The organism is Hymenobacter ruricola (genome assembly GCF_015694525.1).
GTDB classification, from domain to species: Bacteria; Bacteroidota; Bacteroidia; order Cytophagales; family Hymenobacteraceae; genus Hymenobacter; species Hymenobacter ruricola.
Map to the genome: position 1 here is coordinate 115,344 of NZ_JADQDM010000011.1, position 40,724 is coordinate 156,067.

24 protein-coding genes (1 of these 24 only partly in view) are annotated in these 40,724 nt (G+C 63.4%); 15 read left to right on the forward strand and 9 right to left on the reverse strand.

Annotated elements, in window-relative coordinates; all coding sequences use genetic code 11:
• The 5 genes from I2H31_RS18350 to I2H31_RS18370 all read left to right on the forward strand — a co-directional run.
• Nucleotides 1-584: the end of a xylulokinase gene (locus I2H31_RS18350; protein ID WP_196294514.1), read on the forward strand. It extends 928 nt beyond the left edge of the window; the window shows 584 of its 1,512 coding nt (coding positions 929-1,512); its start codon lies beyond the left edge, outside the window; the stop codon is at nt 582-584.
• On the forward strand, nt 577-1,908 hold the full coding sequence (gene xylA, locus I2H31_RS18355) for a xylose isomerase (protein WP_196294515.1): 1,332 nt from the start codon (nt 577-579) through the stop codon (nt 1,906-1,908). The genes I2H31_RS18350 and xylA overlap by 8 nt, the downstream gene beginning before the upstream one ends.
• Before the next feature lie 403 nt (nt 1,909-2,311).
• Complete coding sequence (locus tag I2H31_RS18360; RefSeq protein WP_196294516.1) at nt 2,312-3,877, forward strand: alpha-N-arabinofuranosidase; 1,566 nt, start codon at nt 2,312-2,314, stop codon at nt 3,875-3,877.
• Between the two features lie 50 nt (nt 3,878-3,927).
• On the forward strand, nt 3,928-5,061 hold the full coding sequence (locus I2H31_RS18365; RefSeq protein WP_230687917.1) for an endo-1,4-beta-xylanase: 1,134 nt from the start codon (nt 3,928-3,930) through the stop codon (nt 5,059-5,061).
• A gap of 114 nt (nt 5,062-5,175) precedes the next feature.
• A complete protein-coding gene (locus I2H31_RS18370) occupies nt 5,176-7,758 on the forward strand; it encodes a glycosyl hydrolase 115 family protein (RefSeq protein ID WP_196294517.1) in 2,583 nt (860 codons plus the stop codon).
• Nucleotides 7,759-7,871: 113 nt separating this feature from the next.
• Here I2H31_RS18370 and pulA read toward each other — a convergent pair whose 3' ends face one another.
• Nucleotides 7,872-9,863, reverse strand: a complete 1,992-nt coding sequence (gene pulA / locus I2H31_RS18375) for a type I pullulanase (RefSeq protein ID WP_196294518.1) — start codon at nt 9,861-9,863, stop codon at nt 7,872-7,874.
• A gap of 331 nt (nt 9,864-10,194) precedes the next feature.
• Between pulA and I2H31_RS18380 the strand changes: the two genes are divergently transcribed.
• From I2H31_RS18380 to I2H31_RS25680, 5 genes are all read left to right on the forward strand, one after another.
• Nucleotides 10,195-11,319, forward strand: a complete 1,125-nt coding sequence (locus tag I2H31_RS18380) for a sensor histidine kinase (RefSeq protein WP_196294519.1) — start codon at nt 10,195-10,197, stop codon at nt 11,317-11,319.
• A gap of 111 nt (nt 11,320-11,430) precedes the next feature.
• On the forward strand, nt 11,431-12,180 hold the full coding sequence (locus tag I2H31_RS18385) for a LytR/AlgR family response regulator transcription factor (protein WP_196294520.1): 750 nt from the start codon (nt 11,431-11,433) through the stop codon (nt 12,178-12,180).
• Between the two features lie 303 nt (nt 12,181-12,483).
• Nucleotides 12,484-13,671: a glycosyltransferase family 4 protein gene (locus I2H31_RS18390; RefSeq protein ID WP_196294521.1), complete on the forward strand. Its 1,188-nt coding sequence runs from the start codon at nt 12,484-12,486 to the stop codon at nt 13,669-13,671.
• Between the two features lie 631 nt (nt 13,672-14,302).
• Nucleotides 14,303-17,800, forward strand: coding sequence for a lamin tail domain-containing protein (locus tag I2H31_RS18395; RefSeq protein ID WP_196294522.1), 3,498 nt, complete (start codon nt 14,303-14,305; stop codon nt 17,798-17,800).
• 967 nt (nt 17,801-18,767) lie between these two features.
• Nucleotides 18,768-23,411: a T9SS type A sorting domain-containing protein gene (locus tag I2H31_RS25680; RefSeq protein WP_196294523.1), complete on the forward strand. Its 4,644-nt coding sequence runs from the start codon at nt 18,768-18,770 to the stop codon at nt 23,409-23,411.
• 97 nt (nt 23,412-23,508) lie between these two features.
• Here I2H31_RS25680 and I2H31_RS18405 read toward each other — a convergent pair whose 3' ends face one another.
• The 4 genes from I2H31_RS18405 to I2H31_RS18420 form a co-directional block, all read right to left on the reverse strand.
• Complete coding sequence (locus I2H31_RS18405) at nt 23,509-23,835, reverse strand: HesB/IscA family protein (RefSeq protein ID WP_196294524.1); 327 nt, start codon at nt 23,833-23,835, stop codon at nt 23,509-23,511.
• Nucleotides 23,836-23,954: 119 nt separating this feature from the next.
• Nucleotides 23,955-24,350, reverse strand: coding sequence for a hypothetical protein (locus I2H31_RS18410; protein WP_196294525.1), 396 nt, complete (start codon nt 24,348-24,350; stop codon nt 23,955-23,957).
• 131 nt (nt 24,351-24,481) lie between these two features.
• A complete protein-coding gene (gene iscU / locus I2H31_RS18415; protein ID WP_190923982.1) occupies nt 24,482-24,892 on the reverse strand; it encodes a Fe-S cluster assembly scaffold IscU in 411 nt (136 codons plus the stop codon).
• 97 nt (nt 24,893-24,989) lie between these two features.
• The gene (locus I2H31_RS18420) at nt 24,990-26,204 is read right to left on the reverse strand and encodes an IscS subfamily cysteine desulfurase (RefSeq protein ID WP_196294526.1); all 1,215 of its coding nucleotides are present in this window, start codon (nt 26,202-26,204) and stop codon (nt 24,990-24,992) included.
• Nucleotides 26,205-26,415: 211 nt separating this feature from the next.
• Here I2H31_RS18420 and mce point away from each other — a divergent pair, with 211 nt between their 5' ends.
• The 3 genes from mce (at nt 26,416) to I2H31_RS18435 (ending at nt 29,023) form a co-directional block, all read left to right on the forward strand.
• On the forward strand, nt 26,416-26,820 hold the full coding sequence (gene mce / locus I2H31_RS18425; protein WP_196294527.1) for a methylmalonyl-CoA epimerase: 405 nt from the start codon (nt 26,416-26,418) through the stop codon (nt 26,818-26,820).
• A gap of 89 nt (nt 26,821-26,909) precedes the next feature.
• Nucleotides 26,910-27,482: an L-threonylcarbamoyladenylate synthase gene (locus I2H31_RS18430; RefSeq protein ID WP_196294528.1), complete on the forward strand. Its 573-nt coding sequence runs from the start codon at nt 26,910-26,912 to the stop codon at nt 27,480-27,482.
• 101 nt (nt 27,483-27,583) lie between these two features.
• Nucleotides 27,584-29,023, forward strand: coding sequence for a CCA tRNA nucleotidyltransferase (locus I2H31_RS18435; protein ID WP_196294529.1), 1,440 nt, complete (start codon nt 27,584-27,586; stop codon nt 29,021-29,023).
• An 87-nt stretch (nt 29,024-29,110) separates the two neighbouring features.
• On the opposite strand, the gene I2H31_RS18440 is transcribed toward I2H31_RS18435, so the two are convergent.
• Both I2H31_RS18440 and I2H31_RS18445 read right to left on the reverse strand, forming a co-directional pair.
• Nucleotides 29,111-31,771 (reverse strand): PspC domain-containing protein, encoded by a 2,661-nt coding sequence (locus tag I2H31_RS18440; protein ID WP_196294530.1) that lies wholly within the window; start codon nt 31,769-31,771, stop codon nt 29,111-29,113.
• Nucleotides 31,772-31,834: 63 nt separating this feature from the next.
• A complete protein-coding gene (locus I2H31_RS18445) occupies nt 31,835-32,182 on the reverse strand; it encodes a PadR family transcriptional regulator (RefSeq protein ID WP_196294531.1) in 348 nt (115 codons plus the stop codon).
• A gap of 375 nt (nt 32,183-32,557) precedes the next feature.
• On the opposite strand from I2H31_RS18445, the gene I2H31_RS18450 reads away from it, so the two are divergent.
• Together I2H31_RS18450 and porU2 are read left to right on the forward strand one after the other, a co-directional pair.
• Nucleotides 32,558-33,685 carry a putative type IX sorting system protein PorV2 gene (locus tag I2H31_RS18450; protein WP_196294532.1) on the forward strand — a complete coding sequence of 376 codons (1,128 nt, stop codon included), beginning with the start codon at nt 32,558-32,560 and terminating at the stop codon, nt 33,683-33,685.
• A gap of 74 nt (nt 33,686-33,759) precedes the next feature.
• The gene (gene porU2 / locus I2H31_RS18455) at nt 33,760-38,979 is read left to right on the forward strand and encodes a putative type IX secretion system sortase PorU2 (protein ID WP_196294533.1); all 5,220 of its coding nucleotides are present in this window, start codon (nt 33,760-33,762) and stop codon (nt 38,977-38,979) included.
• Nucleotides 38,980-39,046: 67 nt separating this feature from the next.
• On the opposite strand, the gene I2H31_RS18460 is transcribed toward porU2, so the two are convergent.
• Nucleotides 39,047-39,535, reverse strand: coding sequence for a dihydrofolate reductase (locus I2H31_RS18460; RefSeq protein WP_196294534.1), 489 nt, complete (start codon nt 39,533-39,535; stop codon nt 39,047-39,049).
• Nucleotides 39,536-39,689: 154 nt separating this feature from the next.
• Nucleotides 39,690-40,625, reverse strand: coding sequence for a methionyl-tRNA formyltransferase (gene fmt, locus I2H31_RS18465; protein WP_196294535.1), 936 nt, complete (start codon nt 40,623-40,625; stop codon nt 39,690-39,692).
• Nucleotides 40,626-40,724 lie beyond the last annotated feature (99 nt).

Consider the following 40,724-nt stretch of genomic DNA (forward strand, 5'->3'; position numbering starts at 1 on the left):
TTTTGAACAGCTGGCTGCGCAAAATCGTGGGCGAGCTGCCCTACGACCGCATGAACCAGCTGGCTGCCCAGGCGCCGGTAGGAGCGGAGGGCCTCGTGTTCCTGCCCTTCGGCAACGGCGTGGAGCGCATCCTCGAAAACCGCCCGGCCGATGCCGAACTGCGCGGTTTGAACTTCAATATTCACCACCAGCCGCACGTGCTGCGCGCGGCGCAGGAAGGCATCGTGTTCGCCCTGAACTACGGCATGGACATCATGCGGGCCAGCGGCGTGCAGGTGCGCAAGGTGCGCGCCGGCAACGCCAACATGTTCCTCAGTCCGGTCTTCCGCGAAGCCTTTGTGAACAGCGGCAACGTGGAGCTGGAGCTCTACAACACCGACGCGGCCCAGGGCGCGGCGCGCGGCGCCGGCATCGGGGCCGGCGTATACGCCAGTCCGGCCGAAGCCTTTGGGGGCCTCGAACGCATTCTCACCGTGGAGCCCACCGACCGGCTCCGTGAACAATACCACGCCGCGTATAGCCGCTGGCAAGACGCTTTATCTCACCGTATTCCCAATTCCATCACCACCCCTTCCTATGTCTAGCAACACGCTCTCCAAGACAGAATTCTTCACGGGCATCGACACCATTCGCTTCGAAGGTCGCGAGTCGGACAACCCGCTTTCCTTTAAATGGTACGACGAAAACCGCGTGGTGGCCGGCAAAACCATGAAGGAGCACCTGCGCTTCGCGGTGTCGTACTGGCACACTTTCACCGGCACCGGCGGCGACCCGTTCGGCCCCGGCACCAAGCAGTTTGCCTGGGACTCGCACCACGAAATCATCGGCCGCGCCAAGGACAAGATGGACGCCGCGTTCGAGTTTTTCACCAAGCTCGGCACGCCCTACTACTGCTTCCACGACATTGACCTAGTGGACGAAGGCGACTCGCTGGCCGAGTACGAGCGCAACCTGGCCACCATCGTGGACTACGCCAAGCAGCACCAGGCCGATACCGGCGTGAAGCTGCTCTGGGGCACGGCCAACGTGTTTTCGAACCCGCGCTACATGAACGGCGCCAGCACCAACCCCGACTTTCAGGTGGTGGCCCACGCCGCCACGCAGGTGAAAAATGCCATTGATGCCACCATTGCGCTGGGCGGCGAGAACTACGTGTTCTGGGGCGGCCGCGAGGGCTACATGACCCTACTCAACACCGACATGAAGCGCGAGCAGGAGCACATGGGCCGCTTCCTGACCATGGCCCGCGACTACGCCCGCCAGCAGGGCTTCACGGGCAAGTTTTTCATCGAGCCCAAGCCGGCCGAGCCCACCAAGCACCAGTACGATTTTGATGCCGCCACCGTCATTGGATTCCTGCGCGAGCACGGCCTGGAAAACGACTTCATGCTGAACCTGGAAGTGAACCACGCCACGCTGGCCGGCCACACCTTCCAGCACGAGCTGCAAGTGGCCGCCGATGCCAACCTGCTGGGCAGCATGGACGCCAACCGCGGCGACTACCAGAACGGCTGGGACACCGACCAGTTTCCCAACAACCTGAACGAGCTGACCGAGAGCATGCTCATCATTCTGGAACACGGCGGCTTCCGGCACGGCGGCATCAACTTCGACGCCAAAACCCGCCGCAACTCCACCGATTTGGAGGACATTTTCATCGCCCACATTTCGGGCATGGACACCTTCGCCCGCGCCCTGGTGGTGGCCAATGACATCCTCGAAAAGTCGCCCTACCGCAAATTCCGCCAGGAGCGCTACGCCTCGTTCGATTCCGGCCAGGGTGCCGAGTTCGAGCGCGGCGGCCTGACCCTGGAAGACCTGCGCACCATCGCCCACAAATCGGGCGAGCCCACGCCCCGGAGCGGCAAGCAGGAGTGGCTGGAAGCCATTATCAATCAGTACATCTAGGCTTTAATGGCCCAACGAAATAGGTCGTCGTGTCGAGCGCAGCCGAGGCATCTCGCTCGGAGAAGTAATTATTTACTCTGGCACGCGAGATGTCTCGACAAGCTCGACATGACGTTTTGAAAAATTTAAGCTCAGCAAAGAGCTAAACCAAAAACGGAACCGGCTGGCCGCCAAGTGGTGGGAATAGCGAGGCGGCTGGCTGGAGACGTTTTGCCGACTGCGGCGGGCTTGTGTGAGCCCGCCGCCAGTAGGCGGCTCCGGCGTTCCGGCACGAAGATAGGCCCGTTGGTGAGCGGGTCACGCTTCAGGCGGGTCAGTGTGCCCGCCGGCCGGAACGCCGTTTTGCCGTCGGCCTATCGGGTCGTCTTTTGCCTCCTGTTTTCCCGCTGCTTTTCCTCGTTGCATGAGTTTTCCCAAGCGCATTCTGACCGCCCTCGGCTCGCTCGGCCTGGCGGTTGCCGGCCCGGCTGCCACCGCCCAACCCGTGCAGATGACCGTGCAGGCCGGCGACCCCAAGCTGCAAATCAGCCGGCACATCTACGGGCATTTTGCCGAGCACCTGGGCCGCTGCATCTACGGCGGGTTTTGGGTGGATAAAGATTCGAAAGCCCCACAGCAAGGCCGCATCCGGATGGACGTGGTGGAGGCGCTGCGCAAAATCAAGGTGCCCAACCTGCGCTGGCCCGGCGGCTGCTTCGCCGATACCTACCACTGGCACGACGGCGTGGGGCCCAGCGCCCAGCGGCCCAAGATGTTGAACATGTGGTGGGGCAATACGCTCGAAGACAATAGCTTCGGCACGCACGAATTTCTGGAGCTGTGCAGCCTGCTCGGCACCGAGCCCTACCTGGCGGCCAACGTGGGCAGCGGCACCGTGCAGGAAATGGCCGGCTGGATGGAATACCTCAACGCTAACGACGACACCCCGCTGGTACTGGAACGCCGCCGCAACGGCCACCCCGAGCCCTACAAAGTGAGTTGGTGGGGCATCGGCAACGAAAGCTGGGGCTGCGGCGGCAACATGACCGCCGAGTACTACACCGACGTGTACAAGCGCTACGCCACCTTCGCCCACAACTACCCGGCCTCGCCGCCGCTGAAAAAAATAGTGAGCGGCGCTAACGGCGACGACCCCAACTGGACGGAAACGTGCATGAAGCGCATTCCGCTCGGCCAGATGTGGGGCCTCACCCTGCACCAGTACACGCTGCCCACCGGCAACTGGACCGGCAGCAAGGGCTCGGCCACCAATTTCGACGAAACCCAGTACTTCAGCACCCTGCGCAACTGCCTGCGGATGGAGGCCATCGTGAGCAAGCACGCCGCCATCATGGACAAGTACGACAAGGACAAAAAGGTGGCCCTGCTGGTGGATGAGTGGGGCGTGTGGACCGACGTGGAGCCCGGCACCAACCCCGGCTTTCTGTACCAGCAAAACTCGCTGCGCGACGCGCTGGTGGCCGGCACCACGCTCAACATCTTCAACAACCACTGCGACCGGGTGCGCGGCGCCAACCTGGCCCAGGCCGTGAACGTGCTCCAAGCCGTCATCCTCACCGACAAGGACCGGATGCTGCTCACGCCCACCTACCACGTGTTCGACCTCTACCAGGTGCACCAGGATGCCCAGTACCTGCCGCTGCAGTTCAGCAGCCCGGACTACGCGTTTGGCAGCGAGAAAATCCCGGCCCTGAACGCCTCGGCATCCAAGGATAAGAGCGGCGCGGTGCACATCTCGCTGGTCAATCTCGACCCGCACAAGGCCATTGCCCTGGAAACGGCGCTGGCGGGCATAAGCTGGAAAACCGTAACGGGCCGCGTGTTGACTTCGGCTAAAATCAACGATTACAACACCTTCGACAAACCCAATGCCGTGAAGCTGGCCAGCTTCACGGGCGCTAAAAAGCGTGGCGATAAGCTGGCCGTGGAACTGCCGCCGAAGTCGGTGGTGATGCTGGAGCTGCGCTGAACAATTTTTAGCCCGCTATGCTGCGCGACGGGCTTTTTACCATTCCGAATATGAAAACCAACTTACTCGCTACCCCGCTGCGCCGCCTGCTGCTCGGCAGCCTGATTATGGCCGGCCTCGGCGCGCTCAACAGCCGCTACGACGTGGCTGCGCTGGCGCACGCGCAGGTGCCCGCACCGCCCGCGAAAGGCCTGAAAGACTACTACCGAGCGTATTTTCCCATCGGGGTGGCCGTGTCGCCGCAGGGCCTGAAAGGCGCCGAGGGCGAGCTAATTAAGCAACAGTTCAACAGCATTACGCCGGAGAATGCCATGAAAATGGGCCCCATTCATCCGGAGGAGTTCCGCTATTTCTGGGACGATGCCGACCAGATTGTGCAGTTTGCGCAGGACAACAAGCTGCGCGTGCGCGGCCACAACCTGCTCTGGCACGAGCAAACCCCGAAGTGGCTGTTCAAAAATGCCGACGGCACGCAGGTTTCCAAAGAAGTGCTATTGCAGCGGCTCAAAGACCACATCAACACGGTGGTGAAGCGCTACCGGGGCAAAATCTACGCCTGGGACGTGGTGAACGAGGCCATTTCCGACAACCCCAACGAGTTTTTGCGCAACTCAGAGTGGTACAAAATCTGCGGCGAAGACTTCATTGCCAAAGCCTTTGAATACGCCCACGCGGCCGACCCTAAGGCCGTGCTGTTTTACAACGACTACAACACCGAGCGCCCCGAAAAGCGCGAGCGCATCGTCAAGCTGCTCAAGCAGTTGAAGGACGCCAAGGTGCCGATTGATGCCGTGGGCCTGCAGGGTCACTGGTCCTTGCAGGAGCCCACGGAGCCGGAACTGCGCGCGGCCCTGGACCAGTACAAGTCGCTGGGCCTGAAAATCCAGATTACCGAGCTCGACGTGTCGATTTACCCCTGGGAGAAGGAGCGCCGCGCCAAGCGGCCGGGCGAGTCGGACGCCTACACGCCGGAGCTGGAACAGAAGCAGGCCGCGCAGTACAAAATGTTCTTCAAGGTGTTCCGGGACTACAAAGACGTGATTACGGGCGTGACCTTCTGGAACATTTCCGACAAATACACCTGGCTGGACACCTACCCAGTGGCCGGCCGCAAAAACTACCCGCTGCTGTTCGACCAGAACCAGAAGCCCAAAAAGGCTTTTTATGAAGTGGTGAAATTTTAGCAGAACGTATGTAGAGACGCGACCCTTCGCGTCTCCCGTTCGCGCCGTTTTGCTAGTGCTCGACGGTCATTGTTCAACGCCGAGACGCGAAGGGTCGCGTCTCTACATCGCGCCATGAAATTCTTCCGTTTGTTATTGCCATTCGCAGTGCTGCTCAGCACCTTCGATGCGCTGGCCCAAACAACCCTGCCCGTGGGCGCCAGCACCGTTTCGGCCACTAAAGGCCAGGGCGGCTTCACGCTGGCTGCGGCCGGCAAAACCGCCCCCATCTACGCCAGCGCCAGCGACTGGCCCGGTGTGCTGCGCGCCGCCAAAGACCTGCAGGCCGACGTGCAGCGCGTGACCAGAATCCAGCCGCCGTTCGGCACCGGTAAGCCGGCAGGGCAGGAGGTCGTGTTCATCGGCACCATCGGCAAGAGCCCGCTGATTGACCAGCTCATCAAAGCCAAGAAGCTGGACGTGAAGGCCGTGGCCGGGCGCTGGGAAACCTTTGTGCGGCAGGTGGTGGAGCAGCCCCTGCCCGGCGTGGCACGTGCGCTGGTCATTGCCGGCAGCGACAAGCGCGGCACGATTTACGGCATTTACGACCTCTCGCAGCAGATGGGGGTGTCGCCCTGGTACTGGTGGGCCGACGTGCCGGTGAAGCCCCAAACTGCCCTCTACGTGGCGCCCGGCCGCTACACGCTGGGCGAGCCGGCCGTGAAATACCGCGGCATTTTCATCAACGACGAGGCGCCGGCCCTGCAAAACTGGTCGCAGGAGAAATTCGGTGGCGTCAACTCGAAGATGTACACCCACATGTTTGAATTGATTCTGCGGCTGAAGGGGAATTACCTGTGGCCGGCCATGTGGGGCAACATGTTCAACGCCGACGACCCGCAAAACCCCGTGTTGGCCGACGAGTACGGCATCGTGATGGGCACCTCGCACCACGAGCCGCTGACCCGGGCGCACGAGGAATGGAAGAAGTTCGACGGCGGCGCCTGGAACTACCAGACCAATGCGGCCAGGCTGCAGGAGTTCTGGCGCGGCGGCATGCAGCGGATGGGCACCCGCGAAAACATCGTGACCGTGGGCATGCGCGGCGACGGCGACGAGCCCATGAGCCGCGAAAGCAACATTGCGCTGCTCGAAAAAATAGTGGCCGACCAGCGCCAAATCATTGCCGAAACGACCGGCAAGCCCGCCGCGCAAACGCCCCAAATGTGGGCCCTCTACAAAGAAGTGCAGGACTACTACGACAAGGGCATGCGCGTGCCCGACGACGTGACCCTGTTGCTTTGCGACGACAACTGGGGCAACCTCCGCAAGCTGCCCAAGCCGGGCGAAAAGCCCCGGGCCGGCGGCTACGGCATCTACTACCACTTCGACTACGTGGGCGGCCCGCGCAACTACAAGTGGCTGAACACGAACCCGCTGCCGCGCATCTGGGAGCAGATGCACCTGGCCAAAGAATATGGCGCCGACAAAATCTGGATTGTGAACGTGGGCGACCTCAAGCCCATGGAACTGCCCATCAGCTTCTTCCTGGACTACGCCTGGAACCCCGACCGCATTCCGGCCACCGGCGTGGCGGCCTACACCCAGCGCTGGGCCGCCCAGCAGTTTGGCCCGGCTTATGCCCCCGAAATAGCCGACATCCTGGCCAAATACGCCAAGTACAACGCCCGCCGCAAGCCCGAACTGCTCGACGCCAACACCTACCGCCTGGCCACCGGCGAGTGGGCCACGGTGGTGGCCGACTACAACCAGCTGCTGACCCGCGCCGAGGCCATCAACCAAAAAATGCCGGCCGCCAGCCGCGACGCCTACTACGAGCTGGTGCTGCACCCCGTGCAGGCCTGCGCCAACCTCAACGAGCTGTACTACACCGTGGCGCGCAACCGCGAGGCGGCCCAAAAAGGCCAGGCCAATGCCAACGAATTAGCCGAGAAAGCCAAAGCCCTGTTTGCCAAAGATGCCGAAATAAAGAACCGCTACCACGCCTTGGCCGGCGGCAAGTGGAACCACATGATGGACCAGACGCACATCGGCTACACCTACTGGCAGCAGCCGCCCGCCGATAAAATGCCCGAGGTGCAGACCGTGGCCGGCGCCGGTGCGCCGCCTGCAAACACTGCTGCAGTTGCTTCTGCGGGCACTGGCAGCTACGTCAGCCTGGAGGCGGAGCATTACACCACGGCCGTAGGCGCGGGCCCCATCATCTGGCAGCGCCTGCCGGACCTGGGCCGCACGCTCGGGGCCGTCACTACGTTTCCGGTCACGGCGGCGCCCACGGCCACGCCCGGCGGTGCCAGCCCGCACCTGGAATACCGCATCAGCCTGGCCCAGCCCGGCGCCGTGCAAGTGGCCGCTTATCTGGCTCCCACGCTGGACTTCACCAACACCACCGGCCTGCGCTACGCCGTGTCGATTGACGACGAAGCGCCGCAGCTCATCAACCTGCACACCGGCCTCAACCCCGACAACGGCAACAAGCCCTGGGAGCAGGCCGTGGCCGAAAACATCATCCTTAAAACCTCACAGCACCGCGTGGCCGCGGCTGGCCCGCACGTGCTCAGGTTCTGGCGCGTAGACCCCGGCGTGGTGCTGGAAAAACTGGTGGTGAGCCAGGGCGAGGCGCCCGCCAGCTACCTCGGCCCGCCCGAGAACGTGCCCGCGCCCGCCGCTGGCAAGGGCAGCGTGGGGCAGCGGTAGAGACGCATAGTTGCGTCTCGTCGTTGAACATGGCGCGTAAACGATGCGGCGCTAACGACACCCGGACGGCGCGGACGTAGAGACGCAAAATATGGCGTCTCTACGTCGTTCAACTACTGCCGAATCAGTATCAGGGCCGAGCTGCCGGGCACCTGCACGCCGCTCATCACTTCGAGCACGTCGAAGCCTTCCTGGTTGATTTCTTTGCCGCGCAACACCACCGTGTAGGTCCCGCGCGGCAGGGCCACGCTATCGGCCGAGTGGTTGCCGTTGAAAATGACCGTGATGTCCTGCCAGGGGTCGCCGCCGGCGTGGTTTTTCAGCTGGTAGGCGATGACGCCGGGGTGGGTGCCGGGTAGAAATTCCAGGTGCTGCTGCACCAGCTCGGCGGTGGGCAGGCGGAAGGCGGGGTGGGCCCGGCGCAGGGCAATGAGCTTGCGGTAAAAGTCATACACGCCGGCGTATCGGGCCTTGCGCGCCCAGTCGAGCTGGTTCACGCTGTCGGGCTGATTGAAAGAGTTGTGCGCGCCGCCCTTGGTGCGCAAAAACTCATCGCCGACCGGCAAAAACGGAATGCCCTGCGAGGTAAACACGATGGTGTTGCTGAGCAAATCCATCTTAATCAGCTCCGCCTCGGAAGCGCCTTTGTTCGAGGCTTTTAGCTTGTCCCAGAGCACCAGGTCGTCGTGGCAGGCCACGTAGTTGATGGCCTGGGCGGGCGAGCTGGCCCAGGCGGCTTTCGAGTAATTGACCTTGGCGTAATCCACCTGCGGGTGTTGGGTGGCGGCCACGATGCCGAACTTCACGCTCTCCTCCAGGCCGGCCTGGCCGCTGGCAAAGCCGGGCTCGGTTTGGCGGGCAAAATGGCCCTTCACGCCGTCGCGCAACTCGTCGCCGAAGGCCGCAATGCGGTCGAGCTTGCCCATGTTGGCCTTCACGGCGCGCCGGGCTTCGGGCAGGGGTGAGGCCCCGGCGGCCCAGCCCTCGCCATACGTCAGGATGCTGTGGTCCTGCAGGTCGAGGGCCACGCGCACGGCGCGCATGGTCTCAATGTCCAGCACGCCCATGAGGTCGAAGCGGAAGCCGTCGGCGTGGTATTCCTGTGCCCAATACGTCACGGATTCCACGATGAGCTTGCGCACCATGGGCCGCTCCGAGGCCACTTCGTTGCCGCAGGCGGTGGCGTTTGAGTAAGAGCCGTCGGGGTTGTGGCGGTAGTAGTAGCCGGGCACCAGCTGTTCGAAGCTGCTGCGGGCGGCGTTGGCGGTGTGGTTATACACCACGTCGAGCACCACGCGCAGGCCCTGGCCGTGCAGGTTCTGCACCAGCTGCTTAAACTCGCTGATGCGGGTGGCGGGGTTGGCGGCGTTGGTCGAATACGAGCCTTCGGGCACGGAGTAGTGCAGCGGGTCGTAGCCCCAGTTGTAGCGGGCGACGCTGGCCGGCGCGGCTTCATCGAGGCTGGCGAAGTCGTTGGTGGGCAGCAGGTGCACGTGGGTCAGCCCCAGCTCCACCAGGTGCTCCAGGCCGGTGGTCACGCCTTCGGGGCCGCGGGTGCCGAGCTGGGCCACGCCGAGGTACTTGCCCTTGCGGGTGATGCCCGACTGCGGGTGCATGCTGAGGTCGCGCACGTGCACTTCGCCGATGACGACGTCGGTGGGCTGCTTCAGGGCCGGGCGCAGGTCGTCGGGCCAGCCGGGCGGGCTCACGGCGGTGGGGTTGAGCACGGCCCCGCGCTGGCCGTTGATTCCGACGGCATGAGCATACGGGTCGGCCACTTCGGCCATTTTCCTGCCGGCGATGGTGGCCTGCACCGTGTAGAAGCCGGCGGTGCCGGCGGGCAGGGCAGCCAGCCAGGTGCCGTCTTCGGCCTTGGTCATGGCCAGGTCGGCGGTGGGCGCGCCGCCGGTGCCGGCCGCGTACAGCTTCAGGTGCAGGGCCTCGGCGGTGGGGGCCCACACGCGCAGGGTGGCCTGGGGCCCGCGCCAGGTCAGGCCCAGGTCGGGGCCGCGGTACACGGGGTAGCTATCGAAATCGGGCAGGGGCGGAGCGGCCGGGGATTTGGTGGTAGAAAGCAGCACGAGCAACAGGAGGGAGCGAATCATGGCTGCAAAGTTCGGGAATTGTACGTAATGAAGACTAGCTGCGGCTAATAAGCTGCAAAAAGCCATTATGCCGGGCGCAGCGCAATATCTGGCTTCCCGCGCTAATTCCAACGATTGGATTCGTAGAAGCACGGTGGATGCTGCTTAGCGCCTGGCATGAGGTTCTTTTTGGTGTGCCTTCCCGTTTCAGGACAAAGCAAGCCCTCTCCAGAAGGCGCCCTGCCCGGCCGATAAAACGGCCCCCGCCGTCGATACAATCCTCGTTACGGTCGGTTTGGCGGGGTTTTGGAAATGGGTGCCTGCTATGTTTGTTTCGCTTTCCTCCTGTGCTATGGCCGTCCTCACCCCCCGGCGCTACCTCACCCCGCTCATTCACGTGCTGGTGTGGGGCTTGTTCGGACTCACGTTCTTGCTGTTTCAGCCGCTCACCGGCCGGCTCACCATGCCCCCGCAGTTCTGGCTGAAGCAGGGGCTGCTGTTCTGCGTGTGGGTGGCCACGTTCTACCTCACGGCTAAAGTCTTGGTGCCGCGGCTGCTGTTTCAGGGGCGCACGGGCTGGTTCATTCTGGCGCTGGTGGGCGTCACGGTGGGGGTGCTGCTGTTCAGCAAGCTGCTGGAGTCCGCCCTGAACCTGCCCGCGCTCATGGACAAGGCCTTTATTGCCGTGGCGGGCCGGCCCCGGCTCACCCCGCGCGGCCCCCGCTTCGATTCCATGGGCCTGCTCACCACCATGTTTGTGCTGGGCATCAGCACCTGCATCACGGTGGTGCAGAAGTGGCAAAAAGACGCCCAGGCCCGCCAGACCCTGGAGCAGCAGCGCGTGAGCTCGGAGCTGTCCATGCTCAAGGCCCAGATAAACCCGCACTTTTTCTTCAACACCCTCAACAACATCTACGCCCTCACCTTGCTCGACGGCGAGCAGGCCCGCACGGCCATTCATCGCCTCTCGCGCATGATGCGCTACGTGCTGTATGACACGGCCGGCGGCATGACCCTGCTGAGCCAGGAAATTGCCTTCGTGCAGGACTACATCACCCTCATGCAGCTCCGGCTCGATGAGCGCGTGACCGTCACCTTCGAGCGGCCCGACCCCGTGCGCGACGTGCCCGTGGCGCCCATGCTGCTGCTGCCCTTCCTCGAAAACGCCTTTAAGCACGGCGTGGCCGCCACCGAGCCCAGCCGCATCTACGTGGCCATCCGCCAGCCGCAGCCCGATGTGGTGGAGCTGGAAGTGCGCAACAGCCGCCTTGCCCTGCCCGCCACCGACCTGGCCGGCAGCAACGGCATCGGCCTGGCCAACACCCGCCGCCGCCTCGATTTGCTCTACCCCGGCCGCTTCCAGCTGGTGGTGGATGAGCACACGCCGGCCAACGAATTTCTGGTGCACCTCACCCTGGCGGTAGGGGAGGAGGCCAAGGTTGGGGCGTTGGAGCCGGTTGCGGTTCTGTCATCCTGAGCTTGCGAAGGACCTTATCAATAAAAAAACCCGTTGCCGTAACGTCAAACTGAGCGACCGTGAGAAGGTCCTTCGCAAGCTCAGGATGACAGCCGTAAACCCGCCCGCCCCATGACCAACGCCCTGCCGCCCCTGCGCACCATCGCCGTCGACGACGAGCCCCTCGCCCTCGGCCTGGTGGTTTCCTTCATTCAGAAAACGCCGTTTCTGGAACTGGTGGGCAAGTTTGGCAGTGCCGTGGAGGCCCTCAAGTACCTGCACGAACACCCCGGCACGGTCGATTTGGCCTTTCTTGACATTCAGATGCAGGAGCTGAATGGGCTGGAACTGGCCCGGGTGCTGGGGCCCACCGGCCCGCGCGTCATCTTCACCACCGCTTTCAGCCAATACGCGCTGGAAGGCTACCGCGTCGATGCCCTCGACTACCTCGTCAAGCCCTTCAACTACGAAGAGTTTCTGCGGGCCGCCGGCAAGGCCCGCGCCTACGCCGAGCTCACCTCCCAGCACGCCAGCGCCCCCGCCGCCACCGGCCCCGAGGAGGAAGAGTACCTGTTCCTGAAAGCCGAATACCAGCTGGTGCGCGTGGCCCTGAGCGACATTCTCTACGTGGAAGGCCTCAAGGACTACGTGAAAGTGCACCTCAAAAGCACGCCCCGCGCCCTGCTTTCCCTCATGAGCCTCAAGGCCATGGAGGAAAAACTGCCCGCCCGCCGCTTCATGCGCATCCACCGCTCGTTCATTGTGGCGCTCGATAAGATTGAAGCCGTGCGCCGCCTCACCGTCCAGATTGGCGCCATCACCATCCCGGTGGGCGACCAGTACAAGGAAACGTTTCTGCAGTTCCTCAGCCGCTGGACCTGAGGCCGGCGGTGGTTTAGATAAGATGAACGTCATGCAGAGCGCAGCGAAGCATCTTGCCTGCCGCCACTAATCCTTTTTTGAATTGCGTTGCGCGGGTTTTGAATTGCGTTGCGCGGGCAAGATGCTTCGCTGCGCTCTGCATGACGTTCTTTTTTTTCGCTGCCTGCCGCCCTCGCCCTCCCGCTTTCTACCGCGCCGCCTCACACCTCTCTGTCTTTCTGAGCTATGACACCACACTTCATCACTGGGAGCTCCGCTCTCGGCCGGGACGCGCGTGCCCCGGAATCCCGCCCGCAGCTGGCCGTGCTCTGCCTCTCCGGCAGCCTGGGCGGCCTGGAGCTCAACAGCCTGAAGTTTGCCGGCTGGATGCAGGAGCGCGGCTGGCGCGTCACCTTCCTGGCGCCGCCGGCCACGCCGCTGGCTCACTGGGCCGAAGAATGGTTTGTGCCCCTCGAAACCCTGCGCGTGGGCCGCGGCCTGGCCATGCCCCGCGCCGCCTGGGAGCTAAAAATCCAGCTCGAACGCCTGCGGGTGGAAATACTGATAGTTACGCAGAACAAGGACCTGGCCCTGGCCACGCTGGTCAAAACCCTGATGGGCGGGCGCCTGCGCGTCATTTACCAGCAGCACATGCAGCTGGGCCGGCCCAAGCGCAGCCTGGTGCACACCCTGCGCTTCGGCCAGCTCGATGCCTGGCTGACGCCGCTGCCCGGCCTGGCCCGCGAGGTGGCGCGCCACACCCGCTTTGAGGCGCGCAAGCTGCACGTGGTGCCGCTGGGCTTGCCGCTGGAGCAGTTTGCCCCGCACACCCGCACCGCCGCCGAAGCCCGCCACGAGCTGGGCCTGCCCTTAGAGGGCCCGCTGCTGGGCATTCTGGGCCGGCTGGATGCCGGGAAAGGGCAGGACTTCGTGATTGAGGCGCTGCACCACTTGCGCACCCAGTTCGGGCGCGCTGCCAGCCTCGTCATCATGGGCGAGCCCACCCGCAACGAGGGCGATGCGTACCTGCGCCAGCTGCGGGCCCAGGTGAAGCAGCTGGGCCTGGAAAACCAGGTTCATTTCCGCGGGTTCCGGGCCAACCCGGCGGTGTTCTACCAGGCCATCGACGTGTTTGTGCTGGCCTCCGAAAACGAAACCTACGGCATGGTGACTCTCGAAGCCATGGCCGCGGGCGTGCCCGTGGTGGTGGCCGCCACCGGCGGCACCGTGGAGCTGGTGCAGCACGGCCACACCGGCCTGCTCTACCTGCACCGCGACGTGGCCGCCTGCGCCCGCTCTATCCGCCGCTGTTTCGATGACCCCGCCGCCACCCGCCAGCGCGTGGCGCGCGCCCAGATGGACCGCTGGCGCTACTCGCACCACCGCCAGTGCGCCCTCACCGAAGACGTCATCCAAGCCGTGAGTGCCGTGGCCGAAACCCCGGCCGGCACCCGCGCCGTGCGGCGGCCCGATGCCCTGGCGTCGGTATTCGCCCGCGTGGCCGTTTCGTAAGGACACGCGAGATAAAACGCCGGCTTTTATCGGTGCACTTGGGTATTTGGCCGATGCGAGGCCTTTTCTGACCAGTGCCGGGGTAATTTTAGTTTCATTAGGCCGTTATCACCGCACGGCCCTCCCCAGCAACACCGCCCCGGATGAACCGCCATTCCGGGCTGCTTTAAGTCCTGTCATTCCTAACCGGAACTGCGTTTTGGCCGTGGCCACCCACCCAGCGGTTTGTCGCCGCTGGCAGCAGCGCCCAAAAATCCGCCCGGAGCCGGAATGGCAGGCACCAGCGGGCCGGGAAACTGGGGTTCTCGTGGGAATAGGAGATAGGCTGTATTAGGCGTGCTGCTAACGCTGTAGTTATCAACGTGTCATATACAGTCAAAGTAGAGGCAGATTTTAGATATTATTAATGAATTCACCTTTTGGGGTGTATTCATTAATAATTTTTTTGGTATTAAATAAAAGATAATAAAGACAAGCGTCAGCCGTTTGTGGGTAAATGAGTGGTAAATTTGCGTGATAAAATTGACCGTTTAGGTAATTATTATCACTTCTCCTCTCAATTAACCATATGAATCAATTATTTACGACCTCCTGCGGCATTGGTCGCCTTCTGCGAAGCTGGACCTTTATTATGCCCCTGTTGCTACTGGCGGGGCTTGGGCATGCCCAAACTAATCATGTAGTTATCAGCGAAGTATTTGGGGGCGGGGGCAACTCCGGCTCGCCTTTCACGAATGACTTTGTGGAACTGTATAACCCGACTGCTGCTCCGGTCGACCTGAGCGGCTTTTCGGTGCAGTACAATGGGGCTACTTCCACTGCTTCCTACCAAGTGGCGCCGCTGGGCACTATCAGCATTGCGCCTAACAGCTTTTTGTTGGTGCAACTGGCCTCGGGGGGTGCCGTAGGCGCTTCACTGCCCGCGCCGGACGTAACCGGCGGCATCGCCATGTCGGCTACCGCGGGCCGGGTGGCCCTGGTCGACAACGCCACGGCGCTCAACGGCCTGGCCAGCGCCTCAGCGGCCGGTATTGTTGACTTTGTGGGGTTTGGCACCTCGGGCACCATCTACGAAGGGGCAGGCCGGGCACCGGCGCCCAGCAACACCACCAGCATCGAGCGCCGGGCCCGCGAGTCTTCGACCAGCGCCGACCTGGCTGCCGGCAACGTGGACGCCGACCAAGGCAACGGCTACGATAGCAACAACAACAACCTGGACTTTGTGACGCGCGGCGCGCCGGGCCCGCAAAACGCGGCCTCGCCCGCCGAGGTGCTTACGCCCATCGTGTACTACAGCACCAAAAACCCCGGCGGCTTTCTCAACAACCCGAATACGTTCAGCTCGACGCTGGACGGCACGGGCCCCGCGCCCGCTAATTTCACAAGCAACTTCCTGACCTTTGTCGTCGTCGGAACCAACCGCACGATTGACGGGCCCTGGACCGTGAGCGGCACCAACGCCAAGGTGCTGGTGCAGTCCAACGCGTCCTTCGTCGTGCCGGCCGCCTTCAACTACACCGGCCCACTGGACCTGAGCAGCAACGCCACACTGGTGCAGCAAAACGCGGAGCCGGCCGCCATCTTTGGCACCCTGGACCCGGCCAGCACCGTAGAATACGCCCAGGCGTCGGCCTTCACGGTGCCCATCGTGGCCGCGCCGGGCTACGGCAACCTCACCCTGAGCACCGCCAGCAAGCAGCTCAGCGGCGGCACCACCGTGGTGCGCGGCAACTTTGTGGTCGACAACCTGAACGGTGCCAACTCGTTTGGCGGCGCGGCAAGTTCGGCCTCCATTCTGAGCCTCGGCGGCAACTTCACGCTCGCGGGCACTGTGAATTTTGGCCCGACGGCCGACAACCTCATCCAGCTCAGCCTCACCAACACCGCCACTGAACAGGTGCTCAACGGCAACGGCAACCTCATCAAACTGTTTAAGCTGACCCTGGTGGCCAACCAGGAAGGCGCGCGGCTGGCCGATGGCACCAGCGACCTGGAATTGGGCAACAGCATTGGGGTGGGCGGCTACGCGCTGACCACGGGCACTGTCCTGGCCGTGGGCAACAACACGCTGAGCTTTGTTGCGGGCGGCCGGGCAGCCATCAGCGGCACCAACGGCGCTCTGGCCGTGGGCCCCACTTCTAACCTGATATTCAGTAAGAATTCCGGGTCCACGCTCGGTACTTTGCGTCTGACCCCGGGCAGTACCCAGCTCAACAACCTCACGGTGGACGCGGCCGGCACGGGCAACACCCTCACCCTGCCCGCCAGCCTGACGGTAAACGGCACCCTGACGGTATCGAGCAGCAGCACGCTCACCATCGGCGCTGCCAATGTGCTCACACTGAATGGCCCCGTGCTGGGCACGGGCATCGTGCGCGGCGCTACCGATGCAGACCTGATTATCGGCGGAAGCGGAGCCTTGAGCGCCATCGTCATCACCAATGGCCTCGGCAGTTTCACTCTGAACCGCGCCGGTGCCGTTCTGCCCCTGGGCGGCAACCTGACGGTGAATAATGCCCTGACCCTCGCCGGCGGCACCCTGGACCTGCTAAACAGAACCCTCACGCTGAACGGCCCCGTAACGGCTTCGGGCGGCTTCCTGAATGGTTCTACGGCGTCCATTCTGACCGTGGCCGGCAGCGGCCCGCTGGGCACGGTGGCCTTCTCGCCCACCGGGGGCTTGCTCAGCCAGCTCAACCTGAACCGCCCCGGCGGCACGCTCACGCTGACTGACAACCCCTTGCAGGTGGCCACCGCCACCCTCACCAGTGGGGTGCTGGGCCTGGGCGCCACGGTGGGCCTGACGGTGACGGGCGTGCTGACGGTAGCGGACCCCACGGTGGCGCGCTTTGCCGTCACGCCTTCGTCCACGCTCGGGTTCACGGGCTCGGGCGCCATTGGGGCGCTGGCCTTCGTGCCCGGCCAGGACGTGCTGCAGGGCCTCACGCTGAGCCGCCTTACGGGCGCCGTGCCCACGGCTCAGCTCACCACCAACCTCACCGTCAACAACCTCACCCTGAGCCGGGGCCGCCTTTTTGTGCAGGCGCCCTACAAGCTCACCATTCTGCCCACGGGCGGCTTCACGGGGGGCAGCATCGACAGCTACGTGAACACCCTGACCCAGGCTTCGGTGACCAACAGCACCACGCCCACGGTGTCGTTGAGCTACCCGCTGGGCGTCGACGGCCAGTTCCGGTCCCTCACGTTCACGGTCACCGACCAGGCCATTGGCACCTCCAGCTACACGGCCCGCCAGGTCGAAGGCCCGTCGCCGGGGCGCACGCTGCCGGCCACGCTGGCCCGCGTGTCCCAGATTCGCTACTTCAACCTGATGCGCGAGCCGGGCGGCACCAGCACCCTGGGCAGCGCCACCATCCGCCTGAGCTACGCGGCCGCCAACGACCTGGTGACGCCGGCCAACGTGAGCTTCCTGCGCGTGGCCATGACCGACCCGGCCGACGACACCAAATGGGCCGACATCGGCAACCCGGGCGGGGGCGGGGGCACCGACATCACCTCGTCCTCGTTCCCGAACGGCCCGCTGGGCGATTTCACGCTGGCCACCAGCAGCACCACGCCCCCTAACACCAACCCGCTGCCCGTCGAGCTGACCCGTTTCGACGCAACCCGGCAGGCCGCCGACGTCCGCCTGACCTGGGCCACGGCCACCGAGCAGAACAGCGCCCGCTTCGACGTGGAGCGCAGCCTCGACGGCAAAACGTTTGGAACGGTGCTGAGCCTGCCGGCTCAGGGCAGCAGCAGCCGCGCCCACGAGTACACCGCCCTCGACGCCAAAGCGCCTGCCGGCCTGCTCTACTACCGCCTGCGCCAGGTAGACTTCGATGGCACCCTGGCCTACTCGCAGGTGGTGACGGTGACCGGCCCGGACGCGGCCGCCGAATGGGCCGTGTACCCCAACCCGACCGCCGAGCGCCTGACTGCGCCGCTGCCCGCCGCCGCGGGCCGCACCTACCGCGTGCTGAACGCGCTGGGGCAGGAGGTGACCCACGGCCCCGCCGACGCCGCCGACCCTACCATTGAGGTGCGGCAACTGCCCGCCGGCACCTACTTCCTGGAGCTGCGCAGCACCGAGGGCCGGCAAACCCGCCGCTTCGCGAAATTCGACTAGCGAAAGCCGCGGCCCTTCCATTACAAAAAAGCCTCCGTCGCCGCGGAGGCTTTTTTGATGGGCTTCATTTTAAATTCATTTTAAAATGGATTATGCCTTTATAGGGTTTCGCTGCTGTGCCGTGCCGGCTGCCTGGTTTGCACTGCGCACGATTTTAACCTTTTCGTAACGCTTCGGATGGGGTTAGTCCTATAAAGTCGCCTTAATTTTACAGACAGTGCGTCCAGCCAAAAGCATTTTTTAGTTTCCTCAAAACCCGCTACTTATGTACCCACCTCGTACTCGTTTTACCTCTCCAGCCAGCCGCGGCGTGGCGCTGCTGATGATGCTACTGTTACCGCTGCTAGGGTGGGGGCAGACGACAATTTTTACGGAGACCTTTGGAACACCTACTGGAAATACGGCAATAGCTACTTACGCCACAGGGACTGCTCCGACAACTTTTTCAACAAAGGGGCTTGGCTACACTTATTCCAATGGCGGGCAAACGGCTTCGCCTGATGTGCGCGTTAGCAGCCCGTCGTCTGGTTACTCCGGAGCTTCGGGCAACGGAAATCTTTTCTTTACCCAAGCCACAAATAATATAGGCTTTGCCATTGGCGGGATAGACGCCAGCGGATACACTGACCTGCAGATTTCGTTTGGAATTCGTCGTGACCAAGTGGCTGCTTATGGCTTGTTGGTAGAGTATTCTACTGATGGCGTGACGTTTACGGGTACAGGTGTTACGGTTAATAATCTGCCACTGAGCACGGCTACCGCTGCATGGGCCGCCACCAAAGCCACTGCAACCTTTCCGGTGGGTGCTCAATCCTCAACACTTACAATCCGTTTTACTAAAACGGGCACAACCGCGGCAGTTAGACTGGACGATATGGTGTTAACCGGAACGCCATCTTCTCCTAGTAATTCCATCAGCACTCCATCTTTTACCCCATCTGCGGTTTGCGCCACCACTGCTACCAGTGTGGCCGTGACGTTCACCGCCTCCGGTACCTACAGCGCCACCAACGCTTTCACGGTGGAGCTCTCGAACGCCAGCGGCACCTTCCTGGCCACGCCGGTTAGCTCGGTTTCGGCCACGAACAACACTACCACTGCGCAGACGCTCACCTTGCCCATTCCGGCCAATACACCCAGCGGCACGGGCTACAAAATCCGGGTACTGGCATCTGACCCCGCCACCACTAGTTCCGGCACTTCGGCCTCGCTGACCATCGTCAGCAACCCCACGGTCGCCATTTCGCCCACCTCGACGGTGCAGCCGGTGGCCGCCACCCAGGGCACGGCCACCAGTTTCACCGGTACTGAGACGCCTGCTGCCACCAGCCGCGAATGGCTCTACGGCACCACTGCGGGCAACTACACCACGGCTACCGGCGTCACCACCACTACGTATTCTTTCAACCCGGCTGCTGCCGGTACCTATTTCGTGGTGCTGCGCTCGGTGTTTGCCGGCTGCGGCGCCGTCACCAGCACCCCCACCGAGGTGACGGTGAGCGCCCCGGCGCCCTCCCTCACGGCCACTCCCGACGCTCGCAACGGCTTCACCTACGTGCTGGGCACGGGGCCTTCCACTGCGCAAAACGTAGTGCTGAGCGGCTCGAACCTGGCCCCCGGCAACCTGACCGTAACCGGTTCGGCCAGCTATGAAGTGTCGACCGATAATGCCAGCTTCGCCAACACCGCTACCGTGCCCAACGCCGCCGGCGGCACTCTGGCCAACAGCCCGACGGTGTACATCCGCCTGAAAGCCGGCCTGCCCGTGGGCAGCTACAACAACGAAACCATTGCCATCGCGGGCGGTGGCACTGCGGCTCCCGCCACCGTGGCGGTGAGCGGCAGCGTAACGCCCTCCACCATCGCCACCGGCACGGTGGCCGGGCCAGTGTGCGTGGGCCTGAGCGGCGCCCCGCTGTCGGTGCCCTTCACCACGGTGGGCACGTTCGACGCCAGCAACGCCTTCAGCGTGGAGCTTTCAACGGCGGCCGGCACCTTCCCGGGCACGGTGCTCGCCACCACGGGCACGGCTTCCCCGCTGTCGGCCACCGTGCCGGCCGGCACGCCCACGGGCACCTACCGGGTGCGGGTGGTGGCCAGTGCCCCCGCCACGGTGGGCACCGACAACGGCACCAACCTCGTTGTTACGAGCTACCTCGCCAACGAAGTGGCCTCGGCCACGGCCACCCCCGGCAATGGCCAGGCCACTTTCGCCTTCACGGCCCCGGCCAGCTGCGCCACCAACGTGGTGGTCACCATCATGGCCGGCACCGCTGCCGGCGGGGCGCCCGTGGCCGGCGGCACCTACGCGCCAGCTGGTTCGGGCTCGGTGGCCTTTGCCACCGGCACCGATTTGGGCGGTGGCCAATACGTGGTGTACAACGGGCCTGCCACGGGCAGCATCACCGTGACCGGGCTCACCAACGGCACGCAGTACACCTTTGCTGCCTTCACCACCAACGGCGGCAGCACCGGCACCACGGGCTACAGCGCCGGCGCGACGCGCGCCGTGCAGCCGGCCCTAGTGGTTGCCCTGGCCGAAGTAATTGTGCCGCAATACATCAGCGGGCGCACGGCTACGGGCACTTCGCACAATACCCGCCTGCCCTACGTGTGGCGCGCCACGGTGAATAATTTGCTGCCCAACGCTACCTATAAGTACTACACCGCCGCCCGGGCCAGCGCCGACCCGGCCAACTACGCCGGCGTTGGCGTCACGCTGGAAGTGCAGGTGGCGGGCGCCTTTCTGCGCAAAGCCACGGCCAGCCTGAACAACGCCAGCTCCACGTTCGTGGCCGATGCCAACGGCAGCTACACCGGTTGGTTCGCCCTCGAGCCCACGGCCGACGACCGGTACAAGGACCAGGCCGTGCTCTACCCGATGGTGGTGCTCAACGCCGGCGACGGCGGCAACACGGCCACGTACTTCCTGCCCACGGCCAGCTCGGTCACGGCCCTGAACCTGAACGGCAGCACGACCGGGGGACGCGGCGTGCGCGGCAACTCCTTCGGCACCCCCAGCAACTTTGTGCTGATTTACGACAACGTGAACGGCACGGGCCGCCCCCTGGCCGGCACCATGCTCGAAGACGATGGCCTGACCACCAGCAGTTCCTACCCGAGCTTCTACGACAACTACGTGGATGCCACCATTGGTGCTTACGGCCTACTCACGGCCAGCAGCAATGCCAACGGCATCCGGCGCGTCGAGCAGCGCACCCTGGCCACGGGCAGCCTGGTGGGGTGCGTGGCCACTTCGGCCACTGGCATCTGGGCCGGGGCGGGCAACACCGCGGGCGCTTCCAGCACGCCCCTCGTCCTGACCTCGGGCGATACGCCTTTTGCCGCGCCCACCCTGACGGCGGTCAGCTCTACTGTCATTGTGCCGGGCCAGACGCTGACGCTGACGGGCACCAACTTCTCGACCAGCCCCAATGCCACGGTTACGTTCAGCCCCGGCGGCACGGTCACCACGGCTACCATCCTGAGCAGCACCAGCCTCACCGTCACGGTGCCGGCCGGTGCCGGCACGGGCACCATTGCGGTGAGCAACAGCTGTGGCGCGAGTGCCACGCTGGCCACCACCGCCCTGCCGCCCCCCGGCCCGGGCGTGCTGCTGATGGAAGACGACTTCGATTATGCGGCCGGCGGCCTGCTGCTGAGCCACGGCTGGACCGGCAGCACCGGCAACAGCACCAGCACCCAGGCCGGCAACGAAACGGCCACCATGTACCCCGTAGGTGCTGCCCTGAGCCTCGTCCCAACCGGTACTTCCTCGCGGGCGCGCCTCGTGAAAAGCGCCGCGCAGGGCAACGTGAGCCGGACCTTTCCTGCGCCTGGCACCATCGGGGCCACCGCCCTGTACGCCGCGGCCGTTGTTAACTTTTCGGCCCTGGAAAACACCGGCGACTATTTCCTGTCCTTCCTCACTAACGGCACCACCAACTACCGCGGCCGGGTGTATGCGGCCAAATACCCCAATTCCAATACGGCCGGGACGTTCGTTTTTGGCCTGGCCCTGTCGGGCGAAGGGCAAACCCGTGCAACGGGAACCTTATTCAACACCAACACGCCCTACGTGCTGGTGCTTAAAACCGAGAACAGCCTTAGCACCAATAACCAGGACGTGGTAAGCCTCTACGTGCTGCCCGCCAACAGCGACCTCAGCCAGGAGCCCACCACCCCCCTGATTCAATTGCCCGGCGGCGGTTCGCTGAGCGTGCTGGGGGCGCTGGTGCTGTTCCAAAATAACAGCAATAACCCGTCGCTGTACATCGACGGAATTCGCGTTGCCACGGGCTGGGGCGCTGCCGTGGGCAACCTCAACTTTACCGCCGCTAATTCCACCGCCACGGCCACCATCGCGGCCGGCAACTATTACAACTTGACGGTGAACAACGGCTCTGCGCTGACGGCAACCGGCGCGGTGAACGTAGAGAACAACCTGACCCTGACCAGCGGCGCGCTCAACACCTCGGCCACCAACCTGCTCACACTCGCTACGGCCGCCACCGTCGCGCCCACGGCGGCGGCTTCCGGCGCCACGGTTGGCTACGTGAATGGCCCGGTTGCCCGCTCGGTGCCCGCGAACCCCGCGAATGCCCAATACCTCTTTCCCGTGGGCAAAGCGGCCAACGGCGTGGCCAACTACCGCCCGCTGTCCCTCCGCGTAGCCACCCAGACCAGCGCCACCACCTACCGCGCCGAGCAGTTTGAAGGCGACCCCGGCCAGCTCGGCACCGTGCCCACGGCCAGCAACGGCACCACCCTGACCCGCGTCAGCCGGGTTCGTTCGTTTACCGTCACGCCCCTCGACGGCAACGGGGCGGTGACGCAGCCCACCGGTTTTCAAGGCCGAATCACGCTGAGCTTTGACACCGACGACCGGGTGACGAACGCCGTTAACCTGACGTTAGCCAAGCGCGCCGACGGCAACCAGCCCTGGGCCAACATCGGCCTCAGCAGCGGTGGCATCAGCGGGACGAGCGGCGGCAATCAGACGGGCTTCGTCACTAGCGACACGTTCAGCAGCTTCTCCGACTTTGCCCTGGCCAGCACCGACGCCAACCTGGCCAACAACCCGCTGCCCGTGCAGCTCAGCCACTTCGGCGCCCAGCGGCAGGCCGACAAAGCCGTGGCCGTGCAGTGGAGCACCGCCAGCGAAAAGAACGCCGAACGGTTTGAAGTGCAGCGCAGCCTCAACGCCCACGATTTCGTGACCGTGGCCACCACCCAGGCCCAGGGCACCAGCAGCAAGGGCACGGCCTACGCCGTGCTCGATAAAACGGCGCCCGCTGCTGTGCTCTATTACCGCCTGCGCCAGGTAGACCGCGACGGCACGGTGGCCTTCTCGCCGGTGGTGTCCATCGCCGGCACCGGCGAAACGGCCAAGGTGCTGCTCTACCCCAACCCCACGAGCAGCAGCCTCAGCTTCATCGCCGAGGCCGCCACGCCCTACCGCGTGCTCAACCAGGTAGGCCAGGTGCTGCTGCAAGGCACCACCGAAGCCGGCACCGCCAAAGTGTCCGTCGAAACGCTGCCCGCCGGCCTGTACCTGCTGGAGCTGCAAACGCCCGCTGGCCGCAGCGTGCAGAAATTTGAGAAGCAGTAAAACAGCTTCGGTTTTGACCATAAGAAAGCCCCGTGCAATGCGCACGGGGCTTTTTTGTTGTTAATCTATCAAAAAGCAGCGCGTCGCTGCCGGCTACTTACACCGAGAAGCTTTCGCCGCAGCCGCACTCGCGGGAGGCGTTGGGGTTGTTGAACTGGAAGCCTTTGCCATTCAGCCCGTCGGAGAAATCCAGCTCCGTGCCGGCCAGGTAAAGAAAGCTCTTCATGTCGACCACCACGCGCACGCCCTTGTCCTCAAATTCCTGGTCCATGGGCCGCACTTCGTTGTCGAAATCCAGCTTGTAGCTCAGGCCCGAGCAGCCGCCGCCGGCCACCGAAGCGCGTAGGCGGTAGGTTTCATCCAGGTGCGCGTCACTCATCAGACGCGTCACTTTTTCTTTGGCTTTATCAGAAACGGTAATCATGGCAGTAGGAGAGGCCAGGCCTCGCTTAGCTAACGGGAATGGAAGCGCAATTTAGACAAATTATAAACAAGGAGAGTAAATCCTTTGTTCACTCACGTTGCGGTATTGTGCTATTCCTTTTACGAGCTGGGGTTTAGTACCACACTAAATACCGTGATGGCGTTTAGGTCGCGGCCGAAATAGAGCTTGTCCAGCGCCTCGTACACGTTGTGAGCCCGGAAGTAGGACGTCTGCAGTTCCTTGTCGCCGCGGCTGCGCCATTGCAGCGTGTAAGAGCTTTCGGTGTCGCGGAAGCGCTTCACGTAGTCCAGCATTTTTTCCAGCGCGTCGGTTTCGTCGCGGCCGGTTTCGTAGCGAAACAGAAAGCTTTGCTGGTGCCGCGGGTTCACCGTAATCAGGTCCAGACGGGTCTGGCCTTCCACTTCGCGAAACTCAAACCGCAACTGCTCCGGCGTCAGCCCCAGATACTGTTGAATCTCGCGTTGCAGCCGCGCTGCTTCAAATTCATCGGTCATTATCTTATGCCGAAAGGTTAGGTAAAAAAATGTCATCCTGAGTGCAGCGAAGGACCTTATCACGTTCGAACAAGTCGTTCAATTGCGATAAGGTCCTTCGCTGCACTCAGGATGACAGCAGGATAACCAGATTAGTGGTGCGACAGCTCCAGGGCGGGCAGGCCGTTTTTCACGCGGTAGTCCGAGATGGCCGACTTGATGGCGTCTTCGGCCAGCACCGAGCAGTGGATTTTTACGGGTGGCAGGGCCAGTTCTTCCACAATCTCCATGTTGTCGATGGCCAGAGCCTCGTCCACCGTTTTGCCTTTCAGCCACTCCGTGGCCAGCGACGACGAGGCGATGGCCGAGCCGCAGCCGAAGGTTTTGAATTTGGCGTCGGTGATGGTGTTGGTGGCTTCGTCCACCTCGATTTGCAGGCGCATCACGTCGCCGCACTCAGGGGCACCCACAAGGCCGGTGCCTACGTTCTTTTTGCTTTTGTCCAGCGTGCCCACGTTGCGGGGGTTGCTGTAGTGGTCGATTACTTTATCGGAGTAAGCCATGTCTTTTTGAGAAATTTAGATGTTAGATTTTAGAACTCAGAACTTAGACCGAAAGCCAGAAACTTGGTTCTTGGCTCTCAGTTCTAAGCTCTAAAAATTAATGTTCCGCCCACTCAATTTTGCTGAGGTCGACGCCTTCCTTGAACATCTCCCACAGGGGCGACATTTCGCGGAGCTTGGTCACGGCTTCTTTTACGTGGTTGATGGCGTAGTCGATTTGCTCGTCGGTGGTGAAGCGGCTCAGGCCGAAGCGCAGCGAAGAATGGGCCAAGTCGTCGCTCAGGCCTAGGGCCTTAAGCACGTAGCTGGGCTCCAGCGAGGCCGAGGTGCAGGCCGAGCCGGAAGATACGGCTAGGTCTTTCACGCCCATCATCAGGCCTTCGCCTTCCACGTACTTGAAGCTGATGTTCGTCACGTGCGGCAGGCGGTGTTCGCGCGAGCCGTTCACGTAGCTTTCTTCCAAGGTCAGCAGCTCGCGCTCCAAGCGGTCGCGCATGGCCGAGAGGCGGGCGGTGTCGGCTTCCATTTCGAGGCGGGCCAGCTCGCAGGCTTTGCCCAGGCCCACGATGCCGGGCACGTTGAGGGTGCCGGAGCGCATGCCGCGCTCGTGGCCGCCGCCGTCCATCTGGGCGGTCACTTTCACCCGGGGGTTCTTGCGACGTACGTAGAGGGCGCCCACGCCCTTGGGACCGTACATTTTGTGGGCCGTGAAGGCCATGATGTCGATGCCGTCGGCGATGACGTCCACCGGAACTTTACCCACGGCCTGGGTGCCGTCCGTCATGAACAGGGCGCCGTGCGCGTGGGCAATTTTGGCGATTTCGCGGATGGGCTGGATGGTGCCCGTCTCGTTGTTGCCGTACATGATGGTGACCAGAATGGTCTGGGGCGTCATGGCGGCTTCGAGTTCTTCGAGGCTGATAAGGCCCTGCTCGTTCACGGGCAGGTAGGTGACGCGGCCGCCCAGCTTCTCGATGTGCTTGCAGGTGTCGAGCACGGCCTTGTGCTCGGTGGTGGCGGTGATGACGTGGTTGCCCTTCTGGCTGTACATCTCAAACACGCCCTTGATGCCCAGGTTGTCCGACTCGGTAGCGCCCGAGGTGAAGATGATTTCCTTGGGGTCGCAGTTGATGAGCTTGGCGATTTGCTCGCGCGAGTAGTCCACGGCTTCTTCGGCGGCCCAGCCGAAGGGGTGGTTGCGCGAAGCGGCGTTGCCGAATACTTCGGTCAGGTAGGGCATCATGGCCTCCAGCACCCGCGGGTCGAGGGGCGTGGTGGCGTTGTTGTCGAGGTAAATAGGGAGCTTAAGCATTGCGCGCAGCAGTAGTGACAAGTGGGAAACCAGCGAAAAGCCGATACCCAGCTAGAACACGGTTCCGGGGCAATCAGTTTTCTTTGGTTTCACAAAAGTAGATACAATCTAAATAAGGAAATGCGCGGACTTCTGGCGCCGGCGCGAATTGCCCGACAAAACTGCGCCTTTCCCGCCTCAGCAGCCACTGTGCAACCTTTTCTAAATCCCTATGCTCACCAACCTCGAACACCTCGGCGTGGCCGTAAACGACCTCGAAGCCGCCACCGCCCTCTACACCGCGCTGCTCGGTGCGGCCCCTTATAAGAAGGAACACGTGGCCAGCGAAGCCGTGGACACGGTCTTCTTCCAGATGGGCAGCTCCAAGATTGAGCTGCTGGCCGGCACCTCGCCGGATAGCGCCATCACGAAGTTTCTGGCCAAGAAGCCGGAGGGCATTCACCACGTCGCGTTTGAAGTCGACGACATTCGCGCCGAGATGGCGCGGCTGAAAGGGGAGGGCTTCGTGTTGCTGAACGAGGAGCCCAAGCGCGGGGCTGATAATAAACTCGTCTGTTTTGTGCACCCGAAAAGCGCGGCCGGCGTATTGGTGGAGCTTTGCCAAAGCATAAAGTAGCGTGGACTCTGCGAGTCAGCGCCTGAAAGAACCTAACTATTCCCGCCACGCGCGGACTCGCAGAGTCCACGCTACAAGCTAACCGTCGCATGAACCGTTTCCAACAAGAAGTAGATGCCGCTGTGGATGCGCTGTTGCTCCAGCAAGTCATTCTCTACCCCACCGATACCGTGTGGGGCCTGGGCTGCGACGCCGAAGCGCCTCCGGCCGTGAAACAGCTGTACAAACTCAAAGGCCGCGAGGCCGGCAAGCCCAGCATTGTGCTGGTGGCCGACTTGGCGATGATGAAGCGCTACGCTTCGGAAGTGCCGGCGGAGCTGGAAACAATGCTGGCGAATGATACCCGGCCGACCACCTACATCTTGCCCGCCGGCAAGGCCGTGGCACCGGACCTGGTGGCGCCCGATGGCACGGTGGGTTTGCGCGTGGCGAAGGACGAGTTCTGTTTCAAGGTGGTGCGGCGGCTGGGGCACGGGTTGGTGTCTACTTCGGCCAACAAGGCCGGCGAGCCGACCCCGGCCGTGTATGCCGAAGTGGACGCCGCAATCGTGCGCGGGGCTGACCATGTGGTGAACTGGCGCCAGGATGACGATACCCGCGTGGCGCCGTCGCGGGTAGTGCGGCTGGGTACGGGCGGACAGCTGGAAGTGGTGCGGGAATAGGGCCAGAAAAGAAAGTAGCGCGAACTTTGTAGTTCGCGTCCCCGCGCCGACACGACGATTGTGAACGACACGGGGACGCGAATTACAAAGTTCGCGCTACTATGAACACGCCCCAGTTACCTGAACTCCCCATTTTTCGCACCATTGCCGAAGCCGCGGCCGAGCTCAGGCAGCCCGCTTACGTCATCGGCGGCTACGTGCGGGACTTGGCCCTGGGGCGCGATAGCAAAGACATTGACGTGGTAACCGTGGGCGACGGCATTGCCTTGGCCCAGGCCGTGGGTGCCCGGCTAAAAGGCCGTGGCCGGGTGCAGGTGTTCAAGAACTTCGGCACCGCCATGCTGCCGACCCAGGAAGCGGGCGACATTGAATTTGTGGGCGCCCGCAAGGAAAGCTACCGCGCCGACAGCCGCAAGCCCGAGGTGGAAGCCGGCACGCTGGAGGAAGACCTCGCCCGCCGCGACTTCACCATCAATGCCCTCGGCCTGAGCCTGAACCCCGAAAATTTCGGCGAGCTGGTGGACCGCTACGAGGGCATGAAGGACCTGGCCAGCAAGACCATCCGCACGCCGCTGGGGCCCGATGTGACCTTCTCCGACGACCCGCTGCGCATGATGCGCGCCGTGCGCTTCGCCTCGCAGCTGAATTTTGATATTGAGCCCGACACCTTCGACGCCATTATCCGGAATAAGGACCGGATAAAGATTGTGTCGCAGGAGCGAATCACCGTCGAGCTGAACAAGATTATCGAGTCGCCCACGCCGAGCTACGGCTTTAAGCTGCTGTTTCAGACGGGGCTGCTGCAGCTCATCTTTCCGAAGATGGCGCTGCTGCACGGCGTGGAAAAAGTGGGCAACCACGCCCACAAGGACAATTTCTACCACACCCTGCAGGTGCTCGACAACGTGGCCAACGCCGGCGGCGACCTATGGCTGCGCTGGGCCGCCGTGCTGCACGACATCGCCAAGCCCGCTACTAAGCGCTATTTCCCCAAGGTGGGCTGGACCTTCCACGGGCACGAGGACAAGGGCGCGCGCTGGGTGCCGGGCATCTTCACCGACCTGAAACTGCCCCTGGGCGAAGAGATGCGCATGGTGCAGAAACTGGTGCGCCTGCACCTGCGCCCCATCGCGCTGGTGAAGGAAACCGTGACCGACTCGGCCATCCGCCGCCTGCTATTCGAGGCCGGCGAGGACATCGACCGGCTGATGCTGCTGTGCCGGGCCGACATCACCAGCAAAGACCACGAGCGCAAAGCCCGCTACCTGCGCAACTTCGCGCAAGTGGAAGAAAAGCTGAAGGAAGTGGAAGAAAAAGACCACCTGCGCAGCTTCCGGCCCGTCATCACCGGCGAAATCATCATGGAAACCTTTGGCCTGAAGCCTTCGCGCCAGGTGGGCATTTTAAAGGAAGCCGTGATGGAAGCCATTCTCGAAGGCACCATCACAAACGAAATGGAGCCAGCCCTGGCCTTCCTGTTGCAGCAGGGGGCGGCCATGGGACTGGCTCCGGAAGGAGGCGTCGTTCACTCACCAAACTAAGCCTGACTTCTGTTCTTCGGGGGTATAGATGCCGGTATATGTAGGAGGGTTGCCCGGCATTTATATCTTAACATAAAAGATTTTGGGCTACAAGCGCTTGATGCTGGACGGGCCCGTGGAGTCGAGGTCCACGTTTTTGGGCTGGCCGCTGTAGGCTATTTCGCTGGCGCCCACGGCTTCGCCCTTGATGCGCTCGGTGACGGCGACGCGGGCTTTGCACACGCCAGCTACCGAAACGGTGGCCGTGCGGGTTTGCAGGTTGGCCCCGGCCAGCTCGCAGGCCCCGGCGGCGTCGAGGTCCAGCACGTCGGCGCGGCCGGTGGCGGTGGTGCGGCAGGCGCCGGCCTGTTCCAGCTTCAGGGTGCCGTAGTTGCCGTTGAGGCGCAGGTGGCTGGCGCCGGCCTGCTCGATGCGCAGCTCGTCCTGGCGCTCGAAGCCGCCGAGGTCGGCCTCCACCGCGCCGGCCAGTTCCAGGCTCTCGATGCCGGGCATGTTGATGACGATGAGCACTTTCTTGTCGTCGCTGTTCCACTTGCGCCCGAAGAGGGAAGTGTTGTTGCGGGACTTGATTTGCAGCTCGTTGCCCTCGCGCTCCACCCGGATGTCGCTCAGCACGCCCTCGCGGCCGGCGGCTTCAATCTTGAAGGCGTCGCCGCGGCGCACCACCACCCGGTAGCCGCCCACCACGCTCACGCGGTTGAAGCCGGACTCGTCGAAGCTGCGGCGGCCGCCTTCGTAGCTGTTCAGGTCGGTGTCGAAGGCCGGGGCGCCGCCGTAGTTGAGCGTGATGCCGCGTTTGCCGTCGCCATCGTTGTCCGTGTCCTCGTCGCCGCTATCGGGGTCGATGTTGATGTTCACGTCGGTGTCGTCATCATCGTCTTCGTCTTTGCCCAGTTGCTCATCGGAGCAGGCGATGCACTCCAGCTTGTTGCCGCGCAGGCGGTAGCGGTGCTGCTCGGGGTCTTCGGGGCGGCGGTTGTCCACGAAGTTGTCTTCGCCGAGCAGGTCGTAGGCAAAGTCGCGGCTCAGGCGGAAGGTGCGGTCGCGGGGCAGGCGCAGGGTCACGGACAGCTCCTGGCGGCGGTACTTGGCGTCGGGCAGGAAGGAGAAATGGTCGTCGAGCACCAGCGAAGAGTCGCCGCTGGTCCGAATGGTGTAGTCGATGCTGGTGAGGGCGTTGCGGCGGGCCACTTCCTCGCTGGGGCCGTGGGCGCCCATGGTGCGCAGCACTTCCACCGTTTTGCCGCTGTCCACGGCGGCCAGGCGCACGTCGACGTGTTGCTCCCACTGCCGGTCCACGTGGCGCATGTTCAGCAAGAGCACGGGCGTCTTCAGCTGGGGGTAGCGCTCGGCCTGCTCCACGGTGGTTTCGTATTGAAATTCACGGCTTTGCTGGGCAATGACCGTCACGAGGCCCACGATGCTCAGCAGCCACAGGCCCAGCAAGGACAAGCTCACCGTGCGGGGCATGATGGAGAGGCGGAACAGCAGGTTCAGCCCGCCCAGCAGCAACGACAGCGCCGGAATGGCGAGGACCAGGAAGCCGGCCAGCATGCCCCAGGTGGGCACCCCGTTCAGCATCACGTGGGCCGGGGCATCGCCCAGCACAATGTTTTGCGAGTGGGGCAGCAGGCCCACGCCCGCGCCCAGGCCAATGGCCAGCGCCACCAAGCAGCCAAAGCCCATGATGGTGAGTAGGATGCCGGCCACAATGCGAATGCTCGAGCCCACGAAACTCACGGCCGGGCGCAGGTTGCGGGCGGCGTCTTCCACAAAGGCGCCCACGGGGCGGTTGGTGGTGGCGGGGCCATCAGCAAAAGCGTTGTTGCGGGCGCTGCTGTCGAAGCTTTCCAGCGTGATGTCGTCGCCGCGCATGCGCAGCTTGTCCGAGACCGTTTTGGCCTCGGGCAAGACTATCCACAGGATGATATAGAGCAGGAAGGTGAAGCCGCCCGCAAAGAGGCCAGCCAGCAGAATCACGCGCACCAGCGTCACATCAATGTTGAAGTAGGCGGCCAGGCCCGCGCCCACGCCGGCCACCTTGGCCGTGCCGGTGTCGCGAAACAAGCGGCGGCCGGCCAGCGGGCCCGTGCTCAGCAGCGCCTCGGGGTGGGCGGGGGCATCGTAGCGCTTGGGCAGCAAAATCCAGAGAATGATGTAGCCCAGCACCACCCAGCCGCCGAAGTCAACCCGCATGTCGTGGCGCGACCAGATGTTGACGGCCGGCGAAAAGATGGTGCAGAACACAAACGCCAGGCGAATCCAGAGCGGGTTCACGGCGAAGTACTGGGCGATGCCGGCGGCCACGCCCGCCACCTTGCGGTTGGCCATGTCGCGGTACAGGCGCTTGGCCTCACCGGTTTCGGGCGCGGCGGTGGCGGGGGGAGGCGTGGCCGTGGCGGTGCTGCCAAAGCCGGCCGAGGTGCGGGCCGAAGCTCCCGCCGCGTAGGCCGATTCAGTGGCTTCCTCGTCGTCCTCGTCGGCGTCGGGGGCGAAGTCGCTCACGCGGCCCATCTTGGCCATCATGGCGTTCACGTCGTCCAGGGAAATGACTTGCTGCACGGGCGAGAGGCGCGCCGAAAACAGCTCGGCGATGCGGCCCTCGATGTCGGCCACGATGTCTTCGTGGCCGCGGTAGCTGGCAAAGTGCGCCTTCACCTCGGCCAGGTAGCGGCCGAGCACCTCAAAGCCGTCTTCCTCGATGTGAAAGATAATCCCTTGCAGGTTGATGCTGATGTTCTTTTTCATGGTAAATGGCTGAAAAACGGCCGTTTAATTCTGGTGAGTGGAGAAGGGAAAAAGACGGTGAACTCAAGCGGCGGGCTTTGGTGGGGCGCTGTGCCGGATGATGCCCACCGACGTGGCCATTTCCTCCCAGGTGTCGCGCAGCTCGTTCAGAAACTGGCGACCGGTATCGGTCAGGGTGTAGTATTTGCGGGGCGGGCCACTGGTGCTTTCCTTCCAGACGTAGTCGAGCAGAGCGGCATTCTTGAGGCGGGTGAGCAGCGGGTAGAGCGTGCCCTCCACCACTATCATGCGGGCCGAAGTCAGCTCCTCCAGCATGTCGGAGGCGTAGGCTTCGCCGCGGGCGATAATTTCCAGGATGCAGAACTCAAGGATGCCCTTGCGCATCTGAACCTGGGTGTTCTCGAGTTTCATGGGCGTTGCGAATTACTAGTGGGTGAGAAACAGTACAAATGTATGGTAGGTACTTTGCAAAGCAAGGTACTGGATGAATAAATAGTTGCTTCGCTGCTAAATATTCTGTTAACTATTGATAATCAGTAGAAAAATTTTTGATTAAAAATCGCTGCCCGGCGAAATTTGGTGACCGTTGCCGCTTCAAAAGGGGACGCCGCCGAAAAGCGCGCGGCTTTGCAGCCGGCGTTGCGGGCCCGTCGCAGGTGGCGTTGGCACCGGCCGTAGCGCCGTTCCCCGTCGCCGAAGGCGGGTTGGCCCGAAATTCGCGGGTCCCACGCACTAAGTTGAAGTAACTTGCGTTGCGACGGCGCGAAACCTCTTCTCTTCTTTTCTATGTCCCAACTTTCCTCGGCTGCCCGCGGGCTGCTTGTGCTGGGTGCCACGGCGGCGCTGGCGTTGCCAGCCGCCGCCCAAACCAAAACGCCCAAATACAGCAACGAATTTCTCAACCTCGGCGTGGGCGCCCGCGCCCTGGGCATGGGCAAAGTGCAGGTGAGCCTGGCCACCGACGCCACCGCCGGCTACTGGAACCCTGCCGGCCTGGCCAACCAAACCCGCAAATACGACGGCGTGCTGATGCACTCCGAGCTGTTTTCGGGCATTGTGAAGAATGATTTCGCGGCTTTCTCGACCCCGCTTGACGACAAAAGCGCCATTGGGGTGAGCGTGATGCGCCTGGGCGTCGACAACATTGCCGACACCCGCTCGCTGCTGGACGAGTACGGCGGCGTGCACTACGACCGGATTACTTACTTCTCGGTGGCCGATTATGCCCTGCTGGTGTCCTACGCCCGGAAAATAACCAACGTGGAGGGCCTGAGCGTGGGCGCCAACGCCAAAGTCATCTACCGCAACATCGGCCGCTTTGCCAACGGCTACGGCTTCGGCATCGACGCGGGCCTGCAGTACAACCACAAGGGCTGGAACCTGGGCCTGATGGCGCGCGACGTCACCACCACCTTCACGCAGTGGACCGTGAACGCCGACGAGTACCGCAAGGGCCTCACCAGCACGCTGGCCAAGTCCGACAGCATCCCCACCAACAGCGCCGAAATCACGCTGCCGCGCCTAGTGCTGGGCATCGGGCGGCGCGTGGAACTGCCCAAACAATTCTCGGCCCTGCTGGCGGCCGACCTGGAAGCCACCACCGACGGCAAGCGCAACACCCTGATTTCGAGCAGCGCCGTGAGCGTGGACCCGCGCGTGGGCCTGGAAATTGGCTACAAGAACCTGGTGTTTCTGCGCGGCGGCGCCGGCAATTTCCAGAAGATTCAAAGCTTCACCAAAAACGCCAACAACGAGTACGAAAGCAACTGGAAGGGGCAGTACAGCCTGGGCGCCGGCGTGGCCATCAGCGGCCTGCGCGTCGACCTGGCCCTGTCGCGCCTGGCGGTGGAGAAGCTGGGCAGCGCCTCGCAAACCAATTCGCTCATCGTATCGCTCGGCTACGGCTTTAAATAAACCGGTCTTGCGGAGCCGCTGGCAGCGGTGGCTTCGTAATTCTAAGAAATTAAGTGTCTGCCATTTGAATTATTATGCATAAAAACTACGGACAGTTGTTGCAGCGGGGGAAGTGGTGGTTGGTGGCCCTGGTTCTGTGGCTGGGCTGGGTCCCGGCGCGGGCCCAAACCCCGGCGCAGGTGGGCAATGAGTGGATAGTGCCGGGCCAGACCTACTACAAGGTCAAAATCCTGAAAGACGGCCTCTATAAGCTCGATTACCAGTACCTTATCCAAGCCGGCATCACGGGCGTGGCGCCCAGCCAACTCCAAATCTGGCGGCGCGGGCGCGAGGTGGCCGCCTACGGGGGCGGCAACCAAGCCGTGCTCGACCCCACGTCTTTTATCGAGTTTTACGCCGTGCACAACGACGGCAAGCTCGACGTGGAGCTGTACAAGCGTCCGCAAGACCAGCCCCACCAATATTATAACTACTACACCGACACGGCCAGCTATTTCATCACCTGGAAAGCTGGCCAGCAGGGCCGCCGCATGGCGCAACCCACGGCGGCCGGCGGGGCGGTGCACCCGCACCGCCTGCACAACCAGCTAAACCTGCGGTTGGGCTTCTACATCGAGCTGCCCACCACCACCGACGTGTACCTGCCCTGGGTGGAAGCCGCCGAAGGGTACTTTCACGGGGGCGGCCTCACGGCCCCCAACGATTCGGTGATTCGGGCGGTGGCTCCTGCCGGGCCGGCGCCCAAGGTGGAAGTGCAGATGTACGGCGCCAGCAACAACTCAACGGCTCCGCTGGCGCACGCTGTGGAAGTGCTGGTGGGGCCAGCCGGCAGCGAACGCAGCCTGGGGGTGATGCGCTGGAGCGGGCGCGTGCCATACAAACAAACGTTTACATTGCTGCGCTCTGATATTGTCAATGGCGTGGTCCTCGTCACCACTAGGAAGGACGCTTCGGCGCTGCCGGGCGACGACTTTTACTCGTCTTATGCGCGCTTTATAGTGCCGCAGGCCAACCGTTGGTTCGGGAACCGGCACAGCGTGGTGTTCCAGAACGACTCCACCCTGGCCGGGCCCGCTACCTACGAGTTCGACAACGACTCCATTCCGGCCACGGTGGCGGGCTTCGACGTGCAGGACTTCTACAACGTGCAGCGCGTGGTGAGCACGGCCACCGGGACGCGTCGCCGGTTTGTGTTTCCCGCTGCTAACGCTGCCACGCACACCTTGCTGCTGGCCGACGAGGCCACTCCGGCGCGGCCGCCGCTGCCCGCCCGCCGCGTCACCTTCCGCACCATCAACCCCGCGCTGGCCAACTTCATCATCATCACGCACCCGCAGCTGATGAAGCCGGCGGGCGGCTTTTCCAACGCCGCCCTGGAATACGCCAAGTACCGCGCCAACCCCGGCCGCTCCGACGTGCCGCGCTACGACACGCTGATGGTCACCAGCTTCCAGCTCTACGACCAGTTTGGCTACGGCGACCGGTCCTGGCTGGCGATGCGGCATTTTGCCCGGTGGATGGCCGCGGCCAGCCCCGTCGGCAGCCAGCGCTACCTGCTGCTGCTGGGCAAAGGCCAGGAGCCGAGCGACGGCGGCGGACGGTTTTTCACCGACATCCGCTACGCGCCGCGCACCCTTGGCGAACAGGGCACGGACCTGGTGCCGACCAGCACGCGCGCGGTGTCGGACAACCTGCTTACGGCGGATTTCATGAACAACGACTTCGCGGCCAAGCTGAACACCGGCCGCCTCACCGTGACGACGCCGGCCCAGATAATTCTCTATTTGAATAAACTGCGCGATTACGAACGGGCCGGCGACCAGCCCTGGCGAAAAAACGTGTTGCACCTGACGGGCGGCACCGACACGGGGCAATTCACTGAATTTCGCAATTACGTAAACGCCTACAAGCAGCACGTCGAAAGCCCGTTGTTCGGGGGCCGGGTGGTGAACACCATCGAGCGGCTGATTGTGAACCCCGTCGGGAACTCCCTGCTGGTGGATGCCGATATTACAAACGACCTCAACGCCGGCCTGGGCGTCATCCAGTACTTTGGCCACGGCTCGCAAACCTCTTTTTCGCTGGACATTGGCACCCCCACGAAAAACCAAACCTATAACAACCCCGGCAAGTACCCCGTGATGATGTTTGACGGTTGCCTGGCGGGGAATTTGTACACAAAATCGCCCACCTTCTTCGAAGACTGGCTTTTCACCGCCAACAAGGGTGCCATTGGCTGCATGGGCACCACGGGGTTTGGTTTTCCCGGGTACCTGAACCTTTCCAAAGACCTCTACACCAAGCTGCTCTACAATGACCCACTTTGGTACGGCAAGCCCTTCACGGCCGTGTACAACGAAACCGTGCGGCAGCTGCAGCGCTCGGGCGGTGCTTTCGACCCGGCGAACCTCGACGACATCGCGACCGAGCAGCTGCTTGGCACGGTGTGGCACGGCGACCCCGCCATCTCGCTCTACGCCCCGGCCCAGCCCGATTTCCAGGTGAGCAACTCCACGCTGGCTATTCGGCCAGTGGGCCAGGACGTGACCGTTACGGCCAACTCGACCACCTTCTCGCTGCTGATTGGCGTCAGCAACCCCCGTCGGGTCACCCTCGATTCGGTCAGAATCCGGGTGACGCGAACGGTGGGCACCAACCCGCCGCTGCCGCCCTACACCAAAGTTTTCGCGCAAGGCCCCCAGGGCAGCGCCACCTACGATTTCCGCCTGCCCAACCCCAGCGGCACCAACGTGTTCGGCGCCAATACCTTTGCGGTAGAAATAGACTACCCCAACCGGGTGGCCGAGAGCGACGAAACCAACAACACCGCCACCATCAGCCACACCTTCCTGCGCGGCGGCGTAACTCTGCTCAGCCCGGCAGAATTTGCCATTGTGGGCAACAGCCAGCCCCGGCTGGTGGCCCAAACCAACGACCCGCAGGGTTCCTCCCGTGCCTACGAGTTTGAAGCCGACACCAGCGCCGCCTTCACCAGCCCCCTGAAGCGGGCGTCGGGCACCGTCACGGCCACCCTCACGCCGAGCTGGCGGCCCACGCTGCCCGCAGTGGCCGGGCGCGACAGCGTGGTGTGGTACTGGCGGGCGCGCTTCCAGGCCCCCAGCGGCGACGAGGACGCCAGTTGGGCGGTCAGCTCGTTCCGCGTCGTGCAGGGCCGGTCGGCGGGCGGGTGGTCGCAAAGCCACTACGCTCAGTTCCGGCGCGACCAGCGCAACGGCGTGGAAGTGACGCCGTCCGGCCACTGGGATTTTAGTACCCAAAACGCGCCGCTGCTGCTGCGTACCACCGGCGGCGGCCTGCCGGGCGCGGCGCCCAATTTTCTTGCTACCTCCGGCCTGGGTATTATCGCCAATGTGTTGGCGCCGCCCACCCTGGGGGGGTGTGCCCGCACTGCCCAAAATGCGCCCAATCTGTTGGTTGCCGTGTACGACGAACACACCTTAAAGCCCATTGCCGGGCTGCCCGCGACGGCCGTGTGCGGCCAGGCACCCCAGGAGTTTTACATCTTCGGCACCAACCCCGCCAACCCCGGCGACACGCTTAACACGCTCAACAACAGCGCCACGCAGCAAGCCCAGCTGACCAGCTTCCTGGCGGCCGTGCCCGATGGCGCCTACGTGGCCATGGTGAGCATGAACCGGCTGCGCTGGGCCAGCATCGCACCGGTGCGCACGGCGTTCAGCACCTTGCTGGGCTCGCAGCTCGTGAACCAGTTGCAGAACGGCGACCCCTTCGCGCTGGTGGCGCAGAAGCGGGCCGCCGGCGGGCGCGTGTTGCACGAGGTGGGCCCGAGCACGGCCGCCGGCTCGGGGCCCCGCTACAGCCAGCTCATCAGCCTCTCCGACACCCTGCGCACGCCTTCGACGCAAGGCACCATCACGTCGGTGCGCATTGGCCCGGCCAAAAGCTGGGAAAACCTCTACCACTGGATTCAGCGCGAGCCCAACGCCACGAGTAGCTACACGCTCCGGGTCATCGGCATCGATACGCTGAACCAGAGCCGGGTGGTGGTGGCCACCGTACCGGCCGGCTCGCCCAGCCGCGGCGGCTACTCGCTGAACACCATCTCGGCCAGCCAGTACCCTTACCTGCAGCTGGAACTGACCATGCAGGACACGCTGGGCCGCCACGCCCCGCAGCTGAAGGAGTGGTTCATTACCTACCAGGGCGTGCCCGAAGGCGTGGTGCGCCGCGACCTGGCCCAGCCCAGCAATGCCTACGACCCGGCCACGCTCGTTGGGCAGGCGTTGGGCGGCGAGCTCAAGATTCCGGTGGTGTTCGAGAACGTGACGCCCTTCAGCTTCGGCACGCCGTTGCGGGCGAAAATCGAATTGACCGAGGGAAGCACGACCCGCCCACCGGTGTACGTAACGCTTCCCCGCCAGGTGAAAGGCGATTCCACCGTCCGCTTCACGGCCAAAGTGCCGATGATTGGGGTGTTCGGTAAATTCACCACCAAAGTGACGGTGAACGCCGCGCCCAAGGCGCAGCCCGAGCAGTACCTGTTCAACAACGAGCTGAACCTGTCGGAATTCCTGGTGGTGGACCCCAACCTGCCGCCCACGCTCGACGTGGCCATCGACGGCCGCCACATCCTCAACGGCGAGCTGGTGTCGGCGCGGCCGGTCATCCACATTCAGCTCAACGATGAAGACAAGCTGCGCCACATCACCGACCGCTCGTTCTTCACCGTGACGATGCAGCGGCCCGGCCAGTCCGGAGCCACGCCCATTAACCTGAACGGCAACGACGTCGATTTCAGCGTGGACGTGAGCAACGGCAGCATTGCCCAGCTCACCTACGAGCCCGGCAAGGCCGCCCCGCTGCCCGACGGCATGTACACGCTGAAAGTGCAGGGCCGCGACCCCAGCAACTCGGCCGCCGGCTCGCAGGAGTTTCAGGTGAAGTTTGAGGTGGTGAACACCTCGCAGATTTCCAACGTATACCCGTATCCCAACCCGGTGGTGAGCAAGGCGCGTTTCGTGTTCACGCTCACCGGCCAGCAGCTGCCCAACAACATGAAAATCCAGATTATGAGCCTCACCGGCCGGGTGGTGCGCGAGATTTTCATGAGCGAGCTGGGCCCGCTGCACATCGGCAACAACATCTCGGAATACGCCTGGGACGGCACCGACACCTACGGCGACCGCCTGGCCAACGGCACCTACCTCTACCGCGTGGCCCTGGACGACCCCAACGGCGACTTCAAGCACCGCGCCACGGCCGGCGACCAAGCGTTCAAAAACGACTGGGGCAAGCTGGTGCTCATGCGCTAGCCCTGCTTGTCAACAAAAAAGGCAGCTCGAACGGGCTGCCTTTTTTGTTGACAAGCAGGGCTAGTAGTTACCGTCGCCGCAGCGTCACGAAGCTGAATGCATACGCGTGCTGCTCGTCGGCTTCGTGGCGCTCGCGGGTTTCTTCGCGCCATTCGGTGGGGCTCAGGCTGGGGAAAAAGGCGTCACCTTCGAAGCGGTGGTGCACTTCGGTGAGGTGGATGACGTCGGCGGCGGGCAGGGCTTCCTTGTAGATTTCGCCGCCGCCGATGACGCACACTTCTTCATCCAGCTCGCGGGCGCGGTCCAGGGCGGCCAGCACGGAGGCGGCGGTTTCGCAGCCGGGCGCGGCCCAGCCGGCCTGCCGCGTCACCACGATGTTGGGGCGTTTGGGCAGGGCCCGGCCCAGGCTGTCGTAGGTGCGGCGGCCCATCACCACGGGGTGGCCCAGGGTGAGGCGCTTGAAGTGTTGCAGGTCGGCGGGCAGGCGGCCCCAGGGCAATTCGCCTTTGAACCCGATAACGCCGTTTTCGGCCACGGCCACTACGAAAGAAACCATCGTTTTTTATTGAATAAAGAAAGAAACAGAACGTCATGCCGAGCGTAGCGAAGCATCTTTACCGTTCAACTAATCAAGATTGCTACAGCGGTAAAGATGCTTCGCTGCGCTCGGCATGACCTTAAAGGGCCGTGTTCTGGATAACGGAAATTCCTTACGAAGGCAGCTTGAAGCCGCGAAGCAGCTCCGCCACCGGCATGCGTTTTTTGCCCTCTAGCTGCACGTCCAGCAAGTCGAGCCAGGCATCGGCGGCCGCCACGCGCAGGAAGGTGCGGCCGTCGGAAGCCCAGGTGCCGGGCGCGGCCAGGGCAGCTTGGGCAGCATCGGCCGCAAAGACGCGGGCTCGGAATATTTTCAGCAAGCGGCCATCGGGCAGGGCGGCGAAGGCGGTGGGAATCGGCGAAAGCCCCCGTACCCAGTTCACGAGCTCGGCGGCCGGGCGCGTAAAATCGAGGCGGCCGGTTTCTTTTTGCAGCTTGGGCGCAGGGCGCAGGTCGGCGCGCTGCTCCTGCGGGACGCTGGGCGCCGTGCCGGCTGCAATGGCTTCGACCGAGCGCCGGGCCAGGGCCGCGCCCACGTGCTTGAGCTTGTCGTAGAGGCTGCCGAAGTCATCGTCGGGCGCGATGGGCACCTGCTCCTGCAAAATCAGGTCGCCAGTGTCGATTTCGTGGCGCAGGAAGAAAGACGTGACGCCGGTTTCCTGGTCGCCGTGCATCAGGGCCCAGTTGATGGGGGCCGCGCCGCGGTACTGCGGCAGCAGCGAGGCGTGGATGTTGATGGAGCCCAGCCGGGGCATGTTCCACACCGCCTCGGGCAGCATCCGAAAAGCCACCACCACCTGCAAATCGGCGGCGTAGCCTTTCAGTTCAGCCTGAAATTCCGGCGATTTCAGATTTATGGGTTGCAGCACCGGCAGGCCGTGCGCCTCGGCCGCCACCTTCACCGCCGAAGCCTGCAGCTGCCGGCCGCGCCCGGCGGGCCGGTCCGGCGCCGTGACGACGGCCACCACCTGCCCGCCGGGCCAGGCCAGCAGGCTTTCGAGGGTGGGCACGGCAAAATCGGGGGTGCCCATGAAAATGAGGTTCAGCATAGAATGGGGAAATAATACGTGTAGAACGTCATGTCGAGCTGGTCGAGACATCTCGCGTGCCACGCTTACTAGGAGGTGTTAACAGTAAGTAGTATATTT

What these genes read in the sequence shown, in the direction of transcription:
- I2H31_RS18445 (WP_196294531.1), bottom strand. Translation starts at nt 32,182, where the DNA reads ATGAAACTCGAGAACACCCAGGTTCAGATGCGCAAGGGCATCCTTGAG.
- I2H31_RS18395 (WP_196294522.1), top strand. Translation starts at nt 14,303, where the DNA reads ATGCCCCTGTTGCTACTGGCGGGGCTTGGGCATGCCCAAACTAATCAT.
- I2H31_RS18365 (WP_230687917.1), top strand. Translation starts at nt 3,928, where the DNA reads ATGAAAACCAACTTACTCGCTACCCCGCTGCGCCGCCTGCTGCTCGGC.
- I2H31_RS18440 (WP_196294530.1), bottom strand. Translation starts at nt 31,771, where the DNA reads ATGAAAAAGAACATCAGCATCAACCTGCAAGGGATTATCTTTCACATC.
- I2H31_RS18450 (WP_196294532.1), top strand. Translation starts at nt 32,558, where the DNA reads ATGTCCCAACTTTCCTCGGCTGCCCGCGGGCTGCTTGTGCTGGGTGCC.
- porU2 (WP_196294533.1), top strand. Translation starts at nt 33,760, where the DNA reads ATGCATAAAAACTACGGACAGTTGTTGCAGCGGGGGAAGTGGTGGTTG.
- I2H31_RS18380 (WP_196294519.1), top strand. Translation starts at nt 10,195, where the DNA reads ATGGCCGTCCTCACCCCCCGGCGCTACCTCACCCCGCTCATTCACGTG.
- I2H31_RS18435 (WP_196294529.1), top strand. Translation starts at nt 27,584, where the DNA reads ATGAACACGCCCCAGTTACCTGAACTCCCCATTTTTCGCACCATTGCC.
- I2H31_RS18460 (WP_196294534.1), bottom strand. Translation starts at nt 39,535, where the DNA reads ATGGTTTCTTTCGTAGTGGCCGTGGCCGAAAACGGCGTTATCGGGTTC.
- iscU (WP_190923982.1), bottom strand. Translation starts at nt 24,892, where the DNA reads ATGGCTTACTCCGATAAAGTAATCGACCACTACAGCAACCCCCGCAAC.
- I2H31_RS18420 (WP_196294526.1), bottom strand. Translation starts at nt 26,204, where the DNA reads ATGCTTAAGCTCCCTATTTACCTCGACAACAACGCCACCACGCCCCTC.
- fmt (WP_196294535.1), bottom strand. Translation starts at nt 40,625, where the DNA reads ATGCTGAACCTCATTTTCATGGGCACCCCCGATTTTGCCGTGCCCACC.
- I2H31_RS18410 (WP_196294525.1), bottom strand. Translation starts at nt 24,350, where the DNA reads ATGACCGATGAATTTGAAGCAGCGCGGCTGCAACGCGAGATTCAACAG.
- mce (WP_196294527.1), top strand. Translation starts at nt 26,416, where the DNA reads ATGCTCACCAACCTCGAACACCTCGGCGTGGCCGTAAACGACCTCGAA.
- pulA (WP_196294518.1), bottom strand. Translation starts at nt 9,863, where the DNA reads ATGATTCGCTCCCTCCTGTTGCTCGTGCTGCTTTCTACCACCAAATCC.
- I2H31_RS18405 (WP_196294524.1), bottom strand. Translation starts at nt 23,835, where the DNA reads ATGATTACCGTTTCTGATAAAGCCAAAGAAAAAGTGACGCGTCTGATG.
- xylA (WP_196294515.1), top strand. Translation starts at nt 577, where the DNA reads ATGTCTAGCAACACGCTCTCCAAGACAGAATTCTTCACGGGCATCGAC.
- I2H31_RS18385 (WP_196294520.1), top strand. Translation starts at nt 11,431, where the DNA reads ATGACCAACGCCCTGCCGCCCCTGCGCACCATCGCCGTCGACGACGAG.
- I2H31_RS18430 (WP_196294528.1), top strand. Translation starts at nt 26,910, where the DNA reads ATGAACCGTTTCCAACAAGAAGTAGATGCCGCTGTGGATGCGCTGTTG.
- I2H31_RS18370 (WP_196294517.1), top strand. Translation starts at nt 5,176, where the DNA reads ATGAAATTCTTCCGTTTGTTATTGCCATTCGCAGTGCTGCTCAGCACC.
- I2H31_RS18360 (WP_196294516.1), top strand. Translation starts at nt 2,312, where the DNA reads ATGAGTTTTCCCAAGCGCATTCTGACCGCCCTCGGCTCGCTCGGCCTG.